Source organism: Flavobacterium sp., assembly GCF_031381455.1.
Classification (GTDB): Bacteria; Bacteroidota; Bacteroidia; order Flavobacteriales; family Flavobacteriaceae; genus Flavobacterium.
Genome location: NZ_JANMXZ010000008.1, coordinates 115344 through 173014 on the forward strand (window position 1 = coordinate 115344; position 57671 = coordinate 173014).

Annotated in this window: 56 protein-coding genes and 1 pseudogene (2 of these 57 cut by a window edge); 29 read left to right on the top strand and 28 right to left on the bottom strand. The window is 34.3% G+C overall.

Annotation, left to right across the window (positions count from 1 at the left end; all coding sequences use genetic code 11):
• Positions 1 to 583, top strand: partial view of a hypothetical protein gene (locus RMN97_RS02155; RefSeq protein ID WP_309612880.1) — the 3' portion only. 446 nt of this gene lie to the left of the window's left edge; 583 of the gene's 1029 nt are visible here — the last part of the coding sequence; its start codon lies off the left edge, out of view; it ends in the stop codon at positions 581 to 583.
• A gap of 353 nt (positions 584 to 936) precedes the next feature.
• Here the strand turns inward: RMN97_RS02155 and RMN97_RS02160 are convergent, their stop codons facing one another.
• A complete protein-coding gene (locus RMN97_RS02160; RefSeq protein ID WP_309612881.1) occupies positions 937 to 2913 on the bottom strand; it encodes a dehydrogenase E1 component subunit alpha/beta in 1977 nt (658 codons plus the stop codon).
• Positions 2914 to 3243: 330 nt separating this feature from the next.
• Between RMN97_RS02160 and RMN97_RS02165 the strand changes: the two genes are divergently transcribed.
• The 10 genes from RMN97_RS02165 (at position 3244) to RMN97_RS02210 (ending at position 9702) form a co-directional block, all read left to right on the top strand.
• Positions 3244 to 3417: a hypothetical protein gene (locus RMN97_RS02165; RefSeq protein ID WP_309612882.1), complete on the top strand. Its 174-nt coding sequence runs from the start codon at positions 3244 to 3246 to the stop codon at positions 3415 to 3417.
• Positions 3418 to 3433: 16 nt separating this feature from the next.
• Positions 3434 to 4063, top strand: a complete 630-nt coding sequence (locus RMN97_RS02170) for a peptidylprolyl isomerase (protein ID WP_309612883.1) — start codon at positions 3434 to 3436, stop codon at positions 4061 to 4063.
• Between the two features lie 81 nt (positions 4064 to 4144).
• The gene (locus RMN97_RS02175) at positions 4145 to 4477 is read left to right on the top strand and encodes a translation initiation factor (protein ID WP_309612884.1); all 333 of its coding nucleotides are present in this window, start codon (positions 4145 to 4147) and stop codon (positions 4475 to 4477) included.
• 128 nt (positions 4478 to 4605) lie between these two features.
• Positions 4606 to 5472: a nucleoside phosphorylase gene (locus tag RMN97_RS02180; protein ID WP_309612885.1), complete on the top strand. Its 867-nt coding sequence runs from the start codon at positions 4606 to 4608 to the stop codon at positions 5470 to 5472.
• Positions 5473 to 5613: 141 nt separating this feature from the next.
• Positions 5614 to 6054 (top strand): DinB family protein, encoded by a 441-nt coding sequence (locus RMN97_RS02185; RefSeq protein WP_309612886.1) that lies wholly within the window; start codon positions 5614 to 5616, stop codon positions 6052 to 6054.
• Complete coding sequence (locus RMN97_RS02190) at positions 6051 to 6596, top strand: GNAT family N-acetyltransferase (RefSeq protein WP_309612887.1); 546 nt, start codon at positions 6051 to 6053, stop codon at positions 6594 to 6596. The genes RMN97_RS02185 and RMN97_RS02190 overlap by 4 nt, the downstream gene beginning before the upstream one ends.
• 75 nt (positions 6597 to 6671) lie before the next feature.
• Positions 6672 to 7523, top strand: a complete 852-nt coding sequence (locus RMN97_RS02195) for a substrate-binding domain-containing protein (protein WP_309612888.1) — start codon at positions 6672 to 6674, stop codon at positions 7521 to 7523.
• Between the two features lie 17 nt (positions 7524 to 7540).
• Positions 7541 to 8473: a transglutaminase gene (locus tag RMN97_RS02200; protein WP_309612889.1), complete on the top strand. Its 933-nt coding sequence runs from the start codon at positions 7541 to 7543 to the stop codon at positions 8471 to 8473.
• A 69-nt stretch (positions 8474 to 8542) separates the two neighbouring features.
• Positions 8543 to 9112 (top strand): DUF3575 domain-containing protein, encoded by a 570-nt coding sequence (locus tag RMN97_RS02205; protein ID WP_309612890.1) that lies wholly within the window; start codon positions 8543 to 8545, stop codon positions 9110 to 9112.
• An 11-nt stretch (positions 9113 to 9123) separates the two neighbouring features.
• A complete protein-coding gene (locus tag RMN97_RS02210; RefSeq protein ID WP_309612891.1) occupies positions 9124 to 9702 on the top strand; it encodes a hypothetical protein in 579 nt (192 codons plus the stop codon).
• Positions 9703 to 9704: 2 nt separating this feature from the next.
• On the opposite strand, the gene RMN97_RS02215 is transcribed toward RMN97_RS02210, so the two are convergent.
• The gene (locus RMN97_RS02215) at positions 9705 to 10370 is read right to left on the bottom strand and encodes a uracil-DNA glycosylase (protein WP_309612892.1); all 666 of its coding nucleotides are present in this window, start codon (positions 10368 to 10370) and stop codon (positions 9705 to 9707) included.
• An 84-nt stretch (positions 10371 to 10454) separates the two neighbouring features.
• Between RMN97_RS02215 and RMN97_RS02220 the strand changes: the two genes are divergently transcribed.
• A complete protein-coding gene (locus RMN97_RS02220) occupies positions 10455 to 12617 on the top strand; it encodes an endonuclease MutS2 (RefSeq protein ID WP_309612893.1) in 2163 nt (720 codons plus the stop codon).
• A gap of 4 nt (positions 12618 to 12621) precedes the next feature.
• On the top strand, positions 12622 to 13038 hold the full coding sequence (locus RMN97_RS02225) for a DCC1-like thiol-disulfide oxidoreductase family protein (RefSeq protein WP_309612894.1): 417 nt from the start codon (positions 12622 to 12624) through the stop codon (positions 13036 to 13038).
• A gap of 55 nt (positions 13039 to 13093) precedes the next feature.
• On the opposite strand, the gene RMN97_RS02230 is transcribed toward RMN97_RS02225, so the two are convergent.
• The 3 genes from RMN97_RS02230 to aroC form a co-directional block, all read right to left on the bottom strand.
• The gene (locus RMN97_RS02230; RefSeq protein WP_309612895.1) at positions 13094 to 14554 is read right to left on the bottom strand and encodes a T9SS type A sorting domain-containing protein; all 1461 of its coding nucleotides are present in this window, start codon (positions 14552 to 14554) and stop codon (positions 13094 to 13096) included.
• Between the two features lie 64 nt (positions 14555 to 14618).
• Entirely contained in the window at positions 14619 to 15875 is a 1257-nt protein-coding gene (locus RMN97_RS02235; RefSeq protein WP_309612896.1) for a cation:dicarboxylate symporter family transporter, read from the bottom strand.
• A gap of 77 nt (positions 15876 to 15952) precedes the next feature.
• Positions 15953 to 17017 carry a chorismate synthase gene (gene aroC / locus RMN97_RS02240; protein WP_309612897.1) on the bottom strand — a complete coding sequence of 355 codons (1065 nt, stop codon included), beginning with the start codon at positions 17015 to 17017 and terminating at the stop codon, positions 15953 to 15955.
• 344 nt (positions 17018 to 17361) lie between these two features.
• On the opposite strand from aroC, the gene RMN97_RS02245 reads away from it, so the two are divergent.
• Entirely contained in the window at positions 17362 to 17862 is a 501-nt protein-coding gene (locus RMN97_RS02245) for a hypothetical protein (protein WP_309612898.1), read from the top strand.
• A gap of 50 nt (positions 17863 to 17912) precedes the next feature.
• Here the strand turns inward: RMN97_RS02245 and RMN97_RS02250 are convergent, their stop codons facing one another.
• Positions 17913 to 18416, bottom strand: coding sequence for a hypothetical protein (locus RMN97_RS02250; protein ID WP_309612899.1), 504 nt, complete (start codon positions 18414 to 18416; stop codon positions 17913 to 17915).
• The gene (gene bshA / locus RMN97_RS02255; protein WP_309612900.1) at positions 18413 to 19546 is read right to left on the bottom strand and encodes an N-acetyl-alpha-D-glucosaminyl L-malate synthase BshA; all 1134 of its coding nucleotides are present in this window, start codon (positions 19544 to 19546) and stop codon (positions 18413 to 18415) included. Before bshA ends, RMN97_RS02250 begins: the two co-directional genes overlap by 4 nt.
• Positions 19547 to 19791: 245 nt before the next feature.
• Here bshA and RMN97_RS02260 point away from each other — a divergent pair, with 245 nt between their 5' ends.
• Complete coding sequence (locus tag RMN97_RS02260) at positions 19792 to 20142, top strand: hypothetical protein (RefSeq protein WP_309612901.1); 351 nt, start codon at positions 19792 to 19794, stop codon at positions 20140 to 20142.
• Positions 20143 to 20144: 2 nt separating this feature from the next.
• Here RMN97_RS02260 and RMN97_RS02265 read toward each other — a convergent pair whose 3' ends face one another.
• A complete protein-coding gene (locus tag RMN97_RS02265) occupies positions 20145 to 22172 on the bottom strand; it encodes a hypothetical protein (RefSeq protein WP_309612902.1) in 2028 nt (675 codons plus the stop codon).
• Positions 22173 to 22255: 83 nt separating this feature from the next.
• Positions 22256 to 23002 carry a 3-oxoacyl-[acyl-carrier-protein] reductase gene (gene fabG, locus RMN97_RS02270; RefSeq protein WP_309612903.1) on the bottom strand — a complete coding sequence of 249 codons (747 nt, stop codon included), beginning with the start codon at positions 23000 to 23002 and terminating at the stop codon, positions 22256 to 22258.
• A 127-nt stretch (positions 23003 to 23129) separates the two neighbouring features.
• Here fabG and RMN97_RS02275 point away from each other — a divergent pair, with 127 nt between their 5' ends.
• The 10 genes and pseudogenes from RMN97_RS02275 (at position 23130) to RMN97_RS12885 (ending at position 31685) form a co-directional block, all read left to right on the top strand.
• Positions 23130 to 23678, top strand: coding sequence for an RNA polymerase sigma factor (locus RMN97_RS02275; RefSeq protein WP_309612904.1), 549 nt, complete (start codon positions 23130 to 23132; stop codon positions 23676 to 23678).
• Positions 23679 to 23721: 43 nt separating this feature from the next.
• The gene (locus tag RMN97_RS02280) at positions 23722 to 23994 is read left to right on the top strand and encodes a hypothetical protein (protein WP_309612905.1); all 273 of its coding nucleotides are present in this window, start codon (positions 23722 to 23724) and stop codon (positions 23992 to 23994) included.
• A gap of 2 nt (positions 23995 to 23996) precedes the next feature.
• On the top strand, positions 23997 to 24473 hold the full coding sequence (locus RMN97_RS02285; protein ID WP_309612906.1) for a hypothetical protein: 477 nt from the start codon (positions 23997 to 23999) through the stop codon (positions 24471 to 24473).
• On the top strand, positions 24466 to 25164 hold the full coding sequence (locus tag RMN97_RS02290) for an MbnP family protein (RefSeq protein ID WP_309612907.1): 699 nt from the start codon (positions 24466 to 24468) through the stop codon (positions 25162 to 25164). Before RMN97_RS02285 ends, RMN97_RS02290 begins: the two co-directional genes overlap by 8 nt.
• Positions 25161 to 26180 (top strand): cytochrome c peroxidase, encoded by a 1020-nt coding sequence (locus tag RMN97_RS02295; protein ID WP_309612908.1) that lies wholly within the window; start codon positions 25161 to 25163, stop codon positions 26178 to 26180. The genes RMN97_RS02290 and RMN97_RS02295 overlap by 4 nt, the downstream gene beginning before the upstream one ends.
• Before the next feature lie 69 nt (positions 26181 to 26249).
• Positions 26250 to 27959 (top strand): multicopper oxidase domain-containing protein, encoded by a 1710-nt coding sequence (locus RMN97_RS02300; RefSeq protein WP_309612909.1) that lies wholly within the window; start codon positions 26250 to 26252, stop codon positions 27957 to 27959.
• Positions 27960 to 27962: 3 nt separating this feature from the next.
• Positions 27963 to 28592 carry a thioredoxin family protein gene (locus tag RMN97_RS02305; protein WP_309612910.1) on the top strand — a complete coding sequence of 210 codons (630 nt, stop codon included), beginning with the start codon at positions 27963 to 27965 and terminating at the stop codon, positions 28590 to 28592.
• 14 nt (positions 28593 to 28606) lie between these two features.
• Positions 28607 to 29962 carry a YHYH protein gene (locus RMN97_RS02310; protein ID WP_309612911.1) on the top strand — a complete coding sequence of 452 codons (1356 nt, stop codon included), beginning with the start codon at positions 28607 to 28609 and terminating at the stop codon, positions 29960 to 29962.
• Between the two features lie 82 nt (positions 29963 to 30044).
• A pseudogene (locus RMN97_RS02315) lies at positions 30045 to 31241 on the top strand (aryl-sulfate sulfotransferase); the annotation flags it as partial.
• 33 nt (positions 31242 to 31274) lie between these two features.
• The gene (locus RMN97_RS12885; RefSeq protein ID WP_409024870.1) at positions 31275 to 31685 is read left to right on the top strand and encodes a T9SS type A sorting domain-containing protein; all 411 of its coding nucleotides are present in this window, start codon (positions 31275 to 31277) and stop codon (positions 31683 to 31685) included.
• Between the two features lie 29 nt (positions 31686 to 31714).
• Here RMN97_RS12885 and RMN97_RS02320 read toward each other — a convergent pair whose 3' ends face one another.
• The 10 genes from RMN97_RS02320 to menD form a co-directional block, all read right to left on the bottom strand.
• On the bottom strand, positions 31715 to 33844 hold the full coding sequence (locus RMN97_RS02320; RefSeq protein ID WP_309612913.1) for a T9SS type A sorting domain-containing protein: 2130 nt from the start codon (positions 33842 to 33844) through the stop codon (positions 31715 to 31717).
• Positions 33845 to 33943: 99 nt separating this feature from the next.
• Positions 33944 to 34816 carry a succinate--CoA ligase subunit alpha gene (gene sucD, locus RMN97_RS02325; RefSeq protein ID WP_309612914.1) on the bottom strand — a complete coding sequence of 291 codons (873 nt, stop codon included), beginning with the start codon at positions 34814 to 34816 and terminating at the stop codon, positions 33944 to 33946.
• A gap of 112 nt (positions 34817 to 34928) precedes the next feature.
• Positions 34929 to 35288 (bottom strand): nuclear transport factor 2 family protein, encoded by a 360-nt coding sequence (locus RMN97_RS02330; RefSeq protein WP_309612915.1) that lies wholly within the window; start codon positions 35286 to 35288, stop codon positions 34929 to 34931.
• A 2-nt stretch (positions 35289 to 35290) separates the two neighbouring features.
• A complete protein-coding gene (locus RMN97_RS02335) occupies positions 35291 to 36220 on the bottom strand; it encodes a UDP-3-O-(3-hydroxymyristoyl)glucosamine N-acyltransferase (RefSeq protein WP_309612916.1) in 930 nt (309 codons plus the stop codon).
• Between the two features lie 71 nt (positions 36221 to 36291).
• Positions 36292 to 36858, bottom strand: a complete 567-nt coding sequence (gene efp, locus RMN97_RS02340; protein WP_309612917.1) for an elongation factor P — start codon at positions 36856 to 36858, stop codon at positions 36292 to 36294.
• Between the two features lie 94 nt (positions 36859 to 36952).
• The gene (gene lpxA, locus RMN97_RS02345) at positions 36953 to 37735 is read right to left on the bottom strand and encodes an acyl-ACP--UDP-N-acetylglucosamine O-acyltransferase (protein ID WP_309612918.1); all 783 of its coding nucleotides are present in this window, start codon (positions 37733 to 37735) and stop codon (positions 36953 to 36955) included.
• Positions 37736 to 37738: 3 nt separating this feature from the next.
• The gene (locus RMN97_RS02350; RefSeq protein ID WP_309612919.1) at positions 37739 to 39127 is read right to left on the bottom strand and encodes a bifunctional UDP-3-O-[3-hydroxymyristoyl] N-acetylglucosamine deacetylase/3-hydroxyacyl-ACP dehydratase; all 1389 of its coding nucleotides are present in this window, start codon (positions 39125 to 39127) and stop codon (positions 37739 to 37741) included.
• Between the two features lie 10 nt (positions 39128 to 39137).
• Positions 39138 to 40163, bottom strand: coding sequence for a UDP-3-O-(3-hydroxymyristoyl)glucosamine N-acyltransferase (gene lpxD / locus RMN97_RS02355; protein WP_309612920.1), 1026 nt, complete (start codon positions 40161 to 40163; stop codon positions 39138 to 39140).
• A 115-nt stretch (positions 40164 to 40278) separates the two neighbouring features.
• Complete coding sequence (locus RMN97_RS02360; RefSeq protein ID WP_309612921.1) at positions 40279 to 41517, bottom strand: HD domain-containing protein; 1239 nt, start codon at positions 41515 to 41517, stop codon at positions 40279 to 40281.
• A 221-nt stretch (positions 41518 to 41738) separates the two neighbouring features.
• The gene (menD, locus tag RMN97_RS02365) at positions 41739 to 43400 is read right to left on the bottom strand and encodes a 2-succinyl-5-enolpyruvyl-6-hydroxy-3-cyclohexene-1-carboxylic-acid synthase (RefSeq protein WP_309612922.1); all 1662 of its coding nucleotides are present in this window, start codon (positions 43398 to 43400) and stop codon (positions 41739 to 41741) included.
• 91 nt (positions 43401 to 43491) lie between these two features.
• On the opposite strand from menD, the gene RMN97_RS02370 reads away from it, so the two are divergent.
• The gene (locus RMN97_RS02370; protein ID WP_309612923.1) at positions 43492 to 43989 is read left to right on the top strand and encodes an N-acetyltransferase family protein; all 498 of its coding nucleotides are present in this window, start codon (positions 43492 to 43494) and stop codon (positions 43987 to 43989) included.
• Between the two features lie 71 nt (positions 43990 to 44060).
• The gene (locus RMN97_RS02375) at positions 44061 to 45680 is read left to right on the top strand and encodes an amidase (RefSeq protein ID WP_309612924.1); all 1620 of its coding nucleotides are present in this window, start codon (positions 44061 to 44063) and stop codon (positions 45678 to 45680) included.
• A 52-nt stretch (positions 45681 to 45732) separates the two neighbouring features.
• Here RMN97_RS02375 and RMN97_RS02380 read toward each other — a convergent pair whose 3' ends face one another.
• The 8 genes from RMN97_RS02380 to RMN97_RS02415 form a co-directional block, all read right to left on the bottom strand.
• Positions 45733 to 46107 (bottom strand): hypothetical protein, encoded by a 375-nt coding sequence (locus RMN97_RS02380; RefSeq protein WP_309612925.1) that lies wholly within the window; start codon positions 46105 to 46107, stop codon positions 45733 to 45735.
• 190 nt (positions 46108 to 46297) lie between these two features.
• Positions 46298 to 46894: a glutathione peroxidase gene (locus tag RMN97_RS02385; RefSeq protein ID WP_309612926.1), complete on the bottom strand. Its 597-nt coding sequence runs from the start codon at positions 46892 to 46894 to the stop codon at positions 46298 to 46300.
• A gap of 181 nt (positions 46895 to 47075) precedes the next feature.
• Positions 47076 to 49277 carry a TonB-dependent receptor plug domain-containing protein gene (locus RMN97_RS02390; RefSeq protein WP_309612927.1) on the bottom strand — a complete coding sequence of 734 codons (2202 nt, stop codon included), beginning with the start codon at positions 49275 to 49277 and terminating at the stop codon, positions 47076 to 47078.
• Positions 49277 to 50572: a hypothetical protein gene (locus RMN97_RS02395; protein WP_309612928.1), complete on the bottom strand. Its 1296-nt coding sequence runs from the start codon at positions 50570 to 50572 to the stop codon at positions 49277 to 49279. Before RMN97_RS02395 ends, RMN97_RS02390 begins: the two co-directional genes overlap by 1 nt.
• Before the next feature lie 63 nt (positions 50573 to 50635).
• Entirely contained in the window at positions 50636 to 51175 is a 540-nt protein-coding gene (locus RMN97_RS02400; RefSeq protein ID WP_309612929.1) for a DUF4331 family protein, read from the bottom strand.
• Between the two features lie 22 nt (positions 51176 to 51197).
• Positions 51198 to 51848 carry a DUF4331 family protein gene (locus tag RMN97_RS02405; protein WP_309612930.1) on the bottom strand — a complete coding sequence of 217 codons (651 nt, stop codon included), beginning with the start codon at positions 51846 to 51848 and terminating at the stop codon, positions 51198 to 51200.
• 272 nt (positions 51849 to 52120) lie between these two features.
• Complete coding sequence (locus RMN97_RS02410) at positions 52121 to 52699, bottom strand: DUF4331 family protein (protein ID WP_309612931.1); 579 nt, start codon at positions 52697 to 52699, stop codon at positions 52121 to 52123.
• Between the two features lie 22 nt (positions 52700 to 52721).
• Positions 52722 to 53372 carry a DUF4331 family protein gene (locus tag RMN97_RS02415; protein WP_309612932.1) on the bottom strand — a complete coding sequence of 217 codons (651 nt, stop codon included), beginning with the start codon at positions 53370 to 53372 and terminating at the stop codon, positions 52722 to 52724.
• 143 nt (positions 53373 to 53515) lie between these two features.
• Between RMN97_RS02415 and RMN97_RS02420 the strand changes: the two genes are divergently transcribed.
• Both RMN97_RS02420 and RMN97_RS02425 read left to right on the top strand, forming a co-directional pair.
• Positions 53516 to 54046: a sigma-70 family RNA polymerase sigma factor gene (locus tag RMN97_RS02420; protein WP_309612933.1), complete on the top strand. Its 531-nt coding sequence runs from the start codon at positions 53516 to 53518 to the stop codon at positions 54044 to 54046.
• Positions 54047 to 54835 (top strand): anti-sigma factor, encoded by a 789-nt coding sequence (locus RMN97_RS02425; RefSeq protein WP_309612934.1) that lies wholly within the window; start codon positions 54047 to 54049, stop codon positions 54833 to 54835.
• Positions 54836 to 54937: 102 nt separating this feature from the next.
• Here the strand turns inward: RMN97_RS02425 and ccsA are convergent, their stop codons facing one another.
• A protein-coding gene (gene ccsA / locus RMN97_RS02430; protein WP_309612935.1) for a cytochrome c biogenesis protein CcsA crosses the window boundary here: on the bottom strand, positions 54938 to 57671 show its 3' portion. The gene runs 464 nt beyond the window's last position; only the last 2734 of its 3198 coding nucleotides appear in the window; its start codon lies beyond the right edge, outside the window; it ends in the stop codon at positions 54938 to 54940.

Below are 57671 nucleotides of genomic sequence, written 5' to 3' on the forward strand. Positions count from 1 at the left end.
TCAGTTTTATAATAATACCGAATTGACTGCTCATTTTAACGCCGTCACTTCTTTTGCAGAGTCAGGTATCAATCGGCATACTTTTTTAGTAGAAGTTGCCTTGGTAGAAGCTTTTTATAATGAAGATATTGCGCTATACAAAATTGTAAACACACCTCAAGCTGTTATTGATGCCATGCCAAGTCTTGAAGTAGATTATACCATTTTAGATGACAATCAGAAAAACTATTATTGCCTGCAAAGTTCGCCTATGAGTGAGATTGGGAAACTACTAAACAAAGCACAGATAGAAGGTTTTACAGAACATTTTGCTTTATTTCAGGACCGCATCGGCGGAAACTATAACCTTGAAGGCTTACGTTACTTAATCAAAGGCTACTTTAGATTTGGTTCTTCGGGTGCGCCTTATGTAGTTTATGATGCCAAAAGAAATATTTTTAAGGTAAATGCTATACAAAGCGAAGCGTGCCCGATACAACTTTCCATCAATAACCAACGTGACGGCAATTTTCAATACATTAATGCGATAGCGACACCGTTACAGGTTATTCAGGAACGATTGAAAAAATATTTATTAATATAGGTTAAATTTTTATCACTATTCAATCTTATATGAAATGGCTTAGATGTAAAAAAATACAGTATTTTTTTAAGAAAAAGTATATAAATTAACACTATTTAACATTAATTTTAAAAAAATAATGATAGGTAATGATTTATTTGTATATTCGAATCCCTTTTTAATAAACATGTAAATAGTATAAAACAATGGAGAACAAATTCATTATTATCAGCATTATTGGTATTATAGCAATTAACTTAATCATTTTATTTATTGTCCAAAGAACATCCAGGGACAAAGAATTAGCAAATTATTTAAGAAAATCAAAATAACAACACCATTAGCTGTTCTCTAAATTTTATTTCTTCGAAAATCTAATATGCCAACAGTTCCAACAAAGTCTTTTCAAATCGTTCTTTTGGTAGATACTGATCTTCCAAAGCTTTCACGAATGGAATCGCGCTTTCCAAACTACCAACTCTTCTAACCGGCGCATCTAAATGCTCAAAGCATTGCTCCATTATCATAGCTGAAATATCGCTGGCTACGCCACCAAAAAGCGTATCTTCCTGTAGAATAATTACTTTGTTAGTTTTCTTTACCGAGGCAAAAATAGTTTGTATATCCAATGGTTGCAGCGTTCTCAAATCCAATAAATCAGCACTGATTTCAGGATGCTTGTTTAGTGTATCCAATGCCCAATGCACTCCGGCACCAAACGAAATAATGGTTACTTGTGTTCCTTCTTTTAGTAACGTTGCTTTTCCAAACGGAATAGTATAATAATCCGAAGGCACATCTTGATAAACCGAACGGTATAATTGCTTGTGTTCAAAAAACATCACCGGATTGGGGTCATTGATGGCTGTATTCAATAATCCTTTTACATCATAAGGAAAGGCAGGATAAACTACTTTCAACCCGGGAGTTTTGGTAAACCAGGCTTCGTTGGTTTGCGAGTGAAAAGGTCCAGCTTGTGTTCCACCGCCGCAAGGCATGCGAACAACCACATCAGCTTTTTCATTCCAGCGGTAATGCTGTTTGGCTAATAAATTTACGATTGGATTAAATCCGGTAGAAACGAAATCGGCAAACTGCATTTCGATAACTGCTTTGTGTCCGTTGATAGACAATCCCATTCCCGCAGAAACCACAGCACTTTCACAAATCGGCGTGTTGCGAACTCGTTCCTTTCCAAACTGAGCCACAAAACCATCCGTAATTTTAAATGCGCCACCATATTCAGCAATGTCCTGTCCCATGATAACCAGATTGTCATGGCGTTCCATAGATTGGCGCAACGCATTCGAAATGGCATCAACCACTCTAATGTTTTCTACTTTATCCGAAGGATTAACTTCTTCAAAATCATACGGTTTGTAAACATCACCTAATTCTTCTTCTAAACTAGCCACAACATCTGGCTCGGCTTGTGTAATTGCCCAGTGTTCATCTATTTCTTTCTTGATTGCTTTGGTTATTTTTTCATCTTCTTCTTCAGAAAGCACACTGATTTGTAGCAAGTATTCTTTATAATTTGAAATCGGATCTTTGATTGCCCACATATCCATCAACTCCTGGGGAACATATTTAGTGCCACTCGCCTCTTCGTGACCGCGCATTCTGAAGGTTTTAAACTCCAATAAAATAGGTCTTGGCTTTTCAGCTAAAGAAGCTTTCAGTTCAGCTATTTTTGTGTAAACGTCTAATATATTATTTCCGTCAAGGATATAACTTTCCATTCCGTAACCCATACCTTTATCTGCTAAATGCAAGCAACGGTATTGCTCGTTTGTTGGTGTCGAAAGTCCGTAACCATTGTTCTCAATGACAAACAAAACCGGTAAATCCCAAACGGCGGCAATGTTCAATGCTTCGTGAAAATCACCTTCTGATGTTGCTCCTTCTCCAGTAAAAACTGCGGTAACTTTTCCGTTCTTTTTTAATTTATTAGCTAAAGCAATTCCGTCAGCAACACCCAATTGCGGTCCTAAATGCGATATCATTCCGATGATATTGAACTCTTGTGTGCCAAAGTGAAAACTTCGGTCTCTACCTTTGGTAAAACCAGTTGCTTTTCCTTGCCATTGTGAAAATAATCGGTGCAACGGAATATCACGACCTGTGAAAACTCCTAAATTTCTATGCATCGGAAGAATGTATTCGTCTTTATCGAGAGCAGCAGTTATCCCAACAGAAATCGCTTCCTGACCGATGCCTGAAAACCATTTGGATACTTTTCCCTGACGGAGCAGAATAAGCATCTTTTCTTCAATAAGCCTTGGTTTTAGTAATTTTTTATATAGATCTAATAAGTGAACATTGGATAACTCTTTTCTATCGAAATTCATTTGGTTTTATTTAAAGCCCTGCAAAAATATCACTTTTTTTTGTTTCAAAGAGTATAAAGAATTGAGAAAAGTTAAATGATGAAAGGGATTATTTGTCTCAACAAACATTAGTTTTTATATAAGAAATAAGATTGGGAAATTGTTAATATTCATACATCAAGTTCCAAATAGAATGAATAGTGCAATGGATTTGGTTAAATACTATTTAGGATGAAAAAAAATATCAAAAAAGCCCTGTTTTAACAGCAATTTTTAGCAATTGTGATTTTTTTGGCAAATTAATGTTTACGTTTCGCAAGAATTTTTATCTTTAATGAAAAATATATAATTATGAAAATAAAAAAAGGTTTTTTTAAGGCGCTAAGTGTATTTTTTATCTGTGTAATCGGCGCCCTGATTTTGGGATTTATATATAATACCATTGAACTTGCATTGACTATAGGAGTTGGCCTAGGCATACTTTGGATGGGCGTTGCTTACTTTAATCAAGAAGACGAAGAATAAATAATCTATCTGTCGAATGAAATATGTAGTGATTGTTTTAGTCGCCTTCTTTTTTATTTGTTGTAGTAAATCAACTTTCAATGCTGATTGGACAAAAGAAACAGCACCATCTAATTATACCGCACGTTTTGAAACGTCGAAAGGAAATTTCGATATCGAAGTAACCAGAGCTTGGTCTCCACAAGCAGCGGATCGTTTGCACCAATTATTGACGCATCATTTTTATGATAACACCCTTTTTTATAGAGTAGTACCCAATTTTGTTGTGCAGTTCGGCAATATCGACACAACAGTCACTAAGAAATGGGAGAAATTTAAAGTTTCCGATGAACCGGTTCTCAAAAGTAATTTGAAGAGTTATGTTAGTTTTGCAAGAGCAGGCAAGGAAACACGCGGCAATGACCTGTTTATTAATCTGAAGGACAATGTAAGGTTGGACACAGTATCTCCTGAAGGTGTGAGAGGTTATCCAGTATTGGGTCAGGTAACAACTGGTATGGAAGTAGTAGAATCTTTTTATGCTGAATATGGTAATAAAACCATGGATTTATATGATTCTTTGAGTGCTAATCGAGCAAAGTACTTGAAGCTTTTTCCAAAACTGGACTCCATTAAGAAAGCATATATAGTTAAAAATAAACAGTAAGCACCAAAATATAAAATTCCAAATTCCAAAATGTATACGTTTTTGGGATTTGGGATTTGTTTTTTTGTAATTTTACCAGCTATGGATATACAAGACCAGCTAAAAAAACTATTTCCCGAACACCAACCTTCAAATGAATCTGAAGTAGTAGAAGAGTCAGAGCATATTCTTTTTATCCAAAAAGAGCCTATGATTTGTAAATATGAAAGGCGAAAAGGGAAAGCCACAACCATCATCGAAGGCTATGAAGGCAGCGATGAAGATTTTAAACTATTAGCCAAAGAACTCAAAATCAAACTCAGTGTTGGCGGTACTTTTAAAGATAACGCTATCATTATTCAAGGAGATTACCGCGATAAAATAATGAACCTGCTCAAAGACAAAGGCTTTAAAGTAAAAAGAGTTGGCGGTTGATTTCAGTCGCAGTTGGCAGTCACAGTAATCAGTTTACAGAAATAACTTTAAACATAAAATTTAACAATAAAACTTAGCGAACTTTGCGTAAATCTTAGCGCACTTTGCGGTTAATCAAAACAAACAAAATGATCAAATCATCAGAATTAATACTAAACCCAGACGGAAGTGTCTATCACTTAAACCTGAAACCCGAACATATTGCCACAGACATCATCTTTGTGGGCGACCAAAATAGAGTTGAAAAAATAACGCAGTTTTTTGACAGCATCGAATTTTCTACACAAAAGCGTGAATTTAAAACGCAAACCGGAATTTATAAAGGCAAAAGAATCACGGTAATGTCAACCGGAATTGGTCCAGACAACATTGATATTACCATCAACGAATTGGATGCTTTGGTGAATATCGATTTGGAAACACGTAAGCCAAAGAAGAATCTAACATCACTAAATATTGTCCGCATCGGGACTTCTGGTTCGTTGCAGGAAGATATTCCTGTAGATAGTTTTGTGATGGGCGAATTCGGTCTTGGATTAGACAACATGCTTCGCTCCTACGTAATTGATGACATTTGCGAAACGGATATGGAAGATGCGTTTATCAAACACACCAATTGGGACTTGAGAAAAGGAAAACCGTATATCATTGGTTGCTCTGAAACGCTTAAAAATAAATTTGACAGTGATCAAATCCACAAAGGAATTACAGGAACTGCCGGTGGTTTTTATGGGCCACAAGGCAGAGTATTGCGTTTGGCTATTCAGGATCCGGAGTTGAATAGCAAAATGGATAATTTCAAATTCGGCAATGTTCGTATGGCAAATCTTGAAATGGAAACTTCGGCCATTTATGGATTAGGAAAGCTTTTGGGACACAATTGCTTGTCTTTAAACGCCATCATTGCGAATCGTGCCAACGGAACTTTCAGTGCCGATCCATATAAAGCCGTAGACGAACTGATTCAGTATACTTTAGGAAAGTTTACTGAGTAAATTTTGAAGCAAATTCCCGCTATACATTGCAATCTGTCATTGCGAGGAACGAAGCAATCTCATTACGATTGTCTTTCGCAATGTCAGGATTTCCATTCCTATCGGGGCTAAAAAAGTTATTCATACAAACTACTGTTTACTGTGAAAGAAAAAATCATTGAATTTGAAATAGTATTAGCCCAACTTGAAACATCGTTGTTGGCTATTTCCGATATCGAAATAAAAACAACGGAATCGTCTTGGTCTAAAAAAGAAATTCTAGGACACTTAGTCGACTCTGCCATCAATAATATTCAAAGGTTTACCGAAATACAAAATGCAGATGAGCCTTATTATATAAGACCTTATAATCAGGATGAATTGGTTAAAGCTAATTGCTATCAGCATAAAAATAGTGCCGATTTGGTTACTCTCTTAATTGCATTAAACAGACACATCATTTATTTAATCAAAAATCAAACAGCCGTAACTTTGAAGTATCCAATCGTTCTTCCAAATCAAACTGTAACCGATTTAGAATTTGTAATTGAAGATTACTTTGAACATTTTTTTCATCATCTGAATCAAATAACAAGCAAATGAATCTAATCCTCGAAACTGAACGACTTATTCTTCGTCCATTAGAACTTTCTGATGCAGAAGCTATGTTTGCCATGGATAGCAATCCGGAAGTTCATAAATATCTTTGGCAGAAGCCATTTCATGATATAACCGAAAGTATCAAAATAATCGAATACGTCAGAGACCAATATGAAACCAACAATATCGGCCGATTTGCTACCATAATAAAAGAAACCACCGAATTTATTGGCTGGACAGGAATTAAATTTGTTGACAACCATATCGAAAATGGCAATACCAACTTCTTTGATTATGGCTATCGCCTAAATGAAAAATACTGGGGAAAAGGCTATGCAACAGAAGCAACAAAAGCCTGGTTGGATTATGGTCTGAACCAAATGAATATTGATAAAATTCACGCTTACACACATAGTGAAAACATAGCTTCGAATATCGTTTTAAAAAAAACCGGCATGACTTTCATGCAGGAATACATTGCCGAAGATGGATTCAAATGGAATTGGTGGTTAATAGATAATCCTTTAAAAGAAAAAAGAATATAGAAAATAGATAATAGAGATTTACGTAAAAAAGTCTATTTTCTATACTCTATATTCTATGCTCTCAAAAATATATACATGAAAACAATCAGAATAGCCGGCGTTCCCGAACATTTCAATCTGCCTTGGCAAATGTGCATCGAAAATGGTGAGTTTGAGAAAATCGGTATTGATTTGCAATGGACAGACATTCCAGAAGGTACAGGCAAAATGTGTCAAATGCTTCGTGATAAAGAAACAGATATGGCCGTTATTTTAACCGAAGGAATTGTAAAAGATATTGTAGCTGGAAACGATTGTTCTATAGTTCAGGTTTATGTTGAAAGTCCATTGATTTGGGGAATTCACGTTGCTGCTATTTCAAAATACAATTCGTTAGCTGATTTAAAAAATACCAAAGTTGCTATTTCTCGTTATGGTTCGGGTTCCCATTTGATGGCGTATGTTAATGCACAAAATCAGAATTGGAATACCAATAAACTTCAATTTGAAATTGTAAACACTATTGATGGCGCCATTGAAGCTTTGACTAATGGTAATGCCGATTACTTTATGTGGGAACGCTTTATGACCAAACCTTTGGTTGATAAAGGTGTCTTTCGTCGCGTAGCCGATTGTCCAACACCTTGGCCATGTTTTGTTATTGCGGTAAGAAACGAGTTTTTGGAAGCCAATAAACAAAGCGTTGCGCTTATTTTAGAAACGATAAACAATACCACAGTCGAATTCAAAGATATTCCGAGTATCGACAGAACTTTGGCATCAAAATACCATCAAAAAATAGAAGATATTCAGGAATGGTTATCGATAACCAAATGGTCACAAAAACCATTAGCCGAAAAAGTGTTAAACAATATCCAAAATCAATTATTTGACCTAAAAATTATAGATAAAAAAGGTACTTTTGCTGAAATAGTGAAAGCCGTTTAGCTTTTGCCATTGGCACTATGATAAAATTAGGAAATCTCACTTATCAACAACTGAAAGAAAAATTCAGGATAAAAAGTCCTTGGGACTTGATTATCATTTTTGTGCTAAACATCCTCATTACCATTCCCATTTTTATTATCGCTCATCACAATTTAATTACTTTAGATTGGGCACATCATGTCGATAGAATGGTATTGTTTCTCCTAATATTGGTTGCCATTCAATTTCTATTACGAGCTTTGCGAAGAGTAACGCTGATTTCGGTTATTCTCTATTTTATCATGCTTGGTTACGGAACCTTATCTGGAAAATATGGTTTTCAAAGTGTGATTGAAGATTACCGCTCGATGATGTACACCATGAGTGAAGATCCTTATCCACAAGATATTATCATTACCAAATTGCTGCCTTTTCCAAACAAATCAAAAATTTTGGACGCAGTGGAATATCAAAATCCCAAAATAAGAAACTTTGCCATCATGGCTATCAACAAACATTTTAAAAATGTAAAAGGCTATTATGATTATTTTACTGTCATTCAGTCGTTTGCGATTTTTAAAGAAATAAACAGCCGCTGGAATTACGTCAGCGATCCAAAAGGACATGATTATATCGCCAAAGCCACTGAATCGCTTCAATACCTCTCCGGCGATTGCGATGACCATTCCGTTTTCATGGTTGCCTGCATCAAATCTATTGGTGGCACCACGCGATTGATTCATACTAAAGGACACATTTATCCCGAACTATTAATCGGTACTAAAAAGGATTTAGAACATATCAATTATGCTATCAAAAAAGTGCTTTTCCCAATAGAAAGTAAAAAAAAACCGATTAATTATCATATTGACGAAAGAGGTAACATTTGGCTAAATCTTGATTACACTGCGAAATATCCTGGCGGTCCATTTATGAATGAAGAAATTCTTGGAGCGCTGACTTTAGATTAATTTCGTAATTCGTATTTCGTAATTCGTAATTATATTTACTATCTTCGTTTTTAAATAAAGCAACCTATAATGAAAAAATTATTTTGTCTATTTTTCCTAGTATCATTGGCTTCACAAGCACAAGAAAATAGTGTGCTTGCCAATAAAAAGAATGAATTTCGAGTAGATGTTTTGGCTGCTATTGTTTATACAAAAGCGAGTTTTAGTTACGAACGTTTTTTTGGAAAAGACTTCTCGACAGGTTTTAATGTAAACTTTTCAAATAGTGGCAAACTCAATGATGACTTCGACAATGGCTACAGAAACAATGTTCCCAAGTTTGAGTTCAATCCTTATTTGAGATATGCTTTATCCAAAAGCAAATCGAGGTATTATTTCGCCGAAGTTTTTGGTTCGTATAATGGTGGTGATTACAAAGAAATAATCCGCATAACAGATATGGCCATGCCTGATTACTACACCACCAAAAAGTCAAAATATACCGATTTCGGTTTAGGCGGCAGCTTGGGGTACAAAATGTATTTTAAGGACTGCATTGCTCTGGAGTTCATCGTCGGATTTGGTTCCAATCTTACTAATCGCGATAAAAGCCCAGATGTTATTTCAAGAGTTGGTTTAAATTTAGGGTACAGATTTTAATAAAAAGAAAGATGAAAAAATTACACTATATACTGCTAATTACTGTGGCGATTTTAGTTTCCAATTGTGATACTAACGACGATGGTTTTTATAATAATGTTTTTGTAGATGTTCCTAATTTGGTAGCTATGGATGCTCATTCAAATGTCTATACTGTTGGAGAAAAATTATACATCAGCGCTGATTTTTCGAGATATTTAAATGATGGTGCGCTCTTAGATATTTTTCAAACCACAGGTGCAACTCAGTTTGCTTTTTCTTATGTAATCGAAAAACAAATCAATGCAACGGAATGGGAAGGAGTTTCTGTGAGTGATAGTCAATTAGATATCGTTAAAGGTGATGCTCAAAACGGTTCTTATGTTTACGGAATTTGTGAATACAATTCGATTGATTCAACTTATGAATATCGTGTTGGGTTTCCATTATCGGCTACAGGAACTTATCGTTTGAGTTTTGGCTATAATAGTGATTCTTATAATAGCGTAGAATTACGCTCTTTAAGTCCAGCTACTCGCTTAGTTTTAAATATCAATTCCTTGATTTCTGGATTAAATTCTGGTGGTTATTATACATTTACAGTAAATTAAACTTACCATTTTATCGCTTCTTTTCCTAAACTTTGCAGGTAAGCATTAGTTTTACTAAAATGCTTGTTTCCAAACCACAAGCCACGATTGGCACTTAATGGTGATGGATGTCCGGTTTCTAAAACATGATGTTTGTTTCGATCAATTTTTGCTCCTTTCTTTTTGGCAGATCCGCCCCAAAGTAGAAATATTACATTTTCTTTTTCGTCTGATATTTTCTGAATAATTGCATCGGTAAATGTTTCCCATCCTTTATTCTGATGACTTCCTGCTTCACTTTCTCTTACGGTTAAAGTAGCGTTGAGTAACAAAACACCTTGGTCTGCCCATCGTTCTAAATTACCCGATTTTGGAAAAGAGACATGAATATCTGTTTGAATTTCTTTAAAAATATTAATCAGCGATGGTGGAAATGCAATACCATCATTCACCGAAAAACACAATCCATTTGCTTGACCGAAACCATGATAAGGATCTTGTCCAATTATAACCACTTTTACTTTATCAAACGGACAATGATCAAAAGCTGCAAAGATTTCAGTTTCCTTTGGAAAGCAGGTTTTGGTAGCATATTCGCTTTTAACAAAGGAAATTAACTGTTGGAAATAAGGTTTCTCAAACTCATCAGAAAGTACGTTTTGCCAAGAAGAGTGTATTTTAATAAACATCTCATAAAATTTTATCAAAAATACCATTTTCTGTAGCATTATGGATTACATCCTTTGTAACTTTGAGCCAAAGACACTGATTTAATGATTTCGATTACAGATAAAACACTACAAGATTTAGAATTCAACACGGTTTTGCAAACCATTTCAGAAAGATGCAATACTGAAATTGGAAAGCAGAAAGCACTCGAAATTGTAACATACAAAGACAAAGAAACCTTGATGAATGCCTTATTGCAAACGTCTGAATACCTATCTTCTTTTTCTAATAACAATGCGATTCCCAGACATGGATTTGATAATCTGACCAACGATTTAAAATTCCTAGCCATTGAAGATAGTTTTTTAGAAGTGGGCAGTTTCAGAAAAATAGCCACGCTTTCAGAAACCGTAAATGTGTTGTTGTTGTTCTTCAAGAAATTCCATGATTATTATCCAAAACTAAACGACAAAGCTGCACAAGTTGAATACACTAAATTCATCATTCAAAAAATAGATGAAGTCGTTGATAAATATGGCGAAATAAAAGACAATGCTTCGCCCGATTTAATCAACATTCGCAGAGATATGAATTTGGTTCGAGGAAAAGTCAATCAGAGTTTTGGGCAAGCGATGACACAATACAATTCGCTTGGTTATTTAGATGAAATTAAAGAAAGCTTTGTTCAAAACCGTAGAGTTTTAGCTGTTTTAGCGATGTACCGTCGAAAAGTGAAAGGTTCTATTTTGGGAAGTTCCAAAACAGGAAGTATTGCTTACATCGAACCCGAAACAACGCTACATTATTCAAGAGAATTGAGTAATTTGGAATATGAAGAACGCGAAGAAATCACCCGAATTTTAAAAAAATTATCCCGCGATATTCGTCCGTTTTTAGACTTGTTAAATCAATATCAAGAGTTTCTGAGCGATATTGATGTCATTGCGTCCAAAGCCAAATACGCCAACAAAATCAACGCCATTTTACCAACTATTACCAACGAAAAACAATTGTATTTCAGAGATGCCTTCCATCCTATTTTGTTTTTAAACAATTTGGAAAAGAAAGAAAAAACATTTCCTCAAACCATTGAATTAAATAGTGACAGTAGAATTATTGTTATCTCCGGACCAAATGCAGGCGGAAAAACCATATCGCTAAAAACCGTGGGATTATTGCAATTAATGCTACAATGTGGAATCCTAATTCCAGTTCACGAACGTAGCAAAACGTTTTTATTTGATAGAATTCTGACTGATATTGGCGATAACCAATCGATAGAAAATCATTTGAGCACCTATAGTTATCGCTTAAAAAACATGAATTATTTTCTGAAGAAGTGCAATGGCAAGACATTGTTTTTAATTGATGAATTCGGAACGGGTTCTGATCCAGAATTAGGTGGTGCTTTAGCAGAAATATTTTTAGAAGAATTTTATCACAGAGAAGCATTCGGAATTATTACTACACATTATTCTAATTTGAAAATACTGGCTAACGAGTTGCCTTTTGCATCGAATGCCAATATGCTTTTTGATGAGAAATCTTTGGAACCAATGTACAAATTGATTTTGGGGCAAGCCGGAAGTTCTTTTACCTTTGAAGTAGCACAGAAAAACGGAATTCCTTTTGGATTAATCAATCGTGCCAAAAAGAAAATTGAAGGCGGAAAAGTACGCTTTGACAAAACTATTGCGACACTTCAAAAAGAGCGCTCCAAATTAGAGAAAACTTCCCAAAACTTAAAAGAAGAAGAAACTAAGACTCGGGAAGAAAGCAAGAAAATGGAATCCATAAATTCTAAAATTCAAGAGAAATTAGAGCGGTATCAGGAATTGTATGATGCGAATCAGCGCCTGATTTATATGGGACAAAAAATAGATGATATTTCGGAAAAATACTTTAACAACAAAGACAAAAAAGTTTTGATTGGTGAGTTTCTAAAGATTGTTGAAATCGAAAACTCTAAACGTAAAAAAGCAACCGTAAAGGAAAAAGCAGCAAAGGAGATCATTCAAAAAATAGTTATCGAAGAAGTCAAAGTCAAAGTAGACGAAATTCGAGCCGAGAAGAAAGAAAAGAAATTAAAAGCTATTCCTGTCGAAAAGCCTAAAGTTACTATTAAAGTCGGCGACAGAGTTCGTATGATTGACGGCAAAGCCATTGGAACTATTGATAAAATTGAAAAGAACAAAGCCATTGTCAATTATGGTGTTTTTACGTCCAAAGTAAACTTGGAACAATTAGAATACGTTCAAACAAAATAATACTATGGAAATTTCAGAATTACCAAAAGATAAAAAAATTATCCTATTTGATGGAGTTTGCAATCTTTGTGATTCGTCTGTTCAATTTGTAATTAAACACGATAAAAAAGATATTTTCCGGTTTGTGCCGCTTCAATCAGAATTGGGTCAAAAAATTATTAGTCATATTGGAGCTTCAACTATTGATAGCACTATTCTATACGAACCTGATAAAAGATATTATTATAAAGCAGCAGTTGCATTTGAAATTTTGAAAGAAGTTAAAGGAATTTTTAGCTTCTTACTTATATTCTCTATTTTACCGCAATCAGTCGTGAATTTTATCTATGATTATGTTGCCAAAAATAGATACAAATGGTTTGGCAAAAAAGAGAGTTGTATGATTCCAACTTCGGAACTTCAATCTAAATTTTTAGCATAAAAAAAACCATTTCGTCTTTTGGAACGAAATGGCTTTTCTATTATGTTATTTAAAATTATTGCTTAACAATTTTCTTAACAGCAATTCCTTGGTCAGTAGTGATTTTCATCATGTACATTCCAGTTGCTAAATCGCTAACTGAAATTTGACCTTCGGTTGCATTAACTTTTTCTGATTTAATTACTCTTCCGTTCAAATCAGCCAATTCAACTGAACTAACAACAGCATTTTGATCGTTAGAGAAGTTGATAACATTATTTGTAGGATTAGGGAAAATAGAGAATTTAGATGATAAGAAATCATTTGTTCCTAAAACTGAAGTAAAGTTAGTAGTATCTATACGTAATGTTGCAACAGCTGAAGCAGCAGAAATATCGTTAAATGCAAAATAATATATACCAGCTGTTGGAGCTGTCCATGCCGGAGCAGTTTGTTGTGCATAAGTAGTAGCTAATAAAGCTGCATTAGCCCATATCTGTGTAGTTTGAGCAACAGGTGTGTTTGAATTACCAACTGTTAATCTTAAACTTCTTGTAGTACCGCAACGTGTCCAAAAAGAAACAGTAACCTGCTCTCCTGCTTGTAAATTAAAAGGAGGTGAAAAAAACCAGTTGTTTGAAGCTGCAGTCGCATTAGTATTCATAATCCAGTATTGAGTAGGAGATTGAGCATTAGCAGCAATAGTACCTAATCCATAAGACCCATTACCACTAGTTGTCCAGCCTTGTAATTGAGCTGTAGTGTCAAAACCACTAGCATATGGACAAACTTTTGCCAAAACTAAATTATTTACAGCAGTCCACGCACTTTGTGATGACACACTACAAACGCTTCTTATATAATAATCATAAACAACTGAAGCGTTTAAACCTGATAATGTAATTGAATTTGTGTTAGTAGAAACAACTGTTCCTGAACCTCCACCTTGCACAAATCCTGTTAATCCATATTCTACTTCGTAGTTTGCAGGAGCAGAAATAGAAGCATCCCAGTTTAGAGTTGCAGAAGTAGCTGTTAAATTAGTTACTGCATTAATATAATAAGGTTTAACACAAGTATTTGCTGCAAAATTAAAAGTAAAATCAAAACCATTAGCATCCCAATAGTTATCCCATTGTATGTAATAAGTTGTACCTCCAACTACAGGAAATGTTATAGTTGATAAATAATTTGTTCCTGAAGTATCGTCGTTTACATCATAACAAGTTAACGTAGTACAGTCTCCTGTAAATACTGACAACTTTGTGTCAACGCTGTTAGGTGCAACGTTTACCGGTAAATCTGAGGTAATTGTAACTTCCCCATTAGTTGCCGGAGTATATTTATACCATATACCGTAAATTGTACCACCTCCATCAGTGGTAGCTTGCGTATAACAACTGTTTGAGAACGTACCCGTTACTGCAGGTGCAGTTATAGTTCCGTTCGCAGTGATGTTGATTGCCGCAGCACAAGTACCTTGAGCAAACGAATTTAATGAACCCAAGAGGATCAATGAAAGTAAAATTTTTTTCATAAAATATTTTTTTTTAAAGTTTAAGTCACAAATTTAATAAAGTATTTCTAATATCATATTTTTTTTAACTTTCTTTTTCCCATTTACCTACAACTGATGTTGCTAAAGCGTTTCCAAGGACGTTTGTTGCACTTCTGAACATATCACAAAAATGATCGATTGGCAGGATTAAAGCAATACCTTCAATTGGTATTTTAAACATCCCACAAGTAGCGGCAACCACAACCAAACTTGCTCTTGGAACTCCAGCAATTCCTTTACTGGTAAGCATTAAGACTAGAAGCATTGTCATTTGCGTGCCAAAATCGAGATGAACACCATAGGCTTGCGCAATAAAAATACTGGCAAAAGTCATGTACATCATACTGCCGTCCAGATTAAATGAATAACCTAAAGGTAACATGAAAGAAACTATTCTGTCTTTTACACCAAAACGTTCTAATTCTTCTGTTAATTTTGGAAAAACAGCTTCAGAACTTGTTGTTCCAAAGGCAATTATCAACGGACTGACAATGTGTTTCAATAAATCAGTCATCCGTGACTTTAAAAAAATATAGCCAACTAATAACAAAACAAACCAAAGTGTTGAAATTCCAACCATAAAAGAACCAAAGAATTTGGCATAGGTTAGAAGCAGCTCATTTAAATCCCGAATAGCAAAAACTCCAGCTATAGCTCCAAAAACACCAATCGGTGCAAACTTCATTACATAATTCACCATTTTCAAAATGATGTGTGATGTTTTGTCTAAAGCATTTACGACTGGTTTTGCATTCGCGCCTATCGAAGCGGCTGCCAATCCGAAGAAAATAGAAAAAATTACAATTTGTAATATTTCATTTGTTGCCATCGCTTCTACAATACTTTTCGGAATAATATGTTCAATAAAATTCTGAGCCGAAAATCCATCTGTTTTCTCTACAACTTCTGTTGCAGTTAATATATCTACATTCCCTAATTTCAAACCAACGCCTGGTTGCAAGGTATTTACCCAAAACATTCCTATTAATAAGGATATAAACGAAGCCGTAAAAAACCAACCCAATGCCTTTCCTCCTATTCTTCCAACGGCTTTAATGTCTCCCAGTTTAGCAATACCAACAACGAGTGTCGTAAATACTAATGGAGAAATAATCATTTGCACCAATCGAATGAAAATAGTAGCTAACATTTTTATGTAACCACTAAAATCTTTAGCAATGTCTTCCGTATAATTATTATGGACAAAAATTCCCAGTAAAGCTCCGGCAATCATCGCAATTAGAATCTGAACAGTAAGATTGGAAAAGAAAGATTTTTTTTGAGTTTGAGTTGTAGTCATTTTTTTAGTGTTCAGTCACAGTCGCAGTCGCAGTTTTCAGGCATACTATACTGCCAACTGAGACTGAATACTGAGTACTATTTCTGATACGTTTTGTTTAATAAATAAAAATCAGCCAAAACTATTGCCGCCATAGCTTCTACAATTGGCACAGCGCGAGGCACCACACAAGGATCATGTCGACCTTTGCCTTGTTGTTCGACCAACGTATTTTCATTAGTCAACACTTCTTGTTTCTGAATTAATGTCGCCACCGGTTTGAAAGCTATTCTGAAATAAATATCCATTCCGTTTGAAATTCCACCTTGAATTCCGCCTGAAAGATTCGTTTTTGTAGTTCCGTCTTCATTATATAAATCGTTATGATCGCTACCTTTCATTTTGGCACCACAAAATCCGCTACCAAATTCAAAGCCTTTAACTGCATTAATTGATAACATTGCTTTGCCTAATTCGGCATGGAGTTTATCAAAAACCGGTTCACCTAACCCGATTGGAACATTTTGTAAAACACACGTTACCGTTCCTCCAACAGTGTCTCCTTGTTTACGTATTTCCTTGATATAGTTTTCCATTTTCTCCGCAGTGGCGGAGTCGGGACAACGAACTGCATTAGTTTCAGTCAAAGAAAAATCTAAATCTTGATATGGTTTATCTATAAAAATATCGCCAACAGAAGAAACAAAAGCATTAATTTTAATAGTAGATAATACTTGTTTGGCAATAGCTCCAGCTACAACTCTGCATGCGGTTTCGCGAGCCGAACTTCTTCCGCCACCGCGATAATCACGGATGCCATATTTTTTTTCATAGACATAATCGGCGTGACTTGGACGATAACTGTCTTTAATATGCGAATAATCATCTGACTTTTGATTCGTATTCGGAATGATGAAACCTATTGGCGTTCCTGTAGTTTTACCTTCAAAAATGCCTGAAAGCAATTGCACTTCGTCTTCTTCTTTGCGTTGGGTAACGATCGAAGATTGTCCAGGTTTTCTGCGTTGCATTTCATTTTGAATAGCGTTCAAATCAAGTTCAATTCCAGCAGGACAACCATCAATAATGCCGCCTAAAGCATCTCCATGCGATTCACCAAAAGTGGTGAGTTTAAAAAGTGTTCCGTAGCTATTTCCGGCCATATTCTATAGTTTTTAACTTTGTACAATTCGTCTCGTCTTCTAGGAAGAGACTCATGTTAACAAATATAGCGTAAAGTTTAAAAGTGTAAAAGATTATTATTCAAAAGTTACACTGACAAGAACTTGAAATAAGTAAACCGAACAAACTAAATTGTAAAGAAGATTTATTTGAAATGGAAGATTTTATAAGTCAGCAACTTATCGCTTCGGTGGTTTATTCAAAAGAAAAATAATTTACAATAGATTAGATTAGTCAGAAATTGTATAATAAATTTGTAATATTATATAAGAGAGTCGGCATTGTTTTTGCCGACATTTGCAAAAACTAATTTAAAAATTAAACAATGAAAAAAATCATTTTATCTGCTTTTATGCTAATAGGTTTAGCATTTAGCACACACGCTCAGGACATTTCGAAGAACGCATTAGGATTACGTTTGGGTGACAACGATGGCTTTGGAGGAGAAGTATCCTACCAAAGAGGTTTGTCTAAAAGCAATCGTTTAGAATTGGATTTAGGTTGGAGAAACAGTAATCATGTTGATGCCATGAAACTAGTTGGATTATACCAATGGGTTTGGGACATTGACAAAGGTTTCAACTGGTATGCTGGTGTTGGTGCAGGACTTGGCAGATGGAGCTACGACCAAGGTGGTGCTAGTGATAGTGGTACATTCTTATTGGCTGCTGGTGATATCGGAATTGAATACAATTTCCAAGAAGCTCCAATTCAGTTATCTTTAGACTTCAGACCTGAATTATATTTTAATGATAATAGAAAAGATTTTGATAACTATAATAGCTTCGGACCGGACATCGCCCTTGGAATTCGTTACAGATTCTAATCAAAAGCATATATAAATAAAAATCCCATCTTTAACGAGATGGGATTTTTTTATTTAATAATAATTGGTTTCTTCGAATTGATTTTTATAACTGTATAAGGATAAAAGGTTTCATCATCTGTCTGAACCGCCTCAATATTCTTTTGATTGTCCTTAATATAAATTTCTATTTGAGTTGTTGTCTCGATGACATTTTCAATTGTGACTTTATTATTTTTTTCCGATGTTGGTCCGGTATTAAGGATAACAAAATTAGATGTGGTTATATCATTAGCCTTTATTTTTTTACGTAACGTTTCATCTCCCAAAAGCATTTTTATTTCTTTTGATTCTGTGAATATTTCATAAAATTTAATGTTTGCACCACCATCATTGTTGACTAGCAGCACTTCATACAAAGGTTTGTTTGCTATATTCTTAGTGGATGAACAAGAATATAGCAGTGTAATTACTAGTATAGAAATTATTTTTTTACTCACTATTTTAATATTGCTTTTTTGGAGTTCGTGACCCGAGCCTAAAAGGCGAACTGACGTAGTAATCTTCGATTTCATTTTGAATTTTTAATGGCCTTATGGTATAATGCTTCATACAATGGAAGAATATTTTTGATGTCAAATTGTTGAGCCACACTTAATGCATTTTCTCTAAATTGGGCTAAAGTTGTATCGTCAGAAAGTATTTTTAAGGCATTTTCTGCCATGCTGTCAACATCACCAACATTACTAAGAAATCCGGAAACACCATCAAAGTTTACTTCGGGCAAACCACCTGAATTACTTGAAATTACTGGAACACTCCATGCCATTGCTTCTAGTGCGGCCAAGCCAAAACTCTCGGTTTCTGATGGCAATAAAAACAAATCGGAATAGGACAGAATTTGATCTATCTCGTTACTGTTTCCAAAGAAAATCACTTTGTCTTCAATGCCAAGTTCTTTGCAAAGTTGTTCCGCTCTTGATTTTTCCGGGCCATCTCCAACCATCATTAGCTTAGCCGGAATCTTCTGTTGAATTTTATAGAATATTTTGATGATATCCGGAATACGTTTTACTCTACGGAAGTTACTAATGTGCGTTACAATTCGTTCTTCCTTTTTCGCCATAACAGAGCGATGACAAGAAATCTGACTCTCGTTTCGTATTTTATCCAACTCAATAAAATTCGGAATTACATGAATTTCTTTCTTAATGTTGAACAATTTGTTGGTTTCATCTTTTAAATTTTGTGAAACCGAAGTCACGATATCCGATTTATTAATGCTAAAAGTAACAGCAGGTTTGTATACCGGATGATTTCCAACCAAAGTAATATCAGTTCCGTGAAGTGTAGTAACCATTGGAATTTTTATTCCTTCATTCTTCAACATTTGCTTTGCCATATAACCGGCATAGGCATGTGGAATAGCATAATGCACATGCATCAAATCTATTTTGTATAGTTTCACCATGTCTACCAATTTGCTCGACAACGCTAACTCATAGGGTTGATAATGAAATAAAGGGTATTCCGGAACATTAACTTCATGGTAATGCACCTTTGAATTTAAGAGTGCCAAACGAACCGGTTGACGATAGGTAATAAAATGAATTTCGTGTCCGCGATGAGCAAGTTCTAAGCCTAATTCAGTGGCAACTACTCCACTACCACCAAAAGTTGGATAGCATACAATGGCAATTTTCATTTGTGTTTTTTAGTGTTACGAATTTAAGCAAAAATGACTTGTCTTTTTGATAGTTTTTGTTAAAAATGATATATAAATGAATTTTGTTAATTTAGTAGAAGAAAATAATGCATTGAGTAGACTCTAATAGATATGTGAAATTTTGAATACCTAAAAATCAACCAACTTAAAACCAAATTATTATGACTATTTTAAAAAACATTTTAGCAGTAGTTCTTGGGCTCTTCATTGGCGGAGCAGTCAATATGTCCATCATCATGGTTAGCGGCTCCATTATTCCTCCACCGGAAGGAGCAAATTTAACTACAATGGAAGGTTTAGAAGCTGCCATGCCGCTAATGGAACCTAAACATTTCCTTTTACCATTTTTAGCCCATGCACTGGGAACATTAGTTGGTGCATTGATAGCCGCAAGTATAGCAGCTACTTATAAAATGCGATTTGCTATGGTAATTGGTATTTGCTTTTTAGTTGGTGGTATCATGAATATTTTTATGCTTCCTTCGCCAATTTGGTTTACGATTGTTGATTTAGGATTAGCTTATATTCCAATGGCATATTTAGGTGGTAAATTTGTTTTGAGAAGAAGTAATTAAAACTATAACATTCCGTTATATTTTCTGATAAACCATTCAGAAGCTAAAGAAATGGCAATCAAAACTAATAACCAAATCCAATCAATCAGAGGCGATTTCTTTACTAATGTTTTTTGAATGGCTTTATAACTGTCATCTGCGAGCAGTTTCTGGATAAGCAAATCTGCTTGATTTGGCAGGAACGCTTTGCCTTTGGTTTGTGTTGCCAATTGGTTTAGTTTGTTCCAATCCGGATTTACAAATTGTTTTTCGATATCAAAATCCAATACTTCAAATCTACTTGAGTAAACTGAATTCGAATTCAATTCTTTTACAGTAAACGCATAATTTCCTGCGGATAATCCATCTAAATTAACCTGAAAAGCATTTGTGGTTCGAAGCAAATCGTAATTCTTGACTTGCTTGGTTTTGGTGTTTGTAACGGCTATAGTCAAACGCGCCTTTTCGTCGAGTTCATAATTTTTATTGAAATATTGAGCTGTAATTTCAATTCCTTCGCCTGAATTATAAAAGCGCTCATGTGTTACAACTAAAGATTTTCTGGCATTGTTTGATGCCAAATATTGTATGGTTTTATCTAAGAAAACATCGAAATCAGCAAAGCTTTTTTTGTCAACATAACTATTGGCTCTCCATTTCCAGATGTTTTCTCCAAATAAGAAAGCACTTCGTTTTCCTTGATTTTCGGAGAAAGCCATCAAAGGCTGATTGGTTGGAATGTTACGAATCGTTGAAGATAACAACGTATTGGTATTGCCGCTTGCCGTAATCGTTCCAAATGGATTTTCCAGTGGTGGAAACTGTTCGAAACCAATATTGTCCAAAGCAAAAAGATTAAACTGACTGTCAAATGCGGCTAAATAATCTTCCTTGCTTCCACTCATTTTGAAAGTATAACTGCTTTGATTTTGATTCAAAAAGTTATAATCAGTATCGTTTCCTGTAATGATCCAAGTGTTGATTTTGGCATTTTCGTTTTGATCAAAAATGGCTTTAAACTCGACGTTTGGCTGATACAATATCAAAACATTATAATTCGTTAACGAACTGATTTGATTAGGTTTAATAATGGTTACTTTTCGTTGTGCATTAGTTTCAACACTTCGTTTAATAGCTCCCAAATCCGGATGCGAAATTGATGAAACCAGCGCCACTTCTGTCTTTTGATCAATAACTTCTACAGCAAAATTCTTGACATTGTTATAGGTGTTTTTTTCCTGTTCTTTAGATGAAATAGTAGCTTTTAAAATCTGCAGCCCAACTTTGTTCGCAGGCAACAATACATTGAGCGTTGCCGATTTTTTAGATGGAGAAAAAGCAACAGTTTGTTCGTTCAATAGACTATTGCCTTGAGATATTTTAAATGTAGCGTTTATGCTTTTGGTTCCGGCATAATTCAGGAAAACTTCAACAGGATATTTATTTTTATGGAAAGCATATTTGTTGACATTCAATTGCGTGATTCTTAAATCCAAATAAGTTGTTGTATCTCCAACTACCAATGGATAAACCTTATTGTCAGGATTAAATCCAAAAACATAATCTTCTCCTGAAGTCTGATTTCCATCAGAAATTAAAATTGTTGGGTAATGCTGGTTTTTGTAAATGTTTTTTAGATTTTTGGCAACAACATCAATATTCGATTGTGTTCCTTTGAAATCAATTGTATCCGATGGCAAAAAGTCGGTATCAAATTGATAAGTCTGTACATCAAATTTATCTGCAAGCGCTGTATTTTCAGAAAGTTTTTGAAATACTTCCATTGCCGATGTAGAAGCTTTCAAATCAGTAATTGAAGCGGAATTATCAATAACAATTGGCAAAGGTGTTTTAACCGTTTCCACAGTTTTTCGTGAAATTATCGGATTAATCAATAAAAGTAACAATCCAAAAATAGAAATGAAACGCAAAAAAGCCAGAAGCAAAGTGGCTTTTGATTTGCTTTTGACTTGGTAAAAATATTGGTAAAATGATAAACCAGCAGCAATTAGTATTGATACGAGTAATAACAGGATTGTTGTGGTGTTCATATATTTTTAGTGTTCAGTGTTCAGTAATTAGTGTTCAGTTACATTGATTTCTGCCAACTAACTTCTGAACACTGCCAACTTTCTTAGGTAAGCATTCCTCCACAAACATTCAACACTTGTCCAGAAACATATCCACTCATATCGGAAGCAAAGAAAAGACACGCATTAGCAACATCCTCAGGAGTTCCACCACGTTTTAACGGAATAGAATCTCTCCAACCTTGAACAACGTCTTCGTTTAGTTTTGCTGTCATTTCGGTTTCAATAAAACCCGGTGCAATAGCATTACAACGAATGTTTCTTGAACCCAATTCCAAAGCAACCGATTTAGTAAAACCAATCATACCAGCTTTTGAAGCAGCATAATTGGCTTGTCCGGCATTACCTTTCACTCCAACTACAGAACTCATATTTACGATAGAACCTTTGCGGTTTTTCAGCATGATTTTCTGAACCGCTTTGGTCATATTGAAAACTGACTTCAAGTTGATTTCGATTACTTTGTCAAAATCTTCTTCCGACATACGCATCAAAAGATTATCCTTAGTTATTCCGGCGTTGTTGATTAAGATGTCGATGTTTCCAAACTCTGCCATAACATCATCTGCTAGTTTTTGAGCTTCGTTGAAATCGGCAGCATTTGATTTATATCCTTTGGCTTTGATTCCCATCGCCGATAATTCGTTTTCTAATATGGCCGCAGATTCTGCAGATGAACTATACGTAAACGCAACGTTTGCTCCGTGTTGTGCAAATACTTTTGCTATTCCGCTTCCAATTCCTCTACTGGCACCAGTAATTATGGCTACTTTTCCTTCTAATAATTTCATATAATAAAGATTAGTTTCGATTGTTTAATTTGATAGCCCAAATATAGAATAATTTATACTTTTAAAAAATCATTTATCTTTAAACCTTTAGTATCATTGTAAGTCGAAACAGACCAACCAACCCAGAATGATTCAAAACCAATTCCATTTTGAAAAATTGTATCATGAGTATAAAACACTTGTGTTTAATGTGGCGTTGAATTATCTGCAAAACATAGAAGATGCTGAGGAAATTACCCAAGATGTTTTTGTAAAGGTTTATAATTCTCTTGAAAGTTTTAATCAAAAATCATCGCATAAAACCTGGATTTACCGAATTACGATTAATCAATGTTTGGATTTTATTAAAATGAAAAACAGCCAGAAGCGCTATTTTATTTTTGGGAAGAAAAGTCAAAACGAAACCGAATACCTAAACACGGCAACCCTTGAACATCCGGGAATTTTGATGGAAAATCAAGAAGAAGCCGCAATTCTTTTTGAAGTAATCAATACATTAACCGAAAACCAAAAGACAGCTTTTTTGCTTTCAAAGCTTGATGGTTTGGGTAATCCTGAGATTTCAGAGATTATGCAACTCAGCATTTCATCAGTGGAATCTCTCGTTTTTAGGGCGAAAGTTGTGCTTCAGGATAAATTATGCGAAAAATTCAATAACTATCGCAAGAAAAAATAATAAGATTCGTCAAAGTAAATACTGAACTTAATTCAGCACAAGCATGGAAAGAAATAATTGGATAGAAACTATTTTAAACAGCACTAACGGAATTACACCTGTAGCTCCAAGTGATGATTTGTTTTCTAAAATTCAACAAAGAATTCAATTGGAAAGAAAAGTTTCCTCAAAAACAGTTTGGCTTGTTGCCGCATCAATTGCGGTTTTAGTAATGCTAAACTTTTCGATTTTAGCTTTTAAATCTAAAGAAAAAACAAGTTCAACCACTGCTTACTTAGAAATGACTGTCAATAAAAGTAATCAGTTATATAAATAACAATGGAAAAAACAAAACTATTAACGATTGCCGTTATCGGATTATTGCTCATCAATTTAGCAACGTTAGGCTTTTTATTTTTAAATGGCTCAAAAGATCACAGACCAAATCGTGAAGGAAGACCGGAACCTAAAACGATAATCATAGAGAAATTGCATTTTGATGCGAATCAACAAAAAGATTATGCCAAATTAATTCAATGGCATCGTGGAGAAATTACAAGACTTGATGATAATATTCGGCAAACGAAAAACGAATTGTATTCACAGTTAAACCAAGCTGAAATCAATGTAAAAACAAAAGACAATCTGATTATGCTCTTAAATTCCTATCAAAAACAAGTAGAAGAAACTCATTTCAAACATTTTGAAGACATTAAAAGACTTTGCCACCAGGATCAGATGGAAGACTTCAACGAACTGACAGAAGAATTATCAAAAATATTTGCTCCTAAACCAGGCAGACCAAGACATGACTAAAAAGGGAATACATAGTGTTTTCCTTTTATTTTTTTGTTTTTCGCTTTTGGCGCAGAACAAAAACGATTCTTTATCCGTCAATTTTCATTTGGAATTCAATAAACTTCCGCTTGAACTGAACAAAAAATATGTTTCGGCAAGCAACGATACTTTGATGATTGAAACCTTTAGATGTTATATTTCAAATATTCAAATTCAGTACGGTGACAACTCCGTCTTTACTCAAAAAGACAGCTATCACCTACTCGATTTTGACAATCCAAATTCGTTTCAAATTCCAATTTCCAAAAAGAGTGATAAGATGATTTCTAAAGTTACTTTCAATGTAGGTATAGATAGTTTAACCAATACTGCTGGAGCAATGGCTGGCGATTTAGATCCAATAAAAGGCATGTATTGGGCATGGCAAAGTGGTTATATTAATACAAAAATTGAAGGGAAAAGTACAAGCTGCAAAACCAAGCAGAATGCATTTCAGTTTCATATTGGTGGTTATTTACAACCATATTATGCTATGCGTCAGATGAAATTTGATTGGGGCAAAAAAGCTGACGATGACATTTCTATTGGTATCGATTTGAATCCGTTTTTCTCAAATTTGGAACTAAAAGAAAACAACAGCGTAATGATTCCGGGAAAAGAAGCTATGAAACTGGCGAATGACAGCACTAAAATGTTTTATGCTCAATGAAATTCAATTGGAAAATATACCTTGGCTTATTTATAGCATTAATTGGATTTTCTTTTTCCAATAAGTTTACCACACCTTTATATCTGGAAGTTCCTCAAAATTGGCCAAAACCATTTTATGATTTCAAAAGAAATCCAATAACCGAAGAAGGTTTTCAGCTTGGGAGAAACTTATTTTATGATCCAATTTTATCAAGAGACAATACCATTTCTTGTCAGAGTTGTCATTTGCAACAAACTGGATTTACGCATGTTGACCATCAATTGAGTCATGGTATAGAAGGTAAAATTGGAACTCGAAATTCAATGGCATTAATCAACTTGGCCTGGAGCAAAGACTTTATGTGGGATGGCGGTGTAAATAATCTGGAAATGCAACCTTTAAATCCGATTACAAATCCATTAGAAATGGATGAAACATTGGAACATGTAGTAACCAAATTGCGAGCAAGTGAAAAATACAGAAAACTTTTTGCCAAAGCTTTTGGTGATGAAAAAGTTACCAGCCAAAGGCTTTTGAAAGCCTTAGCACAATTTACTGTCATGCTTAAATCATCCAACTCAAAGTATGACAGAGTAATGCGAAATGAAGAACAGTACTATGCAAGAGAACAACGTGGTTATGATTTGTTTAAAACGAATTGTGCTTCATGCCATAAAGAACCTTTGTTTAGCGATGATAAGTTTGAAAAAAATGGGTTAGCATTAGATACTACACTAAATGATATTGGAAGAATAAAAATTACCAATAAAAAAGAAGATTACCTTCGTTTTAAAATACCTACGTTGAGAAATATTCAATTCACATTTCCTTATATGCACGATGGTCGATTTAAAACATTAACTGAAGTAGTTAAACATTATAATTCTTTAGGAAATGATAAAAATTTGTCAAAAGAATTAGTCAAGCCAATGAACTTGTCTGATAATGATAGAGTGGATTTGGTCTTGTTTTTAACGACCTTAACAGATAAGGAATTTTTATTTGATAAGCGATTTAGTTTTCCAAAAGAATAAATTATAAAAACCAACGCAAGAATTATAAATTTCTTGCGTCTAAAAAACCATAGTCTAAATAAACATCCTATGAAAAAATCAATTATTACTCTAATTGTTCTAGCCATTTCGTCTTTACTACAAGCGCAATACAATAATTTAGTTATTCCTGAGGCATTGTATGGTACAAATTTCAATTTAAACATTCACGAGTCAACCAAGCAATTGAGAACGGGTAATCTAACAGTTACAGGTTCAATTAATAATGAAACGTTTTGGGGTCCAACTTTATTTATCAATAAAGGAGATGAAGTACATTTGAATGTTACTAATAATTTGAACGAATCAACAACAGTGCATTGGCATGGTATGCATTTACCAGCTGTTATGGATGGTGGACCACATCAAGTAGTTCCTGCTGGAACTTTATGGCAACCATATTGGACGGTAAAAAATCAAGCTGCTACGTTGTGGTATCATCCGCATTTACATGAGACTACACAAGCCCAAATCACTAAAGGTGTTGGAGGATTTATTATAGTTAAAGATCCTATTGAATCTGCTTTAGCTTTACCAAGAACTTATGGTATAGATGATATAGTCTTAGCTTTAACAAGTAGAAGTTACACTACAGCCAATCAGTTTGAAACGCCACCAACTTCTAATCGTGTATATGGTGATTATATGTTAACTAACGGAACTCCTAACGCTCAGGTGACGTTGCCAAAACAATATGTAAGACTTAGAATTCTCAATGCTGAAATCGAAAGAGGTTACAATTTAGGATTTAGTGATAACCGATCATTTTATATCATCGCTAACGATGGTGGATTATTAAATGCTCCTGTAGCCGTTACTAGAGTAAAATTGATGGTAGGAGAAAGAATTGAAATTATGGTGAATTTAGGTAATGATACTGTAGGATCTTCTTTTGATTTAAAAGCTTATAATTCGGGTCAAACATTAGGTTTTCCTGGAGGTGAACCTAACACAACTGGACAATTTGGAAGTTTGTTAAACAATATTGATTTTAATGTTTTGCATATCAATGTTGCTGCAACTACCGCAAACCCTATAACATCGGTTCCAGCGACGTTAGAAAATAACACTTATTGGACCGCTACAACTCCTGTTAATGTAACAAGAACATTAGCGGTAACGGGCGGACAAGCAGCCACACCTTTTACATTTGACAACACTCCATTTGTACTAACCACTATCAACAAAACAGTTAATTTGAATGATAGTGAAAAATGGACAGTAACCAATAACAATATCTTTGGGCATTCTTTTCATTTACATGATATAGAGTTTAAAATTGTGGCAAGAAATGGAGTAACTACTCAAGTAGGAACCCATGAAAGTGGATGGAAAGACACTTTTTATTTGCCACGAAATGAGTCGGTTACATTTATTGGGAAGTTTGATGATTTTGCTGATTCTGATGTTAATCATCCCTATATGTATCATTGTCACTTTGCTGGACATGAAGATGGCGGTATGATGGGGCAGTTTATTGTAACAACCAGTTTAGCTACGAATCAAAATACAGTTAACACCAACTTTAATTTGTATCCTAATCCGGCTCAAAACAAGTTATACATTAACTTAAGCGATGCTTCAACTGAGATTTATTATTTAACAATATCTACTATAGAAGGAAGAGTAGCGATGATGCTTCCTCAACCAGAGTGGCAAAACGGTATTGATATTTCTTCTTTGTCTACAGGAGTTTATGTAATTCAAATGATGGATAAAAAAACGAAAACTTTAACAGCTAAAAAGTTTATCAAGAAATAAGCAATGAAAAAAACGGTATATATACCTATTCTATTTTTGTTCTTAACTATTACTTTGTTGAGCTTTACTTCTATTACATTTACTTCAGAAACATCTATAAAAAACTTCAGTTTAAAAAATGTAAATAATAAAACGGTTTCACTTTCTGGTTTTAAAAATGCCAAAGGTTTTATGATTGTTTTTACCTGCAATAAATGTCCGATGGCAAAATTCTATTCTGAAAGATTGAATAAGCTAAATTATACATACAAATCAAAAGGAGTTTATTTATTAGCTATTAATTCTATGGACACCTTAGCCTATGCAGAAGAATCATTTAAGTTAATGAAAAAAAAAGCAACTAAAGACAAACTTACCTTTCCCTATTTACAAGATAAATTACAAGTGGTAGCCAAACAATTTAAAGCTACTCACACACCACAAGCTTTTGTGATTTGGAAAAATAATAAAGGACAATTCACTATAAAATATAAAGGTGCTATTGATGATAATGCCGGAGATACCACTAATGCAAAACCATTCCTAGCCAATGCAGTGGAAGAATTATTAAATAACAAACCTGTTTCTGAAAACAATACCGAGTCCTTTGGATGTAGAATATTTTATAGAGGCGAAAAACAAAGTATGTACTAATAATAACTATAAGCATGAGAAAATTAACTATACTATTGATTATGACAGCCAACTGTGCTGTTTTTGCGCAAACAAATCCTGCTATAACTGGATGGTTAATTAATACCACTGGAATTACTGGTCGTCATTATGTTGCGGGCAACTCTACTTCTATTGTGGATGCCGTTCAAGCAAATGTACAAACCGTTCAATACAACGCAACCTATTCCTACATCTCAGCTACTGGAATTCCGGCTTATATTACAGGTCCTTTTCAAGATGGAAATCCTTCCTTAGCGACAGCTCAAAATAAAATTTTTAGAATTCCATTGGCTCCTGTTCAAGGTACCGGAACAGTTGCAACAACTGGAGGAAACATTGGCATTTTTAAAAATGGTGTCGCCTTATTTGATTACCGTGATGGTGTAGCTTGGAATAATACTACTGGTGCTTTATGTGGTGGTCCAGGAAATCCAACTTGTCCTGGTGGACCAGGCACAACCCAGGCTTGGAATAGAGACGCTATACCTGCTGAAAGAGCTGGTTTTGATTGTGCCAAAGCGCATCCTGCTATGGGAAATTATCACCATCACCAAAATCCAAGTGCTTTCAATTTAGATTTGGTTGTTCTTTCTAATGTTTGCAATACGTATCCTGCTGATGGTTTATATGTAATAAATACATCACAACATTCCCCTTTATTAGGATTTGCCTATGATGGTTTCCCAATTTATGGTGCCTATGCTTACACTAATACTGATGGAACTGGAGCAATAACCCGAATGAAATCGAGTTATCAATTACGAACTAATACAACACGAACTAATGGTCCAGTAATCAATCAAGTTGTTGGAACACAAACTTTTTTTAATGGTTATTTCAGAGAAGATTATGAATATGTTGCACATCCGGGTGATGCAACGTATTTAGATTCACATAATGGCAGAATTTGTACTACTCCCGAATATCCAGCCTCTCTATATCCAAACGGAATTTATTGCTATTTTACAACTGTAGATGCCAATCATAATTCGGCTTATCCTTATGTTGTTGGACCTACTTTTTATGGAAACATTACTGTTTCAACTGTAACGACTGTTCCTAGTGGAACAACAACTTTGGCAACTAATTCTATTGGGAATTCTGATTTTAAAGTTACTATTGCGCCAAATCCAGCATCTGAATTTATTGCAATTCAAACTCCAATGGCTGAAAATGATATGGATGTTTATTTGATAAACGAATTGGGACAAATAGTAAAATCTAGTAAAATTTTGCAAGGAAGTACATTAAGCATTATTGAAACAGATACAATTTATAATGGTATTTATTTTGTAAAAGTTACTGATGGGAAAAATGATAAAACAGTAAAAGTTATAATTAATAAGTAAGCACTTTTTTTATAAGTGATATAAAGGTTTAATACATATTAAACCTTTTTTGTTTTAAGCATTATTAATTAAAACCATAATTATGAAAAAAATATACCTACTTATTCTATTAATTTTTATTACTAATTCCTTTTCTCAAACCATTGGATTAATTCAACACGATACTGGTTCGTTAGATAATGGATATGTTTTATTTGCTCCTATAAACAGCACTACAACGTATTTGATTGACAAATGTGGGAAGCAAGTAAAAACTTGGACTAGCACCTATAGACCAGGACAATCAGTTTACATTCTTCCAGATGGAAATTTACTTCGAACTGGAAATGCAAACAATACCACTTTCAATGCTGGAGGAAGAGGTGGAATCATTGAGAAAATTGATTGGAATGGCAATGTAACGTGGAGTTATACCGTATCCGATGCCACAAAATGTCAGCATCACGATATAAAAGCATTGCCCAATGGTAATGTACTCATCATTTCATGGGAAGCTAAAACCAATACACAAGCTATTGCTGCTGGTAGAAATCCTTCTTTAGTACCAACTACTTTGTGGAGCGAGCAAATTATTGAAGTGCAACCCAATGGACTAACTGGTGGAAATATAGTTTGGGAATGGCATCTTTGGGATCATTTGATTCAGGATTATGATAACACTAAACCAAACTTTGGAAGTATTGCTACTAGTCCACAGTTACTAAATCTAAATTTTAATGCAAGTGCTACCGAACCAGATTGGATACATTTAAATTCAATTGATTATAATCCTTCGTTAGACCAAATTTTGATTAGTTCACACAATATGAATGAAATATGGATTATTGACCACAGTACAACAACAGCTCAAGCAGCAAGTCATAGTGGTGGAAATTCAGGAAAAGGTGGTGATTTATTATACCGTTGGGGAAATCCTGCAGCATATAATAACGGAACAACGGCTAATAAAAAACTTTTTGGTCAACACAATGCCAATTGGATTATCACCGGTCTTCCATTTGAAAATCAAATTATGATATACAATAATGGCTTAGCAAGAACAGGAGGAAACTACACAACTGTAGAAATTATAAATCCTCCAGTTGATGGATATAATTATACTAATACGCTACCCTATTTGCCAACTACTACTTCATGGATTTATAATTCGGGCAACCCCAATAGTTATTATGCTCAAAATATTTCAGGCGCGCAACAGTTGTCAAATGGTAATGTTTTGCTTTGCAATGGACCGGCAGGAATGTTTACAGAAGTCAACACAACAGGAACTACAGTTTGGAAATATATAAATCCCATAGCGCAAAGTGGTGTAATGACGCAAGGAACAACACCTACACAAAATTTAGTATTTAGATGTAGTTATTATCCAAATGATTTTAGTGGATTTTCAGGACATGTTTTAACTGCTGGAAACACTATTGAAAACTCTAATACAGTTTCAGCTTCTTGTAGTTTAACATTAGCTACTTCAGTAAATAATCTATCCGATGCTATTAAAGTATATCCAAATCCTGCAAAAGATTACATTATAATTAGTTGGGATAATTTAGGAATTAACTATGCTTCTATTACTTTAATGAATAATTTAGGACAAATTGTTTTTGAAAAATCTATTAATTCAAATAGCAATACCATTTCTGTTAATGAACTAGCGAATGGAATGTATTATCTAAAAATAGATTCTAGTAGCGGTCAACTTATCAAGAAATTGATTATCAAATAAAAAAACTCTACGTAATTGGAGCTTTATAATTATTCTTTAATAAACTTACTACTTGCCGTTCCTTTATCACTAACAATCTTGATAAAATAATTTCCAGTTTTCAATCCTGAAACATCTATCATTTGATTTGGATTAGTAGAAACCTGAATCAATTGTCCAAGTGTATTGAAAATACTTGCCGAACTAATCGTTACCTCTTGTTTGGTTGTAATAGTTAAGCTATTCTTCGCAGGAACCGGAGACAAGATAAATACACTGCCAAACTCAAAGTCCTGCGTTTCTAAAGCAGCTATAGTAGTAGTAAAAGTATTGGTAACTATCGGAAAATTATAATCAAAATAAATATTAGCTGTATTGCTAAAAGTATCTCCCAATACTAATGTTGGTTTTGTTTTTATTTTAAAAACTACATAACCATCGTTGTTTGCATCATCAAAAGGAAGATTGATATTTTCAAAGATAAATTCTACCTGATTGGTATTCCTGATATTCGTAACAAAATTAGCACTGCCACCCAATGGTATTAAACTGCTAATATCAAATTTAGTTAGATCAATCATATCTTTCACAACAATGTTCTCAGCATTGGCGGTTCCTGTATTTTCAAAACGGATTACATAGTGAACATATTTATTAACCATTTCAGGTTCAATAGTAGTTCCCTCAACACAGGTTATATCATTTGGATCATGGGAATTAATAACAATCTGTCTTAAATAATTAGAATTATCAGTCTGATATTCATCTCCGATTAATGGGTAAGCAGTTGCTTCAAATTTTATTAAATCACCAGTAGTAAGTGGAAGACTTTCCATCGGAGTATTTAAATTAAATTTAACTTCAATTTCACGGGTTTCAAAAGGAGCTAACCCAGTATAATTCCAGCTCAACAAACTAAAGTTCTGACTGGCTTGCGTTGGTGTAGCCAAAATAAAATCCATATAATCATCGTCAAAAGAAAAATTTAAATACCCTGAAATAGTAACATTTCCCTTGTTTTTAAACTTGATTTTGTATCTTGAATCAAAACCAGGTCTGGCTGAAGTTAATGGAATAATCCATGTTTCAACATCCTGATGCACATTAGTAGCCGTTAGACAAAAATCTCTGGTAAACGGACTCGGATTAGCCGGAAAATTTGCTGTAATGCTTAAAGGAGATATGCTAAAATAAGTATTGTTTTCAAGAACTGGTGTCAAGGTATACGAACCAGCCTGAACATCATACCTGTAATTCCCTTGACTATCCGGAATAATGGTTCCTGTGTTAGTTCCATTAGTGAAATTAAATTTCAAATTTGGCAAATCTAAATCGCTGATGTCATATCCATTCCCATTAACGTCATATTTGCTATTGCCCTGTATGGTGTAAAAAGTACCTCCGGGTATAAAAGTACAATACGTGTTGACATGACAATTAGTGTAGCCATATTGATTGATTTTAGTTTGCACCGTAGCTATTTGTGCATCATCAGAACAGACATATTGCAAAGCAGTACAATTTGAAAAATTTAAGGTATTTTCATTTTTTCCGTTTTTAATATTCAAATCAATTAACGGGTTATAGTAACAAGTCAAATTATTTAGATAAGGCAAACCGCTCAAATCTAACGACGTAATTTGATTAAAATAACAACTCAACTGTGATATGTCATCAAGATTACTCAAATCCAAAGCTGTTAACTGGTTTACACTACAATCAAGCACCACCATATAAGACAAACCTGATACATTCAACGATTGCAATTGATTATTGCTGCAACTTAAGCTATATAAAACCGGTAAAGCTCCTAAATTCAGTGAAGTAAGATGATTAAAAGAACAGTTAAAGTCGTATAAATTGGGCAGCATACTTACATCAAGCACAGTAAGTAGGTTGTTGTTGCACCTTAACGAACTCAAATTTGTAAAAGCTTCAATCCCTGTCAAATCGTTAATTGAACCATTCGAAACCGATAAATTAGTTACAGCCAGGGCTTCACTAACTTGTATTTCACCATCATCATTCGTATCAACATCATATATATAATTACCTGATGTATCAGACACACTGAGGGACAATAATCTTGCTTTAAAATTAGCATCAGGAATAGTAACTATCTGGGCATTAGAAATAAAAACATTGATTGTAATAAGTAAAAAGAAGTAAAGCTTTTTCATAAATAAAGTTTAATATTCAAATATAAGAAAAATAAGAAACAAAAAAAGCCCCGATTTCTCGTAGCTTTTGAAATTTGTTATTTAAGATTTTGGAATTTATTATCCCATCACCTCTTTAACTTTTTTACCAATTTCAGCAGGAGAATCAACAACGTGTATTCCACATTCTCTCATGATGCGTTTTTTAGCTTCAGCTGTATCATCAGCTCCACCAACAATTGCTCCGGCATGTCCCATTGTTCTTCCTTTTGGTGCAGTTACTCCAGCGATAAAACCAACAACCGGTTTACGGTTACCGTCAGCTTTAATCCATTTGGCAGCATCAGCTTCCAATTGACCACCAATTTCACCAATCATTACTATGCATTTGGTTTCTGAATCATTCATCAATAATTCAACAGCTTCTTTAGTTGTTGTTCCAATGATTGGGTCACCACCAATTCCGATGGCTGTTGTAATTCCCATTCCTTGTTTTACTACTTGATCAGCCGCTTCATAAGTCAATGTTCCCGATTTAGATACAATGCCAACAGTTCCTTTTTTGAAAACGAAACCTGGCATAATACCAACTTTAGCTTCTTCGGGAGTAATAACTCCAGGACAGTTTGGTCCGATTAATCTACAGTCTCTTTCTTTGATATATTCATACGCCTTAATCATATCCGCTACAGGAATACCTTCTGTGATAGCAATAATCACTTTGATTCCCGCATCTGCAGCTTCCATAATAGCATCAGCCGCAAAAGCCGGCGGAACAAAAATAATAGAAGTATCGGCTCCGACTTTTTGAACTGCGTCTTTTACCGTATTGAAAACCGGTTTGTCTAAATGGGTTGAGCCACCTTTTCCGGGTGTAACGCCACCAACGACATTGGTACCATACTCAATCATTTGCTCAGCGTGGAAAGTTCCTTCGCTACCTGTAAATCCCTGAACTATTATTTTTGAATTTTTATTGACTAAAACGCTCATTTAATTGATTTGTTTATTGTGTTTATTTTTCGTGCCTGTCTGCCGACAGGTAGATTGCAAAAGTAGAAAATAGTAATTAGTAATTAGTGATTAGTAATTAGTTTTTTTACTGTTATAATTGGCTCATCTGATAACCTCTGTAAAGCTTGTTGTTTTTTAATTCCCATATAACCATAAAGTGAGCCAACAGCATTTCTTCTCTTGGGTTTTCAATTGTTTTTACATAATGTGAATATCGTATTGAAACAATATTTCCATCTTCAAGAATGTGTGTAATTCTTGCCTTAGAACGAACATATGCTTTGCCTAATTCTGTAGTCAAATCAATTATATCCTGATGCTTCAATTTTAAAAAGCCTTTAGTACTGTGCCATTCCAAAACCACATCGTCGTGCAAAAGCTTAGAAACAGTTTTGCTTTCCAGTAATGCATCCGATTTGTAAAATTCTTGAACGATTTCTTTAGCGCTCATCTTTATTTAAGTTTATTTAAAATTTCTGGTATTCTTTTAACGTTAGCCAACTGCTTCAGTTTCTCTCTTGATTCTTCGATTGGTGTTCCAAAATAACTTTTTCCGCCTTCAACCGATTTGGTTACTCCGGTTTGTCCCATTATAACCGCTTTAGTACCGATAGTAATTCCGCTGGTTGTTCCAACTTGTCCCCACATCGTTACTTCATCTTCAATGATTACGCAACCTGCAATTCCCGTTTGAGAAGCAATCAGACATTTTTTCCCAATTACGGTATCATGTCCAACATGCACTTGGTTATCAATTTTGGTTCCGGCACCAATGGTTGTATCCCCAGTCACGCCTTTATCAATAGTGCACAACGCTCCTATTCCAACATTGTCTTCAATAACAACTCTTCCACCGGAAAGCAATTGATCAAATCCTTCAGGACGTTTTTTATAATAAAAAGCATCAGCTCCTAAAATTGTTCCTGAGTGAATAATCACATTATCTCCAATCACGGTGTTATCATAGACAATTACATTCGCGTGAAGCAAACAATTTTTACCGATTGTAACATTGTGTCCAATAAAACAATTGGGTTGAACAACTGTATTCTCTCCAATAATAGCCAATGGTGAAACACTCGCATTGGAAGCCACAAAAGGACGAAAATGTTTTGTCAACGTATTAAAATCCCTAAAAGGATCATCAGAAATCAACAATGCTTTTCCTTTAGGGCAATCAACTTCTTTGTTAATTAAAACAATGGTCGCTGCCGATTCTAATGCTTTGTCGTAGTACTTTGAATGGTCAACAAAAACAATATCTCCCGGAGTAACCACATGAATTTCGTTCATGCCTTCCACAGGAAAATCATCAGCACCAACATAGTGGCATCCGATGATGGCTGCGATTTCTTTTAAAGTTTGTGTTTTTGGGAATTTCATTTTCTATAGTGTTCAGTCTCAGTCGCAGTATTCAGAGCCACAAAACTGTGACTGTAAACTGTGACCTGTAACTATTCCTTAACGCGTTCCATATAAGAACCGGTAGCCGTGTCAATTTTGATTTTATCGCCTTCATTAATAAACAATGGAACATTTACAGAAGCTCCAGTTTCTACTTTTGCAGGTTTAGTAGCATTTGTTGCTGTGTTCCCTTTTACGCCTGGTTCAGCATAAGTAACTTCTAAAACAATCGAAGCCGGCATATCTACAGAAAGTGGCAAATCAGTTTCAGTATTAATCTGAACCATTACGATTGTTCCTTCTTTTAACAAGTCGGGAGCATCGAGTACTTTTTTATCCAAAGTAATTTGTTCATATGAATCAGTATTCATAAAATGAAACTGATCTCCTTCTGCATATAAATACTGGAAATTTTGTGTTTCTACACGAACTTCTTCAATCTTGTGTCCAGCCGAAAAAGTATTGTCTAATACTTTTCCGTTAGTCAAGCTTCTTAGTTTAGTTCTAACGAAAGCCGGACCTTTTCCTGGTTTAACGTGAAGGAATTCAATAATCTTGTAAATATCGTGATTGAACTTTATGCATAATCCGTTTCTAATATCTGATGTAGATGCCATTTTTAATATTGTTTTTTGTTTTTTGTTTATGATTTATGGTTGGTGGCTTTATTACAGTTAACTTAAAACTATAAACTAAAAACCACAAACTTTTTTATGCTCCAGAGTATCCTTTCATTATTCCTCTTGATGAGTTTCTGATAAAATCTAAAATTTCATCGCGCTCCGGTGAAGCCGACATTTCACCTTCGATAATACCAACAGCCTGTGATGTATTATAATTTTTTTGGTACAGAATTCTATAAATATCCTGAATTTCTCTAATCTTTTCAGAAGTAAATCCTCTTCGTCTTAATCCAACTGAATTAATTCCGACATAAGAAAGTGGCTCTTTTGCTGCTTTAGTATAAGGCGGAACATCTTTACGAACTAAAGAACCTCCGGAAATCATAGCGTGATCACCAATTTGGATAAACTGATGAATGGCAGCTAATCCTCCAATGATAGCATAATTCCCAACGATTACGTGTCCGGCCAAAGCTACACCGTTTACAATAATGGCATTATCACCAATGTGACAATCGTGTGCAATGTGTGCTGTTGCCATGATAAGACAGTTATTTCCAATCTTAGTTTGTCCCGAAGCTATCGTACCACGATTAATCGTAACACACTCTCTAATAGTAACATTATCTCCAATTACTGCAAGTGATTCTTCTCCTCCAAATTTTAAATCTTGTGGTACTGCCGCAATTACGGCTCCAGGAAAGATGTTGCAATTTTTTCCAATTCGAGCGCCTTCCATAATGGTAACATTGGAACCAATCCAAGTCCCATCACCAATAACTACATTATTGTGAATAGTTGTAAAAGGTTCAATCACTACATTTTTGGCTATTTTTGCACCAGGATGTACATATGCTAACGGTTGATTCATATCTTATTGTTTTTTAGCAATTTGTGCCATTAATTCTGCTTCGGCTACTAATTTTCCATTAGCGTAAGCTTTAGCCTGCATGTGACAAATTCCTCTTCTTATAGGGGTTATTAAATCACATTTAAATATCAAAGTATCACCTGGTAATACTTTATGTTTGAATTTTACATTATCAATTTTCATAAAGAATGTCAAATAATTTTCAGGATCTGGAACAGTACTCAATACTAATATTCCTCCAGTTTGCGCCATGGCTTCTACAATGATTACCCCTGGCATAACTGGTGCCTCAGGAAAATGTCCAACAAAAAAGCCTTCGTTCATGGTAACATTTTTCATTCCAACCACATGACTATCTGACATTTCAATGATTCTGTCTACAAATAAAAAAGGAGGTCTGTGCGGAAGAATACTCATAATCTTATGAATATCCATTAATGGTTCCAAATTCAAATCATAAACAGGTACTTGATTGCGTTGTTCTATTTTAATCATTTTGGACAATTTCTTTGCGAACTGAGTGTTTACAAAATGTCCGGGTTTATTAGCAATTACTTTTCCTTTAATTCGCATGCCAACTAAAGCTAAATCACCTATAACATCAAGCAACTTGTGACGTGCAGCTTCGTTTGGATAATGCAAAGTCAGGTTATCCAAAATCCCATTTGGTTTAACCGAAATAGAATCTTTTCCAAAAGCAATTTTAAGATTCTCTATGGTTTTCGGTGAAATTTCTTTATCCACATAAACGATTGCGTTATTCAAATCGCCACCTTTTATCAAACCATTATCCAATAAAGTTTCTAATTCGTGAAGGAAACTAAACGTTCTAGCATCAGCAATCTCAGATTTAAATTCTGAAATGTTTTTCATGGTAGCATTTTGAGTTCCCAAAACTTTAGTGCCAAAGTCTACCATTGTAGTTACTTGATATTCATCGGATGGCATAAGAAGAATTTCACTTCCTGTGGTTTCATCTGTAAAAGAAATTACTTCTTTCACAACATAATAAAGACGTTCTGAATCTTGCTCAACAACTCCTGCTTTTTCTATTGCTTCAACAAAAAACTTAGAAGAACCATCCATAATTGGAGGCTCTGATTCATTTAGTTCTATAATTACGTTATCAACATCACAACCCACAAAAGCAGCCAGAACATGTTCTGAAGTTTGGATTTTAACTCCCAATTTTTCAAGGTTAGTGCCACGCTGTGTATTTACCACATAATTGGCATCAGCTTCAATGACCGGAGAACCTTCCAAATCTACTCTGACAAAGGTAAAACCATTATTTACAGGCGCGGGTTTGAAAGTCATTTTTACTTCCTTTCCAGTATGAAGTCCAACACCAGTAAGAGAAATTTCGTTCTGGATGGTCTTTTGTTTAACCATGGTAAGCTATTTAATTAGTACTATTATTTTTTTTCAATTCTTCTATATCGGCAACAATCTTTGGCAAATTTCTAAAATGAACATACGATTTACTGTAATCAGCATATCCAAAAGACGGACTGCCTTGCAATACTTCGCCATCCGCTACATTTTTCCCAACACCCGATTGTGCCTGAATGCGAACATTATTTCCAATGGTGATATGACCTGCAATACCAACTTGACCGCCAATAAGACAATTGCTGCCAATTTTAGTTGAACCCGCAATACCTGTTTGTGCTGCAATAACAGTATTCTCTCCTATTTCAACATTATGGGCAACCTGAATATGATTGTCCAATTTTACTCCTTTACGGATTAATGTTATTCCTAAAGTTGCTCTGTCGATAGTAGTGTTTGCTCCTATTTCAACATCATCTTCAATGATTACGTTACCAATTTGAGGAATTTTACTAAACGTTCCATCTTCTGTTGGCGCAAAACCAAAACCATCCGAACCTACAACACATCCGGAATGAAAGTTACAATTATTTCCTATTTCAGTTTCAGAATATATTTTTACGCCGGCAAAAAAGATACAGTTATCGCCAATAGTCACGTTATCGCCAATAAAACAATTTGGGTATATCTTTACATTGTTGCCAATAGTTACGTTTTTTCCAATATAACTAAAGCTTCCCAAATAAAGTTGTTTCCCATAAGTTACATTCTCTGAAATCACTGATGGCAGTTCAATGCCTGATTTCATTAACTTTACTTGGTTGTAATATTCTAACAATTTTGAAAAAGACTGATAAGCATCTTCCACCTTAATCAAAGTGGTAGTCAGCTCATTTTCAGGAACAAAGTCGTTATTAACAATGGTAATAGTAGCTGCGGTAGTGTATATAAAATTAACATACTTCGGGTTAGCTAAAAACGTTAGCGAACCTGCAGTTCCTTCTTCTATCTTGGCTAACTTAAAAACTTCTGCGTCAGGGTTGCCTACCACTTCGCCTTCAAGAATTCCCGCTATTTGAGCTGCTGTAAATTTCATCTTATGTTACTTTACTTTTTAAAGGCATAAGATGGAACTCAACAACAAAGTGATGTGATTCATTGAAAATATGTGCAGTTCGTTTCATTGCAACAAAAGTATAAAAAAATCAATTTTAAAGGTAGTTTTCGTCAAGTAGTTTTGGAAAACATATAAAATACTTGGTAACCGGTTTTGATAGCGCTTTTAAATTCAATTGGTCAGAAGCTTCAACAACATCTTCAATGGTTTTGTCTTTCTTCAAAATTCTAATTGGTTCTGCATCTTTACTGTAAGCTTGGTTTTTAATTTTTCCTTTAAAGATAAAATACTTGGCTTCTTGTTCGGTGATATTGTGTTCTTTTGCAAAACGTGTAGTCATTTCAACTAATACTTCTTTTGGAAATTTTTCGCTGTTAAGTTTTATTTTTGATAAGTCTCTGTTGATAATCATTTTGCTCAAACTGCTCAGGATAAAATCATCGTGATATTGCCAGTTTTTTAATGCGCTAATAATATCAAAATCATCTAGTTGTGCAAAGCTATCTAAATTAGTATTGGAAAAATTATCGAGTGTTATTTTGTGTTCCATAAAATGCTTCAAAGGTTTGCTGCATTCTATGTCAATACCTTTATGAAGAAGCTCTTTAGCTCTTTTTAGTGAATTGGTCAAAGTCAGTTCGGCAACTAAACTTGTTTTATGCAAATAGGCTTGCCAATACATCAATCGTCTTGCCATCAGGAACTTTTCGATAGAATAAATTCCTTTTTCTTCCATAACCAAAAAATCATCCGCCACGTTTAACATCTGAATTAATCGGTCTGAATTGATATTTCCTTCGGCAACGCCCGAATAAAAACTATCGCGCTTCAAATAGTCCATTCTGTCCATATCCAATTGACTTGAAATCAACTGTAACATGAATTTTCTATGGTATTCTCCTTTAAAAATCTGAATAGCCAAACTTAATTGTCCGTTAAACTCTTCGTTAAGTTTATTCATAAACAATAATGAAATTTCTTCATGATGGACTTCGACGATGCTGTGTTCCAAAGTATGTGAAAAGGGTCCATGCCCAATATCGTGCAAAAGTATCGCGATGAATAAGGCATTCTCTTCTTCTTTAGTAATCAAAACTTCTTTTGAGCGCAATACCTCAACCGCTTTTTGCATCATGTGCATAGCGCCAATTGCGTGATGAAAACGAGTGTGATGCGCTCCGGGATAAACCAAATAAGACAAACCCATTTGAGTTATACGACGCAAACGCTGAAAATAAGGATGCTGAATTAAATCATAAATCAACGTATTTGGAATGGTGATAAAACCATAAATTGGGTCGTTGAATATTTTAAGTTTATTAGTGTTGCTCACAAATTTGTTATTTTTTTTAACCACATAGAAACATAGTTTTTTTTTATTTTTGAAGTTCGTTTCACTCTTTTAAAGAAAATCAGAGCTATGCGAATCCAAGACCCGAGCGATAGCGAACTGGCGAAGCAATTGGACTTTACAACTTTTTTTGTCTATGTATCTATGGGGTTAAATTTTATATTAATACACTCTACGTGTTTGATTTTAGTAAAGATATAAATTTATACCAAAGCTTTGAAATAGTCTTTCAATAGTTTATCATTCTCTCGAGTTGGAGTGAAAACTTCCAATATCATTGGTCTGTCATTTTGATTATACAATTTTGACAATCCTTTTTTTAACGAATTATCATCACTTGCAATTGCATAATCTAACTGATACATTTTTGCTAAATGTTCTGCGGTTAAGCAATGAGAAGTTTCAAAATACCTGTTGAATGTTTCTGTTTCATGATGTCCTGGTAATATTCTAAAGATACCGCCTCCACCATTATTAATCAAAATGATTTTAAAATTCTTTGGAATGTAATTATTCCAAAGCGCATTACTATCATACAAAAAACCTACATCTCCGGTAACTAAAACCGTTGGTTTTTTACTTCCAACTGCAGCGCCAATAGCGGTCGAAGTGCTGCCATCTATTCCACTTGTGCCTCTATTACAAAATACTTCAATCGATTTATCAATATCAAATAACTGTGCATACCGAATAGCCGAGCTGTTACTAATTTGCAATTGGATTTCTGCTGGCAAGGTTGATAAAATACTTTCAAATGCTTTTAAATCACAAAACGGAACTTTAGAAAGATATTCAGTATGTTTTACTTTTCGCTGTATATGAATGGTTTCAAAAGTAGCTTTATAATGGCTTCCTATATCTTTTACAAAAGGCAAAAATTGTTTAAAAAACTGATTCGGTTCTACTTTAAAATGCTTAGTAAGAATACCAAATGTGTCATAAGCACGATGCTCATCAATATGCCAATGATGTCTTGGTTTGTATTTTCTTAAGAAAGCTTTCACTCGTTTAGAAACTATCATTCCACCAAACGTGACAAGTATTCTTGGTTGCAAGATCAAAAAGTCAGCGTTAGAAAACGGTGTGATAAGTGTGTCTATAGTATTGATAAAACTTGGATGGTGAAGGTTCGAAGTTGTTTCGGTCATCACTACTACTGATGGCAACGAAGCTAATTTTTCTAACCATTCCTCCTCAACTGAATTAGGAAAACATTCGCCAACTAAAATCAAAATTTTTGTGGTATAATTCCATAATGTTGTATAAGCAATAATATCATCTACACTCACTAATGAATGAGTAATATTTAATCCTGTTACACTAAAATCGACCGAAAGTTTATTTGTTGTTTCGTATAAGGGTTCCTCAAAAGGAACGTTGATATGCACCGGACCTTTTCGGGCAATGGCAACATTGATGGCTTCATTGATAAAAACATCATTTTCTTCTGAAGCTTCTTCAGTTAGATTGGCATTGTATAACGAATGATTTATAAAAACATTTTCCTGACGTATGGTTTGTCCATCGCCAATATCAATTTTTTCAAAAGGCCTGTCGGCCGAAATAACAATAAATGGAATCTGACTGTAAAACGCTTCAGCCAAAGCCGGATAATAATTCAGCAATGCCGAGCCGGAAGTACAAACCACAGCAACAGGCTTTTTTGTTTGTTGGGCGATTCCTAATGCAAAAAAAGCAGCACAACGTTCATCTGCAATGCTATAGCAAGCAAACTTTGGATTATTGGTAAATCCTATTGTTAGTGGTGCGTTTCTAGAACCTGGGGAAATAATTATATCATGAACTCCTTTGGCATGACATATTTCAATAATGCTTTGTGCTAAAGGTATTTTAGGGTAAATCATTGTTGTTTTTTAATGGAAACAAAGATACAAATTGTATCTCTTTTTTAATACTGTAATTTGTTTTCTTACATTTACAACTACCTTTTTGCATATGGAAATAAAAATCAGACCTTATCAAAGCATTGATGCCGAAACCATCGTTGCTATTCTTAATTATTATATTGCTAACTCAACGGCATTGTATGATTATGAATTGCGGACATTAGAACAGCAACAATCTATTTTTGAGGAGAAACTTACCAAAGGATTTCCCGTAATTGTGGCAACAATAGATGAACGTGTCGTAGGTTTTGGCTATTACAGTGAGTTTCGCTTTCGCGAAGCGTATAAATTTACAGTAGAACATTCTGTTTATGTAATGCCAAACGAACATGGAAAAGGCATTGGAAAAGTGATATTGCAAAACTTAATTGATTTGGCAAAAACGCAAAAATTGCATACCATGATTGCAGTCATTGATCATGAAAATCAAAGCAGTGTTGCTTTTCATGAGCAGTTTGGCTTTGCTACGGTTGGAATTATTAAAGAAAGTGGTTTTAAGTTTGAGCGATGGTTGCACAGTGTAATTATGCAATTGATATTGAAATAAATACCTATGGTAAAATTAACAAGCGATGGTATTAAATTGTAATTTTAAAATTTTAATTCTTATAATAAGTTATGAAAAGAAGGAACTTTATAGCCAATACAGCACTTGCTGCTGTTGGAATTGCTACACTTGCAACATCTTGCAATACTAAATCTGATACTCCAAAACCGGAAAACAATGATGCTTCAACTGAAGATGATTTTGAATTAAATGAAATCACTATCTCAGAACTTCAGGAAAAAATGAAGTCGGGAAAATACTCTTCTGAACAAATCACAAAACTATATTTAGACAGAATTGAAGCCATAGATAAAAATGGACCCAAATTAAATTCGGTTATTGAACTAAATCCGGAAGCTATAGCTATCGCCAAAGCAATGGATAAGGAACGGAAGGAAGGCAAAATCAGAGGAAATCTTCACGGTATTCCAATACTAATTAAAGATAATATTGACACAGCAGATAAAATGATGACGACGGCCGGTTCTTTGGCCTTAGTTGGCAATATCGCATCAAACGATGCTTTTATTGTGAAAAAGTTACGAGAAGCCGGAGCAGTATTGCTAGGAAAAACCAACCTAAGTGAATGGGCAAACTTTCGTTCCAGTTCCTCATGCTCAGGTTGGAGCAGTCGCGGTGGACAAACCAAAAACCCTTATATCCTTGATCATTCGCCTTGTGGTTCCAGTGCTGGGTCAGGTTCTGCCGTTGCTGCGAATCTGTGCGTTGTTGCCGTTGGAACAGAAACAGATGGTTCCATTGTTTGTCCGGCATCCGTAAATGGAACAGTAGGTATAAAACCAACCGTTGGACTATTAAGTCGTTCGGGCATTATCCCAATTTCGCATACACAAGATACTGCTGGTCCATTAGCAAGAACGGTAACAGATGCAACTATTCTTTTAGAATCAATGATTGGTGTTGATGATGCTGATTTGATAACTAAAGAAAGTAATGGAAAATCAACTGGGAAATACACTCACTATTTAAAAGCTGATGGATTAAAAGGAAAAAGAATTGGTATAGAGAAAAAGAAATACACCAACCCGCTTTTAAACGAACTGTTAGAGAAAGCTATTACCATCATGAAACAACAAGGCGCTACTATCGTTGAAATAGAATACCTTGATAAAATTAATGCGAATGGAGATGCGGAATTTGAGGTTATGCAATATGAATTTAAATATGGTGTGAACAAATATTTATCAACTTCTAATTCCAATATGAAGTCACTTGAAGACGTTATTGCTTTTAATAAAAAAAACGAAGCTAAAGCAATGCCAACTTTCAAACAGGAAACGCTTGAAATGAGTTTGAAAAAAGGAGGATTGGAAACTGCAGCATATGTAAATGCTTTAGCAAAAAGTCATAACGATGTAAAAAATATGATTGACAAAGTCATAAAAGAAAATAAACTTGACGCTATTTCGGGATTAACCATGGGTCCAGCCTGCAGCATTGACATCATTTACGGTGATCGATGGGGAGATGTTTTTCTAACTGCTCCCGCGGCTATGAGTGGCTATCCACACGTTACTGTTACTTGTGGAAAAGTTTATGAATTACCTGTCGGTCTTTCGTTTTTTAGTGGTGCCTACCAAGAAGGGGAAATAATAAGTCACGCTTATGCCTATGAACAAGCCTCTAAAAACAGAATGAAACCTGAGTTTAAAAAGGCATTTTTAGACTAATAAAAAAAACCTGATGGGTAATCATCAGGTTTTATTTTTTTTATGAATTGGGTTAAATTATATCTATTCCGTTTTCTTCCAGTATTCCTAAAAGATAACTGCTTTGTCTCGGATTGTATTTTTCGATTCCGCTTTGATACCATTTTGAAATAACATCAATTTGGAAAGCAGTATAATCGTCATCGTTTATACTAATTCCAAGCATTCCGGCTAAAAGAAAATCTTCTAAAACTTTGTTGGTAACGATTAGTTTGGGAATCCCGTAAGCAACTTTACCATTCATTCGTTCATAATCTAATCTTCCTTGATTAAATCCAAAAACATAAGCATCGTTTTGATTTTCTTTTATTTTTAAATATGGATTTAAACCGTTTGAAAAACCTTGTATATAATCTTGTCTGTATACTGGGCTGAATATATTCTTCATAAGTAGAGAAGTGTTGTGGTATTGAAACTCTATCCAAATTTATAAAGAATAATATAGTAATTATCTAAAAATCGTTTAAAGGAAAAAAAACTCTTCAAATCACAACATAAGTGACGATAGTCGATAAAATAAAAGCAAAAAACCTGATGAAATTCATCAGGCTCATTATCTTAAAAATAATTTTTAGTTACTATTTCCCATTAATCCAACCTACGATTGCGGCGTCAGTAGGCAATACTCTTGGAGATAACACTTTTACTAATTCTCCTTGTTCGTTGATTAAATATTTTTGGAAGTTCCATTCTACTTCACTGTCTTGTAAACCATTTTTACTTTTTTGTGTCAAGAACTTATAGACATTGTCCATGTCATTCCCTTTAACAGAAATTTTACTCATCATTGGAAATGTAACGCCATAATTCATTTCACAGAATTTGGCAATTTGCTCATTACTTCCCGGTTCTTGTTTTCCGAAATTATTAGCAGGGAAACCCACTATAACGAAATTAAGGTCTTTGTACTTTTTATAAATAGCTTCCAAATCTTTGTACTGTGGTGTTAGTCCACATTCTGAAGCTGTATTAACAATCAAGATTTTTTTTCCTTTTAACGATGCAAAATCAAAGTCTTCTCCATATAAATCTTTTACTTTAAATTGATAAATTGTCTCTGTCGAAATAGCTTCTTGTGTGTCCATTGTTTTATTGTTTGTTTTGTTATTCTGTGCCTGATTTTGACAACTGCACAGCAGCACTATGCTGCAGATTAATAGTAGAGACTTCCTCATAACTTTAAATTTTTTATAAAATTAGACAATATTTTTAAAGGTGGTGTTATACAATTCCTAAAGTTTTCGTAAGATTAAAAAAAGCTCAGTGATGTAAGTATCACTGAGCTTCCAACAAACGTAATAAAAAATTAATTTAAAAATTAAATTCCTATCACAACCAAAACAAAACATTATCGTATTAGAATTTATAAACGATTTTACTTTTAATAAATAAAGGCGTTCCTGGTGTAAAGTGAATTTCAGTAACCGACTGACTCTCATTCTGTAATCTGGATTCAGTGGCAAACTGAGTTTCATTCCATTTTGTATTAAAGATATTTTCTATGGCTATTCCAAAAGTGAAATTCTTGTAATCGTAGTTCACATTTAAATCAGAAATAAAATACCCTTTAGCTATAATCGAATTATCCTCATTAGCAGGACGATTTTTTAAATAACGATATCGAATTCCGCCTGAAAATCCTTTTAATTTATTGACACTAATGCCTCCTGTAGAAGTAAAATCTGGTGCTAAAGGAATATAATCCTGCGCTGATGGTTCATCAATACTTCTTCCATGTGTGTAATTAATATCGGTATCAAAAAACAACCAATCGGTCAATTGATAACGCAATCCCAAGTCAAAACCAATTCGTTTGGTTTTACCACTTGGTTCAACAATTCCGGCATCGCCAACATAGACGAACTCTTGTTCTAAATACAAATACCACAAAGCGGCGTTGAGAACCAATTTTGGAAAAGGTTTGAAAATTGTACCTAAATCAGTTCCAATAGCTGTTGGTAAAATCTTCTCGCCAGTTTGAGCAACCACAACTCTTGTATCGTTAGAGTGAAAACCAAAACCTGATTTCAAATACAATTGCAAGTTATTATTTGCCGAATAAATAAAATTAAGTTTTGGGGAAAATTTTACTTTATTCTGGCTTTGCGTTACAAAAGTTGGTGCCAATTTATCTTGATAATTAAATTTGAAATAATCAAATCGAAGGGCTGGATTTATTTTTAATTTTCCAAAAGTATATTCAGCATTGATATAAGAAAAAATATTTGTTTCATCAATATCACCTAATTTCAAAGTTTGCAAGGTCGTATATCTTCCAAGTGTATGAGATAGTTCGGTATCTTTTGTAGCATCTGCTCTAAAACCAAAACCAACTTGGTACAAGGAATTTGAATACTTTTTGTTTAATTCCGTATACAAACCATAAATGTCTCGATTTTCCTTTTGACGTATTTGATCACCATTAATTGGATCTTCCAAAAAGAAGGTGAAATTAGAATACAACTCAAAATTATAATTAGAATAAAACGCATTAGACTTAATATAAGTACTTTCATTTATTGGTTTTGTCAAGGCTACATTAATATTAGTTCTTGATGTGTTTCCGCCTTCGGTATCATCAACAGCGCCAAATCTGGAGATTGCTCCACTGTCAACCAATCTTTGAGGTATTTGTCCAGATGCGTTCCATTTACTGGTAAATCGTGATACAATTATTGAAAGTTTACTGTTATCAGTTAAAATACTTGTGTATTTTCCAAATAAATTTAATCTTGAGAACTCTTGAGGCGAATCGAATGGACCATCTGTCAGAATGTATTCTGTTGTTAAATAGGCATTTTGTTTTTTGTTTTTCTCCAAAAGATCAAAAACACCAACAGTTCTAAACGTATTAAATTGTCCTAATTCAGCACTTATACTACTCTTATCAACTCTATCTTTGGTTTGAAATGCTACATAACCAGCAGTCGCAAAATCACCTTTGTTAGCATAATAGGTTCCTTTTCCAAAGTCAATTTTATCAACCGTTTCCGGAATCACAAAATGCAAATCTGCATAGCCTTGACCATGTGCGTGAGACACCATATTTACAGGCATTCCATCAACCGATATGGCAATGTCTGTTCCGTGGTCAATATCAAAACCACGAAGAAAAATTTGTTCTGCTTTTCCTCCACCTGCATGTTGTCCGATGAATAAGCCAGGCACTTTTCGCAAAATCTCTTGAGAAGAATTTACAGGTGTTGTTTGCAAATCTATTTTTGAAATTACATTCATCGCATTCATTTTTGGTTGTATAACCACCTGATCCAGTTTATAAATGTCGTTTTCTAAAACAACAGTAAAATCATTAGATTGAAAACTATAATCGGCTTTTTTAAATCCTAAAGCTGAGATTCTCAACACATCACCTTGGTTTGTTTTATCAATACTAAAAGCACCAAACTCATTGCTATGAGCATGACTTTGAGAATTAGTGTTTATGACATAAGCATTCTCAATTGGATTTCCAATACTGTCATTTACAATTCCTCTTTTTATTTGACTATGAAGACATGTAGAGAAAATTGTTAACACATATGTTAAACACCATTTCATTACAAGCTGATAATTTTTCTTTCCAAGTTTGGACCTAATTCAAAAGTGCTTTTTAGTAACTCTTCTTTTATTGGCCAAACTTTGTCTAGTTTATTGTTGGCTTTATAAATTGTAGCTAAATGATAATTTAATTTAGGCTCGAAAGATTTCCCTTCAACATACTTTTGTGCAATCTCGAGTGCTTTTTGTTTGTCGCCCAAATTGTAATATGACCAAGCTAATAAATCATAAGAAACGGGAGTTGGTCTGTGCTCTACTTCTACTTTCGCAATTTCTAATGCTTTTAAACTAGTGCTTTTTTCTTGGGCAAAAAGGATAACATTATAACTATTGTACATGGCACCATAATTCTCGTTTTCAAGCATTGACATGTATTTATTTATGTTTTCATATTTTGATGTTCTATCGTTTTCATACTCTGCAATTTGAGCTTTCAACAAATAGAAATCAGGAGAATTATGCTTTTTGGAAACTACATCTATAATTCGTTTGGCTTCTTTCGTGTCTTTTTCATAAGAGAATGCAATCCAAGCAATTCCTTTAAGTGCATAACTATTATTTGGATCAAGGTCCAATGTTTTTAGATAGTATTCATATGATTTTTGAATGTTTCCTGCATGTCCATTGAAATCACCAAGGTTAGAATATACCCATGTTTTTAAGTATTTATTATCATAGGTTTCGGCGATTTTTTTAGCTTTTTCCATAAAAACTAAGGTTGTCTTCAAGTCGCCTTTATGGTCATTCCATTTGGCTATCCTAATTAGATAATCAAAATCATTTTTGTCGTTAAGTTGCAGTAAATTCGATTCCGCTTCGGCATAATTCCCCAATTCCATTTGGACATCAAAAAGCAATTTGTTGGTTTCTTTTAAACCTTCACCAATAGCTTTTGCTTTATTAGCTAATTCCAACGCTTCTTTAAAGCGGTGTTGTGAAATATAATTTCTGGCCAAAGCCCGAATGGTTCCAACACTTGAATACTTATACGTTTCGTTTGATTTTACTAATAAGGTTTCTGCCTTTTTTAAATAATCGATGTTTGCTGTTATCTCAAATAATTTAGAATAATTGGAAGCCAGAACTCCTAAATAACTAATTTGGTTTGGAGCTTTATCATATTTTTTTTGCCAAAAGTCAATTTCTTTTTTCGCAAAAGTCAAAGATTGATTTCTGCTATTGCTCAAATATTTATTGTAGTCGTTTGCGTTTGTAATTTTCTCAGATTGTTTGTCACAGCTTGACACTGATAATCCAAAAAGAATTAGTACTGGTAAGTAGTTAATTATTTTCATTTTTGTTTTGTTTTAGTTTGTTGAAAAAAGAGCGCAAAACGAATTGCGCTCTAAATAAATATATTACCAAGCCGAAGCTAAATAAGGAAATGAGGTCAAAAAAGGTTTGTCATTTGAACTAACATTATCAGAGGTTAATCCTGGGTTTGAAGCACCAGTTGGACCACCAAAAATCAATAATAATTCTACATCAATAACGTCATCTGCCAAAGCTCTTCCAGTTAATACGTTAGTACCATCGAAGAAAGTGGTTGTTCCTGTTGTTTTTACATTCAATACATCAGTAGATAACAAACCTGTTAATTGAGCAGCTGTTTGTCCTAATGCATTGGTAGTATAACCTGCATTTAAAGCTAACAATCTTGATTGAAAAACACCTTGATATGCAGCTCCCATTTGTGATGGAATAGCTTCGTTAAAAGCATCTTTTGGCGCTCCAGAAGCAATAAAAACTGTGTTTATTGCCGGTCTAGCCATTTGATCTTGTTGAACATAGCTACCTTCAAAACTTGGTGTTGATGCGCTATCATCACTACAACTCACTAGCATTGATGTTACACCAATTAGTGACAATGCTATTATTTTTAATTTACTTGTTTTCATTTTTTATATTTTAATGGATTAATTATTGTTTTTGTTTAGTTTCTGCCCAAATATTAATTGTTGAAGATGAACCCAACATTGATTTTGGTAATTCTATTATTGTTGACAATACATTTGTTCCTGCAAAAGTGTCAGTTCCAGGGTTATTAAATCCTGTTGCTGTTCCCATCAAAATAGATTTGAATTGTCCTAAATCAAAAAAGAAAGGATCATCTCTTGGTCCGGCAAAAAACTTCATGCCATTTTGGGTTGCAGTAATTGGTGCACTTCCGTATTGAGAAATTTCAACACTACCTGCAGTCGCAGTCGTTTTTACAGTACTTGTCGTTCCTGTAGTTCCTGGCGCAACTGGCCCGAAGAAATACATCTTGTTGTTTTTTCTAATGGCTTGAATAACCAAATCTTCTACATTATCTCCATTGTTATCAATGTTGATTTCTGTTAAAACATTTTCGCTAAATGCTGCCGTAGCTGTAGCACTTGGAGAAAGTAATCCTTGTGTGTTTACAACAAAGACCATGTTGTTAGTGTCATGCCCTTGAAAAGCATACACATCTGTAATGTCATTCGCATTACCTGTTACAGCTGGAGCATCTGCGTGATCCGCTGCCATAAAAACTAGACCTGAAATCGCTACTAGCGACAGACCTACATAAAGTTTTGTTTTTTTCATTTTAATTAAATTTTTAATATTTATAATTACAGTTACGATTTCGGAAAGTGTTTGGTTTTTTTAAATAAGTATTTTATTATTATTTTTTATCAAACCCTTTTAAATCAGTGTGTTTTAAATTAATTTTTATTTTGAACTATGTTGTTATCTTAATATATAGTTGGAAAGTTTTTAAATCTATTTTGTATATGACTTTAAAAAAAATAGTATTTATAAAAAAAACAGAGCACATAAAATAATTTACATACTCTGTTTTCCATAAATATAAAAAATTACCAAGCCGAAGCTAAGTAGGGAAATGAAGATGAAAATGTTTTATCATTTGCACCAACATTATCAGAAGTTAAACCAGAATTTGAAGCACCAGTTGGACCACCAAAAATCAATAATAATTCAACATCAATGACATCATCTGCCAAAGCTCTTCCTGTCAACACATTAGTACCATCAAAGAAAGTAGTCGGTGCTGTTTTACTAACATTCAAAACATCTGTTGCTAAAACTCCTGTAAATTGATTAGCAGTCAAACCCAATGCATTTGTGGTGTAACCCGGATTTAAAGCTAACAATCTTGATTGGAAAATAGATTGATACGCTGATCCCATTTGTGATGGAATAGCTGCATTGAAGGCATCTTTTGGTGCTCCCGAAGCTATAAATACTGTGTTTATTGCTGGTCGGGCCATTTGATCTTTTTGTACAAAAGTCCCAGCGAAATTAATTCCGTATGGTCCAAAACCTCCACTTTTAGCATTGTTTGATGTTATGTTTTCATCATTACTACAGCCAACAAATAAGGCAGAAGTAAACATTAAACCCAAAACAATTTTTGTTATTTTATTTGTTTTCATGATTTTTAAATATTTAAGTTAGTTACAGTTTACTTTTGGTTTCAGCCCAAATATTGATTGAAGAAGAAGACCCTAATGAAGATTTAGGAACTTCTACTACTATAGATAGTACATTAGTTCCGGCAAATGTGTCAGTTCCTGGATTGTTAAATCCGGAAGCAGTTCCCATCAAGATGGCTTTGAATTGACCTAAATCAAAAAAGAAAGGATCGTCTCTTGGCCCAGCAAAGAATTTCATCCCATTTTGTTGCGCAGTAATGGCTGATTCTCCATATTTAGAAATTTCAACGCTTCCTGCTGTTGCGGTTGTTTTAACTGTGCTAGTTGTTCCGGTAGTGTTAGGCGCAACTGGACCAAAGAAATACATCTTATCGTTTTTTCTAATCGCTTGAATCACTAAATCTTCCACATTGTCACCATTGTTATCAATGTTGATTTCTGTTAAAACATTTTCGCTAAATGTTGCCGTAGCTGTTGCTCCTGGAGATAATAACCCTTGAGTGTTTACTACAAATACCATGTTGTTAGTGTCTTGCCCTTGAAAGGCGTACACATCTGTAATGTCTGAAGCATTACCAGTTACTGCAGGCGCATCGGCGTGATCTGCAGCAATAAAAATTAGACCTGAAATCGCCACCAGCGACAGACCTAAAAGTAATTTTGTTTTTTTCATTATGTTATAATTTTGACGTTAATACAAGCATGTACGTGAGAAGATTTCTTTTGGTTTTAAAAAATGTTAAAAAATTGCTAAACATTAAATTTTTTGTTTTAAAAAAAAGTTTTCTATTTTTACAATAAATAATTTTAAGCGCTATGACACAAGAAGAATTATTACCCCTATTATTAAGAAAGGAAGAAAGGGCATTTACGCAGTTGTATGACATGTATTCCAAAAGTCTTTTCAGTATCATTACTAATTTGATTAAAGACCGGGAAGAAGCTGAAGATGTGCTTCAAGAAGTCTTTGTCAAAATTTGGAAAAACATCGATACTTATAATCAAAGTAAAGGACGTTTGTATACTTGGATGCTTAATATCACCAGAAATACAGCTATTGACAAACTGCGTTCTAAAGGTTATAATAACAGTCAAAAAAACCTATCTTCTGATAATTTCGTACATCTGCTGGATGACAGTAATAAATTGACGAATAAAATAGATAGTATTGGAGTAAGAGAGTTTGTAAATAAACTAAAACCAAAATGTATTCAGTTAATCGACTTATTGTTCTTCAAAGGATTCACTCAACAGGAAGCATCGGATGAATTAGCTATTCCGTTAGGTACTGTTAAGACCCAAAATCGCACGTGTATGAATGACCTACGAAATTTTTTAAAAGTATAAATGGAAACTAAAGAGTATATTGAATCAGGAATTTTGGAACTCTATGTTTATGGTTTGTTAAACGAATCAGAAAACGATGAAGTTACCGCTATGGCTTTCAAACATTCAGAAGTTAAAGAAGAAATTGTATCTATTGAAAAGGCAATTATTAACCTTTCTAGCAGTTTTTCTCCTTTTATTTCTCATAGTCAGTTTGAAAAAATAAAAGCACAACTTGAACTGAAACACAGTAAAGTTGTAACGATGAAATCACGAAGCAATACATCAACCTACATTGGCTGGGCTGCTTCTGTTGCATTGTTGATTGGTATTGGTTTTCAATATTCAAAACTGAATGACAGTAAAGAAGAAATTGAAACCACTAAAAAAGAGAAAGAATATCTGCAAAAAACTGTAGTAGTCTTAGAAACGAAAAACAAAGAAACAGAAACTGTTTTAAATGTCATTCGAGATGAAACCAATACTGTTATTGCGCTTGGCGGACAAGCAGTAGCACCAACAGCCAAAGCAAAAATCTACTGGAATAAACAAACTCAAGTGGTTTATGTAGATGCCAGCGGATTACCGGAACCACCTGAAGGAAAAGAATACCAAATTTGGTCTTTAAAATTGCAACCGCAATTAACACCCACAAGTATTGGTATGTTAAGCAATTTCACTGCAAACAGAAGCAGAATATTTGCTGTTGAGAAAACCGGAGATGCGGAAGCATTCGGAATAACATTAGAACCAACTGGTGGAAGTGCTTCGCCAACAATGGAACAATTATATACTTTGGGAAAAGTCTAAAAATCTAAGTCAAATAAATAATAATTAAAAAAGGTTCAACAAATGTTGAACCTTTTTTAATTATTGAAATATTTCTATTCTCTTTCTTCTTTGCTCTTTCCTCTATTTTCTCTTATAATACTTTCGATACTTCGGATAAGTAATAAGTCCAATTAAACTTATCGTTCCGATGGAATACCAAATCCAGCTCAATGATTTTGCTTCACCGCTGGCATACGAGTGCAAACCAACTAAATGGAAATTCACACCATAATAGGTAAACAATATCGACAAGAAAGCAAACATTGCCATCAGGTTAAACAACCATTTATTGCGCAAAGCAGGAACAAAACGAGCATGAATTACAAAAGCATACACCATAATACTAATCAATGCCCAAGTCTCTTTTGGATCCCAACCCCAATATCTTCCCCAGCTTTCATTTGCCCATTGTCCGCCTAAAAAGTTTCCGATGGTAAGCATTACTAATCCAACAGTCAAAGCCATTTCGTTGATAATCGTTATTTCTTTGATGTTCAGTTCCATTTTGGCTTTGTTCTTTTCAGTGGTGAAAAGCATTAATAACAAGGATACAAAACCTAAAATCATTCCTAAGGCAAATGGTCCATAACTAGCCACAATAACCGCTACGTGTATCATCAACCAATACGAATTAAGCACTGGTTGCAAATTCGCAATTTCTGGGTCAATCCAGTTCGCATAAGCTGCTGTTAATATCATTGCCGAAACAAAAGCACAGGCAGCAACCGTTAATTTGGAAGTGCTTTTATAATAGATTCCGAAAAGTAAAGAACTCACGAATTTAAGTGAAAAAGCCGGTTTCATTTTCCAAGCAAATGCCAACCCGAAGAACATCGTTGACCAAGCTACATAAACTATGGCTTCGTACGCATTACTCCAAGGCGCATGACCCGAAATGTACCAGCGAAAAATTAATGCTATCGTATGCAAAGTGAATAAGAATCCAATTATTATATGCAAACCATTAACTGTTACTGTCACCCATTTCCTGTCTTTAAAAATACCAATTATGATAAACAAAAATAGCAAAGCTGCTGCTGTCAAATACCAATAAGGCAATTTTTGCAGCACATCGTATTTGTTATACAATATCTCATAATCTATTTTTTTATCTGATGGACGAACCGCTTTTCCAAACTTCTTTTGGTAGTTTTCCATTCCAACCAAATACGTATTAGCCATCGTATAATTGTTGTCTTGTGTGGCTTTCAACAAAGCGTCAAGATAAAGTGGCAACGCATTTTTGATTGTGTCTAAAGCTGTTCCTGTTGGATGATTCGCTTCTAAAAACGAAACCCATTTGTTATTGGCATCTTTCGGAATTGGGAATATCCGTAATATTTTTCCGCTTATGGCCGCATTCAACAGATTGACTTTTTTATCGGTTTCTACAAAGTCTTTTTCAAACTGATTTGGATTAGCCGCTTTGTAAGCTTCATCTAAATAAGGCGATAATTTATAATTTCCTCTGTCATCAAAACACGAACGGAACGTAGCATATTTAGCATCTGATTTTATTCCGAGTATTTTTCGAATACTGTCATTGCCGCTTTTGATATAAATCAAAGGGACTTCAAACCAAACGGCTGGAAACTGTGTCATCGAAATAAAAACTTGATCAGAATTCATTTCGTTATGCGTGTTTTGGTGGCTTACTTTTCGCAACAATTCAGAAGAAAAAGTATTGATAGGTTTCATTCTACCTCCATCATCCTGAATAATCAATCGGCCAAATTGGGATGCGTGCTTTTCGGAGACTTTGTATTTATTCAGAATAGAATCGAGCTGTTTTTGGGAAGGAGAATCATTATGATTACCATGATTTTGAGCGAATCCATTAAAAGAAACAAACAGAATTAGTATGTATAAAAGTTTGGCTTTTTTCTTTTTTACATTGTCTAATTTTCGTTTCAAATCAGAAAACCGTGTGTTTTTAGTAAACAATATTAATAACATACAAAAAAACAATATAAAGTAACCGATATAAGTTATTGTTGTTCCCCAAAAATCATGATTTACAGAAAGCACTGTTCCTTTTTCGTCAGGATCAAAAGATGCCTGGAAGAAACGAAATCCTTTATGATCCAAAATGTGATTCATATATATTCGGGCGTCATACTTTTTGGTAGAATCCTGAACGGTAACTTTACTTTCATAAGACGAATAGCTTTTCTCAGTTCCCGGATATTTTTGCGCAATAAAATCATTCAGTTTTAAACTGAAAGGCAATGTATACACTTTGCTTCCATAGCTCAAAGTAAACTCTAAACTTCCTATTTTGACAATCTTTGGCTCTCCTTGTTTTCCTTTGGAACCAACCAGCGTAACTTCTTGTGCTACGCCATCTGTTTTTAAAACCAGCGTAATGGCATCATCACCATTTTTTGCTTTGAAATCACCACTGGCTTTATAGGTTTTAACTCCTTTTTTTGGTTGATCGGGAATTACAAATTGGGCACCGCCAACATTATATAACGAACGATACATCAATGGCTGAACAGAATCTTTGATTACTTTTCCTTGTAACTTATCTGCCATTCGCATGAATTGTCCATCAAACGGAGAAGAAATTGTATTGGTTTTAGTATCAATGTTAATCGCGCCTTTAGTTGGTTTATTTAAAGCAAACAACACATTGTGAATATCCTGAATTTCCCCTTCTTTAAGCATGTGTTCGTGACGTGTTCCTCCACCGGATTCTACTAACCTCAGAAAAACATCACCAGTAGCTGATTCTTTGATAGTTTCTTTGGCATCGAGCACAAAGTTTTTATACTCGACTTCAAATGGAATTTCAGCAAACTTGTCGTCAATA

Coding starts and splice junctions, on each gene's coding strand:
- RMN97_RS02160 (WP_309612881.1), bottom strand. CDS start 2,913: ATGAATTTCGATAGAAAAGAGTTATCCAATGTTCACTTATTAGATCTA.
- RMN97_RS02165 (WP_309612882.1), top strand. CDS start 3,244: ATGAAAATAAAAAAAGGTTTTTTTAAGGCGCTAAGTGTATTTTTTATC.
- RMN97_RS02170 (WP_309612883.1), top strand. CDS start 3,434: ATGAAATATGTAGTGATTGTTTTAGTCGCCTTCTTTTTTATTTGTTGT.
- RMN97_RS02175 (WP_309612884.1), top strand. CDS start 4,145: ATGGATATACAAGACCAGCTAAAAAAACTATTTCCCGAACACCAACCT.
- RMN97_RS02180 (WP_309612885.1), top strand. CDS start 4,606: ATGATCAAATCATCAGAATTAATACTAAACCCAGACGGAAGTGTCTAT.
- RMN97_RS02190 (WP_309612887.1), top strand. CDS start 6,051: ATGAATCTAATCCTCGAAACTGAACGACTTATTCTTCGTCCATTAGAA.
- RMN97_RS02195 (WP_309612888.1), top strand. CDS start 6,672: ATGAAAACAATCAGAATAGCCGGCGTTCCCGAACATTTCAATCTGCCT.
- RMN97_RS02200 (WP_309612889.1), top strand. CDS start 7,541: ATGATAAAATTAGGAAATCTCACTTATCAACAACTGAAAGAAAAATTC.
- RMN97_RS02205 (WP_309612890.1), top strand. CDS start 8,543: ATGAAAAAATTATTTTGTCTATTTTTCCTAGTATCATTGGCTTCACAA.
- RMN97_RS02210 (WP_309612891.1), top strand. CDS start 9,124: ATGAAAAAATTACACTATATACTGCTAATTACTGTGGCGATTTTAGTT.
- RMN97_RS02215 (WP_309612892.1), bottom strand. CDS start 10,370: ATGTTTATTAAAATACACTCTTCTTGGCAAAACGTACTTTCTGATGAG.
- RMN97_RS02220 (WP_309612893.1), top strand. CDS start 10,455: ATGATTTCGATTACAGATAAAACACTACAAGATTTAGAATTCAACACG.
- RMN97_RS02225 (WP_309612894.1), top strand. CDS start 12,622: ATGGAAATTTCAGAATTACCAAAAGATAAAAAAATTATCCTATTTGAT.
- RMN97_RS02230 (WP_309612895.1), bottom strand. CDS start 14,554: ATGAAAAAAATTTTACTTTCATTGATCCTCTTGGGTTCATTAAATTCG.
- RMN97_RS02235 (WP_309612896.1), bottom strand. CDS start 15,875: ATGACTACAACTCAAACTCAAAAAAAATCTTTCTTTTCCAATCTTACT.
- aroC (WP_309612897.1), bottom strand. CDS start 17,017: ATGGCCGGAAATAGCTACGGAACACTTTTTAAACTCACCACTTTTGGT.
- RMN97_RS02245 (WP_309612898.1), top strand. CDS start 17,362: ATGAAAAAAATCATTTTATCTGCTTTTATGCTAATAGGTTTAGCATTT.
- RMN97_RS02250 (WP_309612899.1), bottom strand. CDS start 18,416: ATGAAATCGAAGATTACTACGTCAGTTCGCCTTTTAGGCTCGGGTCAC.
- bshA (WP_309612900.1), bottom strand. CDS start 19,546: ATGAAAATTGCCATTGTATGCTATCCAACTTTTGGTGGTAGTGGAGTA.
- RMN97_RS02260 (WP_309612901.1), top strand. CDS start 19,792: ATGTCCATCATCATGGTTAGCGGCTCCATTATTCCTCCACCGGAAGGA.
- RMN97_RS02265 (WP_309612902.1), bottom strand. CDS start 22,172: ATGAACACCACAACAATCCTGTTATTACTCGTATCAATACTAATTGCT.
- fabG (WP_309612903.1), bottom strand. CDS start 23,002: ATGAAATTATTAGAAGGAAAAGTAGCCATAATTACTGGTGCCAGTAGA.
- RMN97_RS02275 (WP_309612904.1), top strand. CDS start 23,130: ATGATTCAAAACCAATTCCATTTTGAAAAATTGTATCATGAGTATAAA.
- RMN97_RS02280 (WP_309612905.1), top strand. CDS start 23,722: ATGGAAAGAAATAATTGGATAGAAACTATTTTAAACAGCACTAACGGA.
- RMN97_RS02285 (WP_309612906.1), top strand. CDS start 23,997: ATGGAAAAAACAAAACTATTAACGATTGCCGTTATCGGATTATTGCTC.
- RMN97_RS02290 (WP_309612907.1), top strand. CDS start 24,466: ATGACTAAAAAGGGAATACATAGTGTTTTCCTTTTATTTTTTTGTTTT.
- RMN97_RS02295 (WP_309612908.1), top strand. CDS start 25,161: ATGAAATTCAATTGGAAAATATACCTTGGCTTATTTATAGCATTAATT.
- RMN97_RS02300 (WP_309612909.1), top strand. CDS start 26,250: ATGAAAAAATCAATTATTACTCTAATTGTTCTAGCCATTTCGTCTTTA.
- RMN97_RS02305 (WP_309612910.1), top strand. CDS start 27,963: ATGAAAAAAACGGTATATATACCTATTCTATTTTTGTTCTTAACTATT.
- RMN97_RS02310 (WP_309612911.1), top strand. CDS start 28,607: ATGAGAAAATTAACTATACTATTGATTATGACAGCCAACTGTGCTGTT.
- RMN97_RS12885 (WP_409024870.1), top strand. CDS start 31,275: ATGACGCAAGGAACAACACCTACACAAAATTTAGTATTTAGATGTAGT.
- RMN97_RS02320 (WP_309612913.1), bottom strand. CDS start 33,844: ATGAAAAAGCTTTACTTCTTTTTACTTATTACAATCAATGTTTTTATT.
- sucD (WP_309612914.1), bottom strand. CDS start 34,816: ATGAGCGTTTTAGTCAATAAAAATTCAAAAATAATAGTTCAGGGATTT.
- RMN97_RS02330 (WP_309612915.1), bottom strand. CDS start 35,288: ATGAGCGCTAAAGAAATCGTTCAAGAATTTTACAAATCGGATGCATTA.
- RMN97_RS02335 (WP_309612916.1), bottom strand. CDS start 36,220: ATGAAATTCCCAAAAACACAAACTTTAAAAGAAATCGCAGCCATCATC.
- efp (WP_309612917.1), bottom strand. CDS start 36,858: ATGGCATCTACATCAGATATTAGAAACGGATTATGCATAAAGTTCAAT.
- lpxA (WP_309612918.1), bottom strand. CDS start 37,735: ATGAATCAACCGTTAGCATATGTACATCCTGGTGCAAAAATAGCCAAA.
- RMN97_RS02350 (WP_309612919.1), bottom strand. CDS start 39,127: ATGGTTAAACAAAAGACCATCCAGAACGAAATTTCTCTTACTGGTGTT.
- lpxD (WP_309612920.1), bottom strand. CDS start 40,163: ATGAAATTTACAGCAGCTCAAATAGCGGGAATTCTTGAAGGCGAAGTG.
- menD (WP_309612922.1), bottom strand. CDS start 43,400: ATGATTTACCCTAAAATACCTTTAGCACAAAGCATTATTGAAATATGT.
- RMN97_RS02370 (WP_309612923.1), top strand. CDS start 43,492: ATGGAAATAAAAATCAGACCTTATCAAAGCATTGATGCCGAAACCATC.
- RMN97_RS02375 (WP_309612924.1), top strand. CDS start 44,061: ATGAAAAGAAGGAACTTTATAGCCAATACAGCACTTGCTGCTGTTGGA.
- RMN97_RS02380 (WP_309612925.1), bottom strand. CDS start 46,107: ATGAAGAATATATTCAGCCCAGTATACAGACAAGATTATATACAAGGT.
- RMN97_RS02385 (WP_309612926.1), bottom strand. CDS start 46,894: ATGAGGAAGTCTCTACTATTAATCTGCAGCATAGTGCTGCTGTGCAGT.
- RMN97_RS02390 (WP_309612927.1), bottom strand. CDS start 49,277: ATGAAATGGTGTTTAACATATGTGTTAACAATTTTCTCTACATGTCTT.
- RMN97_RS02395 (WP_309612928.1), bottom strand. CDS start 50,572: ATGAAAATAATTAACTACTTACCAGTACTAATTCTTTTTGGATTATCA.
- RMN97_RS02400 (WP_309612929.1), bottom strand. CDS start 51,175: ATGAAAACAAGTAAATTAAAAATAATAGCATTGTCACTAATTGGTGTA.
- RMN97_RS02405 (WP_309612930.1), bottom strand. CDS start 51,848: ATGAAAAAAACAAAACTTTATGTAGGTCTGTCGCTAGTAGCGATTTCA.
- RMN97_RS02410 (WP_309612931.1), bottom strand. CDS start 52,699: ATGAAAACAAATAAAATAACAAAAATTGTTTTGGGTTTAATGTTTACT.
- RMN97_RS02415 (WP_309612932.1), bottom strand. CDS start 53,372: ATGAAAAAAACAAAATTACTTTTAGGTCTGTCGCTGGTGGCGATTTCA.
- RMN97_RS02420 (WP_309612933.1), top strand. CDS start 53,516: ATGACACAAGAAGAATTATTACCCCTATTATTAAGAAAGGAAGAAAGG.
- RMN97_RS02425 (WP_309612934.1), top strand. CDS start 54,047: ATGGAAACTAAAGAGTATATTGAATCAGGAATTTTGGAACTCTATGTT.